The sequence below is a fragment of the Streptococcus koreensis genome (assembly GCF_003627135.1).
Lineage (GTDB): Bacteria > Bacillota > Bacilli > Lactobacillales > Streptococcaceae > Streptococcus > Streptococcus ilei.
In genome coordinates this window covers 1069387-1127057 of sequence record NZ_CP032620.1, presented here as the reverse complement: position 1 = coordinate 1127057, position 57671 = coordinate 1069387, and the positions used below count along the sequence as shown (strand labels likewise).

Here is a 57671-nt window from a genome sequence, read left to right as displayed (position 1 = left end):
CTCAAGGGGAAAAACAGACGATTCTTATCGCCCGTAGTCTCATGGAAGAACCCGACCTTCTCATCTTCGACGAAGCCTCAAGTGGGCTCGACTTATTTGCTCGGGAAGCCATCTTTCAGTTGATTCACCAGATCAAACAGATGGAAAAGGCACCGACCATTCTCTTTGTTACCCACCATGCGGAGGAAATCACCAAATCTTTTAGCCATGTCCTTCTTCTCAAGGAGGGACAAAGTTTTGCCCAAGGGCCTAAGGAGGAAATTCTCACCCAAGATACTCTATCAGCCTTTTATGGGGGGAAGGTCCAGCTGATTCCTATCGGGGAAGATCGCTATTACATTCAGACAGACCAGTAATCATTAGCCTACTAATACACAAAAGAAAGAGATTGGGACAAACGTCACCAATCTCTTTTCTTCTTCTATCTTAGATAGAACTGTCATTTTTTATCGATTTCGAGCGTAATTGATCATATCATATGGTAGAGTATTGGCACTTTCCCTCAAGGAATAGTTTTCCAATTCGTTGACATTTTGCCGCATGCGACGTGCATACTTGGCCGAAATCAAATGTTGCTCCTCATATTTGAAAATGAGTTTTCTCTCCAGGTAATAGCCTCTTAGCATCTCATCAATATTATTGGGCTTGATCCGATTGATAACCCGCTCTACAAAGGCTCCACTGGTAATCAATGACGTTTCACGCAGGCGTGATTCTTGAAGGAAAGATACCAAACTACTGCGATAGACTCCTTTTAGGTTTTCCAAACTCTCGATAATAATTTCCGTATTCGCCAAATACAAGGCGGCAATCTGGTCATAATCGATAGCTTCGAGCTTGTAATTTTCTCCGTTTTTCCATGCCTGAATACCGGATCCAAAGGTCAACACTTCGTGGAAAAGGAGTCGGATTATGCGGAAGAGCACCAAGAAATAATAGGTCAGGCGCGATGACAGATTGCGATTGATATTTTGCTCCATGGATCGGAGATAACGTTGATAGACATGGTAGCTTCTATCTCGAATCTTTCCTTCTTCATAGGCTTGTTCCAAACCATCGTTCTCGATACTGAGAATAAGGAGTTTCAATTGCTCCCAGTCTCTTTGAGTGGCCTTATCCTCCTGATTGAGAATCATATTTTCTATCCGGCCATGATAATTATCAATAGCCGCATACAGAGGCCCCTTCTGCTTGGTCACCGTCAACTCCTTCTCCAATAGCATGACGACATCGTTTAAGATAGCAATGTGCATCAAATGATCATTGGATTCCTCTTTGTCTTCGGATAGTTTTGGTAGGATGAGAAGTCCAATCAGGAAACTACACAAGGTCACCCCTGCTACTAAAAACAAGAGAACTGGATATTCTGCTTCTAGATGCGTCGGTATTAACAGAATGGTCGCGATAGACACCGCTCCTTTGACCCCCGAAAAGGTCAACAAGAGAGCATCTTTCAGATACTTATCAATGGATTTTTTCAATCGGAAACCACGGTACCAGTAAAATCCATACACCATCAAGAAGCGAATCAAGAATAGGAATCCCGTCAATAAGAGAACAGTCACAATCAAGAGCAGATTGTTGTAAAAGGGAGTCCTAAGAATTGGCTCAGAAATCATCTCAAGCTCTATCCCCAAAAGGACAAAGACGTATCCGTTAAGGACAAAATTGACTGTATTCCAAACCGTATGCGTCACCGTATCGACTTTGGCTTCTAGTAGGGTAATTTTCTTAATCCGACTAGCCTTTAGGATCCCAGCCACGACCACCGCAATAATCCCTGATACATGGATCTCTTCTGCAATAAAGAAGGTTAACAAGGGAAGACTCAATTCTAAAATGAGTTCACTGGCAATATCTGTTGCCCGAACACTCAACAACAGTTTCTGAAGCCCACGGTTGACAGCCGCTGTCACAATCCCTACCGCAAAACCTCCTAAAATGGAAATCACCAAGTCCCAACTAGCCTGTCCCAATGAGAAGGCACCAGTAGTCCAAGCAGCCAGAGCTACTCAAAAGGCCACCAAACCTGAAGCATCGTTGAGCAAGCCTTCTCCTTTTAAAATGTTGGAGACCCGTTTAGGAAAGGTAAAGCGTTCCGAAAGGGAGGCAAAAGCCACCAAATCAGTCGGACCGAGCGCTGCCCCAACTGCCATACAGGCAGCTAGTGGAATTCCTAACCACAAGAGATGAGCCAACCAGCCCAAGCTAAGGGTCGAAATAAAAATAACTGGGAAGATTAAAAAGGCGATAATGCGCCAGTGCTTGAGAATAGAAGTAATATCCGCTTCTTCTGCCTCTCGAAAGAGGAGGGGACCAATAACCAAGGCCAAAAAGAGTTCTGTATCTAAGTGATACTCCGAATTGGGTAAGAGAAAGCCAAGCCCAATCCCAAGGAAGATCTGGATCAAGGGCAAGGGCAAGGTCGGAATCAACTTATTGGTCGCATTGGAAACAATCAGAACCAGGGAAAAGACAATGGCGTATACAAGAATCTCCATCTCTTATCCTCCTGATCGTTGGTTACAACAGTCCTCAAAGAGTTGTTTTTGTTCTTGGATCTTTTGATCAATCTTTGTCAGATCCTTGTGCTCAATTTTCTTCTGGCTACGTTCCATTTCAAGAGAGACTAACTTCTTCTTGATTTTGATCATCTTTTTGCTCATCCGCGCTTCATCCAAAAAACCGACAGCACGTTCATGAGACGTTGACTCCACAAAATCGTGACGAAGGGCTTCAATTTTATTTTTTAAAAATTCTTTATCCATGGCGGTAACTTTCTAATTTTTCAATCATGACCAAAAATGGTGGATGATTAATTTGATTGAGGGTCCGATAACTAGTGACCGTAAATTCTTGTTGAGGTAGGTGAGAGACAAAATCCAAGACAGCATCTTTTTCTAGGTCTCCACCTTCATGACCATAATAGATCATGATAGCTATCCGGCCCCCTTTGACCAAGAGGTGACATAGTTTATCGATGGCTTGAATGGTTGTTCTAGGCTGGGTAATGATCGACTTGTCTGCTGAAGGAAGATAGCCTAAATTGAAGATAGCAGCCTTGACCTGGTTTACATAGAAATCAACCTCTTCATGCCCCTTCAAAAGAAGGTGGGCATTGGCAAGGCCTGCTTCTTCCAAACGCTTCTGCGTATGGACCAAGGCCTGCTCTTGAATATCAAATGCATAAACTTCTTTGGCTAGTTTCGCCAAGAAAAGCGTATCATGCCCATTACCCATAGTCGCATCAACGACGGTATCTTGATCCGTAATGACTTCCCTAAGAAAATCATGGGCCATTTCTAATGGTCGCAACATCCTACTCCTCCAATTTTCCTAGTTTACAGCCTTGAACACTTCCTCGACGACGCATTTCTGTTTCAATAGCATTCAGAACTTCCCACTTATTGAGACTCCACATTGGGCCTATCAGCATCTCTCGCGGAGCATCTCCTGTAATCCGGTGGATGACAATTTCCTTGGGAATAATTTCCAGTTGGTCACAGATGACCGACACGTATTCCTCCTGGCTCATCAATTGCAACCGCCCTTCATGATAGTCCCGTTGCATCCGAGTGTTGGTCATCAGGTGGAGCAGGTGTAACTTAATACCATGAATATCATTGTCCGTCACACAACGACGGACATTCTCCACCATCATCTCATGCGTCTCCCCTGGAAGACCGTTGATCAAATGCGAAACAATCTCAGCCTTGGGAACCTGATGACGAATCCGCTTGACCGTTTCTACATAGAGCTCGTAACTATGAGCACGGTTAATCAATTCAGATGTCGCTTCATAGGTCGTCTGCAAGCCTAGCTCAATGGTCACATGCATTCGCTTTGTCAATTCTGCTAGGTAGGCTAACGTTTCATCTGGCAAGCAGTCTGGCCGTGTCCCGATGTTAATCCCTACAACACCCGGTTCATTGATAGCTTGCTCATAGCGTTCACGAATGACATCGACAGATTCATGGGTATTGGTAAAATTTTGAAAATACACCAAATACTTTTTCACATCTGGCCATTTGCGGTGCATAAAATCAATCTCTTTGTAAAACTGATCCCGAATGGGGGCATCTGGTGCCACAATGGCATCCCCAGAACCAGAAACCGTACAAAAGGTACAGCCACCACGAGCAACAGTTCCATCACGATTGGGACAGTCAAATCCCGCATCAATCGGGACTTTGAAGGTCTTTTCTCCAAATAGGGTTCGATAATAATCATTTAAAGTCGTATAGGATTTCATACCCCTCATTATAGCAAAAAAGCAGAGTGAACTCAAAGTTGAGTCTCCTCTGCTTTCCACTTGTATTTCTTAAGATCGACACAACCGTTTGATTTGCATTCCACTCCTTCTGCCCAGAGAAGCGTGCCTTGCTCTTCCCAATCAGGAGCCAGGCGACCAGTAGATGTTACGACCCGATGACAGGGATAGGCCACAGCCTTTTTAGAAGTGGCCAAAACCTTGCCGACCTGCCGGGCATGGCGAGGATAGCCAATGAGTTGGGCGATTTGTCCATAGGTCGCTACACATCCTATTGGAATATGAGCCAGGACCTTTAAAACCTTTTCTTCAAATAGATCTTTCATACTTTACTTCTGCTTACTCTTAAAGCGCCATTCAAAACGCAAACGATCGTAATAAGGGAAGACCATTTGCAAAAGACCGAATCCTAAAAGCATACTTCCTGTCACGTCAGTCGGGTAATGAACCCCAACATAGACACGCGAAAGGACGATGGTCACCATACAAAGGAAGAGGGCAAACTGAACGAGAACTTTTCCGACTTGAGAGGTCATCCGTTGCCCCACCACAATCATCAAACTACCGAAAACGAGGGTGGCAGCTAAAGAGTGACCACTTGGAAAAGAATAGCCCCCTTCTTGGACCAAGTGTTGAAGAGCTGGCCGTGGACGCAGATAAATATGCTTCAGAATCACAACCACTAATCCAGTTGTAACTAAACTTCCTGTGAGGAGGAGGGCCTCCGTATACCATTTCTTCCAGACAAAGAAGAGGACGATGACGCCAACCCAAAATGTGACAACTGGTGTGTTCATCAGCACTGTTACACGGGTAAAGAAGGCCGTCAGATAGGCTGGTAAATCCCCGCGAATAGCCGATTGGATCGGTTGATCAATTCCGACTAAATTTTCTGGATAAAATTTGACTACATAGCCCAGAATCATAAATAACAAAAGGGCAAAAGAGCCCTTTAAGAAATGAGATTGTTTATTTTTCATAGATTTTAAGTAGGGGCTGTACGACGGTGTAAACCATCCAGAAGGTAACAGCCCAAATCAGTCCTTCTATTAGATTAAAGGGAACAACCATACTGAGAAGATACTTTTCAACTCCGACCATCTTCGCTATGTCAAAACCAACAAATTTAGCATAGAGGGGGATGGCATAATAATAATTAACTAGGAGCATGGAAATGGTTAAACCAACTGTCCCAACTAGACTAGCTATCACAAATCGCCTTGTGTTTTTTTTCTTATTCCAAATGACTGCAAATGCTAAGACAAAGACTAAAACACCAATGATATTAATCGGTAAGCCCACCAAGGTCTCAGCTCCTCGACCATTCAGAACTAACTTGAGAACAGATCGAATCAAAATCACCACAAATGAGCTCTTCAAATCTAACAAAACTAAGGCGAGTAAGATTGGAATCGTACTAAAGTCAACCTTTAAAAAATCAATCCCTATTGATAGTTGATAAAACATCAATAGAAAAGAAAGTGCAGATAAAACAGCCACTAGGGTCAGTTTACGAGTATTTGTCATCATAGGTTCCTCCAATTTTTACTAAAATTAGAAGAAGTTGGAAAGATTCCCTTTCCCATATTCTAATCGAATCGTTTTAAAGAAAACTTAAAAAGTTCCTCGGTACTTGACAAAAGAAGTCAGGATGCTATAAGAAAAAAGCTCGAAGACTGATTTCTTATAAAATCAAGAACATTTCCATCAAGTCAATCGTCAATAAGAACAGGTTTGTTCCTCTCTCGTCTTCTCCCATCCAGACTATACTGTCGGTTGTGGAATCGCACCACATCAGCTTACGCTCGCGGACTTCTTTAAGGAAGAGGAAATAGATATTTTTCTTTTAGACGAGGCGCCAAGCTGTAGACATAACTTATAGTTAGGCAAAGCTTGGCAACAAAGTATAAAAGGAAAAGAGCATTTCCACTTTAAAGTCACCGCCGGTCGGGAATTACACCCTGCCCTGAAGACCCCTTTATCATAACAAAAAACACCTGCTATTGCAAGTGCTTTGTAATATCGAAAGTTACAACTTGATCCCTTTTGCAAAGAGCCTCTACTTCAACTTGTCTCCCTCATACTGATGGACCAGCTCTAATCCAGAAAATTCTTGTTGTCTGAGGGCTTCGTAGACAATCATGCAAACGGTATTGGAGACATTCAAGCTTCTGACATGCTCATCATTCATCGGAATCCGAATCGCCTTTTCAGCATGGAGCCGCATAAAATCCTCTGGTAGACCCTTGTCCTCACGACCAAAGATGAAATAATGTTCTGCATTATCATTGTAGGCTACTTCAGAATAGGTTCGATCAGCAAATTTTGAGACTAGGTGAACCTTTCCTCCAGCCGCAGCTTCCATAAATTCATCTAGGCTGTCATAGAAGCGAACATCCAACTTATCCCAATAATCTAGTCCAGCCCGTTTCATCTTTCGATCATCAATGGGAAAGGCCATAGGACGGATGATGTGGAGAGGGGCATTGGTGGCTGCACAAGTGCGAGCGATATTCCCTGTATTTTGAGGAATTTGAGGTTGATAGAGAACTACATGGTTTTTTGATTTGGTTTCTGTATAAGCTAATTCTTCAATATTCATCACAATCTCTTTTCCGACAAAAAAATAGCCACACTGCCCGGAGTCAAGCTCAGCAAACAGCGTGGTTACGACTTCATTAACTTAACTCACAACAGGTTTGAGGTAAATCAATGAGGTTACTGTATCAGTATACCACTTTCCTACCTCCTGTCAACTATTTCGACAAAAAAATTTCACTTTTTTACATTCTCTTTCATGTATTGAAGAGAATCTGGCTCTTTACGCCCTATTTCCACCATTAAGAGGTGATTTTTTTTTGAAAATAGAGTAAGATAGAATCATACTTTGGAGGAAATATTCATGAAAATTATTGTAGTTGGAGGCGGTAAAGTCGGAACAGCCCTCTGTCGTTCCCTCGTCGCAGAAAATCACGATGTCATCTTGATTGAACAAGATGAAGCCGTTGTTAATCATATTACCAAACGCTACGATATCATTGGTATTGTTGGAAATGGTGCCAACTTTAAAATTCTAGAACAAGCAGATGTGGCTGACTGCGACATTTTTGTCGCCCTGACAGAGCAAGACGAAGTCAATATGGTATCTGCCGTTTTAGCTAAGAAAATGGGAGCCAAAGAGACCGTTGTCCGCGTCCGGAATCCAGAATACTCAAATTCTTATTTCAAAGAAAAAAATATTCTTGGCTTCTCTCTAGTCGTCAATCCTGAGCTTCTAGCAGCTCGCTACATTGCTAACAGTATTGACTTTCCAAACGCCTTGTCTGTTGAGCATTTTGCTAGTGGACGGGTCGCTTTTATGGAATTTATCATCAAAGAGGAAAGCCCTCTCTGTCAGATGACCCTTTCTCAATTCAGGAAGAAATATGGAAACATTATTATCTGTGCTATCGAACGACAAGGTCAGTTAACGATTCCAGATGGGGACTTCACTTTACAAGCCTTTGATAAGATTTTTATGACGGGAAATCGAGTGGAAATTGTGAATTTCCACAATAGCATTCGTCCTCAGGTTGTTAAAAGTCTCCTCCTCATTGGTGCTGGTAAGATTTCCTACTATCTTCTGAATATTCTTAGTAATAATAAACGAAAAATCGACTTAAAAGTGATTGAAATCGATCAAAAACGGGCAGAATGGTTTAGTCAAGAATTCCCTGACCTCTATGTCATCCAAGGCGACGGGACATCAAAAGATATCCTAATGGAGGAACGCGCAGGTAACTTTGATGCCGTGGCAACCTTAACGGGCGTCGACGAAGAAAACATTATCTCTTCCATGTTCCTGAATAGTATTGGTGTACAAAAGAATATTACCAAGGTCAACCGGACCAGCTTACTTGAAATCATTGATCGCCAAGATTTTTCAAGTATTGTGACACCGAAAGGAATCGCAGTTGATACGATCATGCATTTCATCCGCGGACGCTACAATGCCCGTTATTCAAATCTTGAAGCCTTGCACCACGTCGCCAATGGCCAAATTGAAACTCTTCAATTCCAGATTCGGGAAGAAAATAAGATGACAGGCAAGCCTTTGGCTCAACTGAAATTGAAAAAAGGTGTTCTGATCGCGGCCATTATCCGAAACGGGAAAGCCATTTTCCCAACTGGGGATGATCACCTCTTGATTGGGGACCGGATTATCGTTACTACCTTGATCAGCAATATCACGAAAATCTATGATTTGTTAGAGGGGTAAGCTATGAATAAAAGTATGATTCGCTATCTTTTAGCAAAACTCCTTCTGATTGAAGCCATGCTGCTCTGTGTTCCGATTGTTGTTGCACTCCTCAATCTAAAGAATGATTTTGTTGTGAAAGATAGTCCAACTGTCTTTATCTCCCTATTTGCTACCATTGCCATCCTCCTCATTCTTGGAGGAATTGGTACCTTATTCAAGCCCAAAGATTTTCACATCTACGCCAAAGAAGGCGTTCTCATTGTGGCTTTGTGTTGGATCCTCTGGTCCTTCTTCGGAGCCCTTCCCTTTGTCTTCTCAGGACAAATCCCAAACATTATTGATGCCTTTTTCGAGATTAGCTCTGGTTTTACGACCACAGGGGCGACTATTTTAAATGACGTATCTGTTCTCAGCCCTTCTCTTCTCTTCTGGCGTAGTTTTACCCACTTAATCGGAGGGATGGGGGTGTTGGTTTTTGCCCTAGCAATTATGGACAACAATAAGAACAGCCACCTCGAAGTGATGAAGGCAGAAGTTCCTGGCCCGGTATTTGGTAAAATTGTATCCAAACTCAAGAATACAGCTCAAATCCTTTATTACCTCTATCTGGCCCTCTTCTTCCTCTTTGTCATTATCTACTTCCGTGCTGGCATGCCCCTGTATGATAGTTTTATCATTGCCATGGGAACAGCAGGAACTGGTGGATTCACTGTCTTTAACGACGGGATTGCCCACTACCATTCAACTCTCATCACCTATCTGGTCAGTTTCGGAGTCTTGGTCTTTGGGGTTAACTTCAACCTTTACTACTACATCATGCTTCGCAAGTTCAAAGCCTTTTTCGGCGATGAAGAACTTCGTACCTATTTGATGATTGTTGGTGTTTCTTCCCTACTGATTGCCTGCAACATTTTGCATCTCTATCACAATTTTGCAGATAGTTTTGAAATGTCCTTTTTCCAAGTGTCCAACGTCATTACCACGACTGGATTTGGTTTTGGCAATACTGTTGATTGGCCGCTCTTTTCTCAGTTCCTCCTCCTCATGCTCATGGTGATTGGTGGATCGGCTGGGTCAACTGCCGGGGGGCTGAAAGTCATTCGTTTCTTAATTCTAGCTCGAATCGGGAAGAATCAAATTCGTTCGACCCTCTCACCCAATCGGGTGATGACCCTGCATGTGAATGGCACAGCCTTGGATAAGGATACCCAGCACAAAATCTTAAAATACTTCGTAGTCTATACCTTGATTATGATCTCTCTCATTGCGATTGTCAGCTTTGATAGCAATAATTTTATGACGGTCGTCAGCGCTGTCTTTAGTTGCTTTAACAACATCGGACCGATGATTGGAACAACGGATACCTTCGCGATCTTTAGCCCAATCTCTAAGCTCCTACTATCGATCGCCATGATTGCAGGACGGTTGGAAATCTACCCTATGTTACTGCTCTTTATGCCACGCACTTGGTCAGACCGCTAAAAAATAAAAGAGGCTGGGACAAAAGTCCTAGCCTCTTTATTGTCTTTGGATTGTCGAGCAAGACGCAGTGGTTGAGTGGGCTCTACTACGCTGATTTCATCAGCTTTTACAGCCCTACTCAACTGTGCGGAGGTGGGACGACGAAATCGAATTCTAACCAATTACCGATTTCTGTCCCACTCTCTTTTTCTTTGCTCTGAGTGAGACTTTTTATTAAAGTATGTTCTATCTTAATTTTTGCCTTTCTCTTCCTCTTCTAGGTGGCTCCTCAGACTGAAATGATCTGGAACTGGATCCACTCCCGTCTTGCTCCAGGGATGGCAACGGAGAATCCGAGCAAGCCCCATCAGAATCCCTTTTAAACCATGCCGTTCAATAGCCTGAATCATATAGTTTGAACAGGTAGGATTATAGCGACAGGAAGGCGGAAAGAGGGGCGAAAGAAGGCGTTGATAGAGACGAACAAGTCCAATTGCACATTTCTTCATTATTTTTTCGTCTTTGTCACCGCAAGAGTATGCAATTGGCTGATTTCTTTCTTATTGAGTCGGCGGTATTCACCAGGGCGAAGTCCAGAAACGTCTAGATTTCCAAATTGGGTCCGAGACAATTTATCCACCAAAAGGCCAACAGCTTCAAACATCTTCTTGACCTGGTGATTGCGCCCTTCATGGATAGTCAATTGGACAACAGATCGATTCTTTTCTGGGTCAACTTTTAGAATTTCATAAGTTGCTGGCTTGGTTTTTTTCCCATCAATGGTCACACCACGTGTCAAGGGACGCAAGTTTTCTTTATTCGCCAAGCCCTTCACACGCGCAACATAAACCTTATCAATCTCATTACGCGGATGGATCATTTCATCCGTAAAATCACCGTCATTGGTCAAAATCAGGACACCAGAAGTATCCCAGTCCAAACGACCGACAGGATAAATCCGTTCCTTGACTTGAGGTAGCAAATCAATAACAGTTGGTCTCCCTTTATCGTCGGATACACTGGAAATGACCCCTCTTGGTTTATTTAAGAGGTAGTAAACCTTCTCTTCGTTGTAGATTGGTTGTCCTTCTACTTCTACCTTGTCCCCCGACTTGATCGTCGTCGCCAATTCGCGCACCACTTGACCATTTACAGTGACAAGGCCTTGCTTAATCAATTCCTCTGCTTTGCGGCGACTTGCGACACCAGCATGAGCAATATATTTGTTAATTCTCATCAATTTCCTCAGTTCTTTCTGTAAATAATTGGCTTTCTTGACCGATTAACTCAGTCTCTTCAACAATTGGTAGCTCGTCTAAATGGTTAATCCCCATGTAATCCAAAAAGTAATCTGTCGTCACATAGAGATTGGGTCTCCCAATGACTTCCTTCTTCCCATCTTCTCGAATCAACTCAAAAGAAAGTAATTTTGAAATGGCCCCACTAGAGTTCACTCCACGAATATCATCGACTTCAATCCGAGTTATCGGTTGTTTATAAGCAATGATAGATAGAGTTTCTAAGGCGGCACGAGAGAGACTTTGGTTCATTGGCGACTTTGAATACTCGCGTAACAGCTCTGCATATTGGGACTTGGTCACTAATTTATAAGTTGACGCTGTCTCCAACAAAGCCATACAAGAATCCTGATCCTGCTCATACTTTTGGGCCAGTTTTTCTAAACTTTGAATCACCCCTGTGGGAGGAAGGGATAGGAGGTCTGCAATCTGCCTCACTGTTAAACCATCTTCTCCTGCAACAAACAAGAGGGCCTCCATCTCTGCAATTTTACTCATTCTTTAATCCTACTAAAATAATATCTCCAAATGGTTCTTCTTGAAGAGCCTCAACTTCTTGTACTTTAATCAACTCCAAAGTTGCCAAAAAGACAGTAATCAGTTCGTTAACATCCTTGGCTTCTTCAAAAATATCTTGTAGCAAGATTCTCTTACCAGGCTGACACAAGCGACGAACCTCATTCATCAGGTCTTCAATTTTATACTCATCTCGGACAATGGTCGTATGATTTTGTCGAAATTCTTCTTTCTTTTTCGTCAACAATTTTGAAAAGGCTAAGAAAAGATCAATCGTGGTCTTGTCATGGACCAATTCAGCATCATCATAGACTAATTCCGTTTTGGGTTTTGAAAAGTACTGGGCTCTCTCCTCGTGTTGAAGGGCCATCTTTTCACCCAATAGTTTAAACTTCCGGTACTCTTCGATTTGAGACAGGAGGTCCTGCTCTAAATCTTCTTCATCCGTTGCTTGCTCCGCAATTTTGGGAAGGAGACGCCGACTCTTAATCAAGGTCAACTGACTGGCCATCAGCATGTATTCACCAGCGACCTCTAAGCGCATGGCTTGAAGGGTCGTCAGATAAGCCAAGTACTGCTCGATCACCTCAATCAGAGGGACCTCATAAATATCCATCTGATATTTTGAAACGAGGTGTAAGAGAAGATCCAGGGGACCTTCAAAATCCTTTATTTTAATATCCATTACTTATACTTTTCTAGGGTTACTAGGGTTTTTAAACCTAGCTCTCGGGCGATGCTAAACAGATCCATCCCCTGTTCTCTTTGTTTTAAAATATATTGTTCCCGTAAGGATTGCGCTGAAAGATTTTCAAAACCTTTTTCCATTAGGAAGGACTCTAATTGACGGAAGCCCCACTGACGCGAATAGGGCTTGCCCTTGTTATCAAATAAATACGTCCCAGTCATCAAATCTGTCAACTCTCCTAGAAGAGCATCCGGAATGCGCAAGACCCGTTTCTGTCCTTCTTTCCCTACACGTAAAACCTGAAAATCGAGTTCAATATCAACGATTTTCAACTGAAGAATTTCACTAGGTAACAAGCCCATCTCGACAATCAAGAGGGCAATCAAGCGTCCTTGGGATTGGTCTGAGCCTTCCCACAAAAGGGATAAATCCAATAACTCTTGATCGTGGCTCTTGGACACAGAGACTTTTGGAAGGACCAAGCGATGGTAATCCTCAATAACCTGATGTTGATAAAGATAAAATAGAAATTGATTGACGGCAGAAAGCTTCCGTTTTTGAACAGCTGGTTTAAAATCCTTAATCGAAGCTTGATATATTCGAAGATTGGTATCTGAGACATGGTTATGAATCGTATCCACGAACTGATCCAAATCATAAGAATAAGCCGCCTGCGAATTTTCACTTAAGTCTTTTTCTTTGATAAAACTAGCTATGTATTCTTTCATATTTTCCTCATCTCGTATTCATTTGAGAAATTGTGCATGAGGGAGTTGATGGCTTTTAAAATGGATTTTCGAGTAATGATTCCTTCAAAGACTCCATCCTCTGAAACAACCGGTAGAAAGGATTCCTCTACCAACTTATGCAAGACTTCTGTCACAGTATAATCTTTCCCTAAGCGCTCTCCATCCGTTTTTGTCATATGAACGATGTCCATGGATGAAAAGACTTCATCAGAATAATCATGTTTCATTTGGTAAGAAAGAATGTCTGTTAAAGAAATCGTCCCTACGTACTTCATCTGATCGGTCACAACAGGAACACGAGTATAGCTAATTTGACTGAGCACCAAGATAGCATGATCCACATTGTGCGTATCAATCAAAACAGCTAAATTGCGCGCTGGAGTCAAAAAAGTTTTTTCTTCTCGAAGAATAAATTCCTCAAATTCCTTAGCGATCATCGATCAAACTCCTTTGTAAGAGGTTCATACACCTCATGTTTCCGATTTAAAAACTCAACTCGATAGGAATCTGCATCAATTTCCACTTTAGCATAGAGGCACTCTTGAATAGGCCCCCGCGGTAAACTGACTGACCCAGGGTTCAGAAAAAGGGTACGCCCTTCCTTCCAAGCATCCGGAATATGCAAATGGCCATAGAGGCAGATATCTGCATCTTCTTCCTGGGCCCACAAATCTAACTTTTGAAAACTAAAATTAATTTGGAAAAGATGGCCATGGGTTTGAATGATCCGAGTAGGACCCAATTGCGTCACCAAACGTTCAGGGTACTCCCCATAAAAGTCCATGTTCCCTTTGACAACATGAATGCCTTCCCATACAGGATCGGTACTTTCTAACTCAGAATCCCCGTTGTGAAAAATGGCATCGACCTTTCCTTTATAGTGGTTTTTGATCTCTTCTACGATCTGACGATCACCATGAGAATCGCTCATGACGATGATTACTTGTTCTGCCATGCTGGGAATACCTCCACTAATTTCTTCACGGCTAAAGCTCGATGCGATTGTTGATTCTTTTCCTCTAGAGTTAGTTGGGCAGATGTCTTACCTGTTTCTCCAACTAGAAAGAGGGGATCATAGCCAAACCCGTTTTCACCTTTTGGTTCAAAATTGATATATCCTGGCCAATCCGCCTCAACAACCAGGCTTTCCTTACCAGGACTGGCAACGACTAAGGTTGTGTGAAATTTAGCTGACCGATCCTTCAATTCAAACACCATCGCCAACTCATGTAAGAGCTTGGCATTGTTCTCTAAATCAGTCGCTCCCTCACCTGCAAAGCGAGCAGACCAGACACCTGGTAAGCCTCCAAGGATGTCAACCATAAGGCCTGAATCATCCGCCAAGACCATTTTCCCTGTTAGCTGTGAAATCGTCTCAGCTTTTAGGCGGGCATTTTCTTCAAAAGTCATTCCTGTTTCAGCTACTTCTGGAAGATCAGGATAATCATTGAGATTCTCCACTTCAAAGCCCATTTGCTCAAAAATCTGACGAAACTCTTTGGTTTTTCCTTCATTCCGAGTAGCGATTAACAAGCGATCCTTGAGGCCTTCCTGCCCCAAAAAATCTGCAAGTGGAAGACCATTTTTGGGCAGATAAACGGAGAGCAATTGTTCTCCTTCTACAATGAGAAGGGCTCCTTGGCGTTGCACGATTTCAATTTTCCGGCCTAGTGTTTCCTCCACGATTTGAAAGAGGAAGGTTAAAAACTGCAAACTAGAGGCGTAACGGACAACTGTAACATTCAGCGGGAAACCCAAGTCTGTGTCTCCAACTAGTGATTCTACTAAGTCAACAAGCTCAGAAGCTTCTGAAGAGACTTCACTATATTCGTTATAGTCACTCCGCTCTCCCCATTCAGCTAGAAACCAATTTAAGGCATCTTTGTATTCATATATCTTTTGGTTCATAATTCTACATGCTCCACATGAACAACTTGCTGCAACCAAGTCTTGGCAATCGCTGCAAAACTGGCTGCATTGGCCGTTGTATAAAATTGATGGTGGCAATCGTCCAATTGACGACTGCGATTAATCTCAAAGTAGTTGAGTAAGACCGAGATATCCCGGACACACTCTGCCCCGCTATCAATTAATTGAACCTCTGGCCCCATGACATTTTGGATAATAGGGCGAAGAAGAGGATAATGAGTGCAACCCAAAACCAGCGTATCTACCTTCCCGGCAAGGGGTTTCAAGGTTTCATAGACGACTTTTTTTGTAACACTGGACTGCAACTCATTGGATTCAACCAAAGGGACAAATTTCGGACAAGCTAAACTCTCTACTGCCATTTCTGGTGACAGGCTTTGAATCTTCTTACGATAAATATCTGAGGCGACTGTCATCGGTGTCCCAATTACGCCAATTCGTTTGCTTCTCGTCGCCTTGATCGCTGCGGAAGCACCTGGTAAAATCACTCCTAAAACAGGGATATCCAAGGCTTCTTTTACCTCTTCCCATACAACAGCTGTCGCTGTATTACAGGCCAAAACAATCATCTTCACATTTTTCGTTAGGAGAAAACGAACCATCTCCCAAGTATAATCACGAATTTGATCTGCTGGTCTCGGGCCGTAGGGTGCTCTGGCGGAATCACCAATATAGACGACCTCTTCATGGGGTAGTTGTCGCATCAATTCGCGTACAACGGTTAACCCTCCGACACCCGAATCCAAAAAACCAATTGGTCGATTGTCCATCTGCCTTCCTTTCAAAACAAGGGACTAAGAAAAATCTTAAAGTCCCCCTACTTATTTTATTGTGTAATCAGTCTTGCTTTTATTTCTTCTTCGTATTCAAAGATGCTTTTTGTTGGTTCAAAATTTGACGGTAAACTTGTTGTACCTTCGCTTCACTTGGACGTTGACCGCTAGCTCCCAATAAGGTACGAACCGCTTCAACATTCAAACGTGGGTTTGATGCAAATTCTTTTTCAAACTGCTTGCGAAGTAGGTACATACCTGCCAACATCCCACCAAAGAAAGCAAGGATAATCAATAAAATTGTCAAAAATGTAGACATAAGTGTTTTTCTCCTAAATTCAATATTTACACATTTTCTATTATACCAAAAAGGCCCTATTTTTCAAAGTCAAAGCCATACAATGTTGCAAAGTAATCCTCTGGTTTTTCGGCCCGTCGGATGAGACGAGTTTGGCCCGATTCTTCTAATAAAATCTCGGCAGAGCGAAGCTTGGCATTGTACTGATAGCCCATGGAATAACCATGCGCTCCTGTATCATGGATGACCAAGAGATCCCCAACCTCAGAGATAGGAAATTCCCGATTCTTGGCAAATTTGTCATTGTTTTCACACAAACTACCAACAATGTCGACTACTTCTGTCTCTCCATCTGGACGATCGAGATTGGTGATATGGTGGTAGGCCCCGTACATAGCAGGACGGAGGAGGTTGACAGCCGAAGCATCTACTCCTAGATAGGTCCGATAAGTCTGCTTCTTATGGGTGACATGGGTGACTAACAAGCCATGTGGTGCCAACATGAAGCGGCCTAATTCCGCATAGATTTTCACTTGATCTAAGCCAGCAGGGATTAAAATAGCCTCGTAAGCACGACGGACACCCTCTCCAATCACAGCGATGTCATTCGGCTGGTCTTCTGGTTTGTAGTTCACTCCAACCCCTCCAGAAAGGTTGACAAAATCCAAAGTCACCCCTGTCTTTTCAACAACTTCTACAGCCAACTGGAATAATTGCTTAGCCAATTCTGGATAGTAATCATTAGAAACGGTATTTGAAGCCAAGAGGGCATGGATTCCAAAGCGCTTAACCCCCAAGTCTTTTAACTCACGGAAGGCTTGGATCAATTGCTCCTTGGTCATGCCGAACTTAGCCTCCTCAGGGTGATCCATGATATCCGTCCCCAGTTCAAACACCCCTCCTGGATTATAGCGGCAAGAGATAACCTCAGGTAGAGTCGCAACTGACTGTAAAAAAGCTACATCTTCGTAGGCATCCAAGTTGATAGTCGCTCCTAGTTGACGGGCAAAGACCATCTCTTCAGCCGGCGTATTATTCGAAGAAAACATAATCTCTTGGCCCGTAAATCCTAATTTTTGAGCCATCAACAATTCCACATAGCTAGCACAATCCACGCCACATCCTTCTTCTTTGAGGATTTTTAGGATGACTGGATTAGGGGTTGCTTTGATAGCGAAATACTCTTTAAAGCCTGGATTCCAAGAAAAAGCTTGATGGAGGGCACGAGCTGTCTGCCGGATCCCAGCTTCATCATATAGGTGAAAGGGAGTTGGATAGGTTTCAGTAATTTGTTTTAATTTCTCCCTGCTAATAAATGGACGTTTCATTTGAAGATTCTCATTTCTATCAATTTTCTTTAGTATATCACAAGTTTTCCAACAAAAAAAGCCGGTTCCCCGGCTCTTTCTATTAATCATTGCGTCTAAAAATACGTAAGATATTGATGAACAAGTTGATAAAATCAAGATAAAGTTCCAAAGCCAAGGCAACTACCCAACCATTGGTTGGTTGACCATTGGATTGTTCATAGACATAACGAATCTTTTGGTTATCCCAAGCAGTCAAACCTGCAAAAATAATCACACAAATGATGCTAAGGACATAATCCATACCAGAGCTTTGTAAGAAAATGTTCGCAATCGAAGCAATGATAATTCCAATCAAGGCTCCCATAAATGCTCGGCCCATTCCAGACAAGTCTTTTTTGGTCACACGACCAATGGCTGACATGATAAAGAACATCAAGGCACTAACGACGAAGGCTTTATAAACTGTCGCTTGAGCATAGCGTGCAATGATAAAACTCAAGGTAAACCCATTCAAAGCTGAATAAGTTAAAAAGAGAGGCAAGGCCATAGGATTGTTTTTCACCGATTGTCTAGAAGCGACAAGGACCAAAATCAATTCAACGGCAATAGCAATATAGTAGACCCATGGAGCCTGAGTTAGAATATATATGAAGGTTTCTTGGAAAAGGGTCATCATCAAAGCTGATACAACAGCTGAGATTCCAACTCCAACTCCAACTAAAGAATAAATTTTGCTATAAAAGCTATTAAGGCCACTTTGTTCGTGGATAACGGTTTGTTGATTCATGATCAATTATTCCTTTCAAACTTAAATTATTATGATTTTAACATTTTTCGATGGAAAAGTCTCCTCTTTGACCACTTTTTTCTCATTGGTTCTGAGGCTTCTTTGATAGCCCAGTACTTATCGACCATGGTCACGAGGAAAGATTCTTTGTAGCGTGGTGGAGCAAGCGTCAAGCCCCACATATGTTTGAGGATGATATCCTCTTCTTTTTTATTGAGGCTTGTTATCTTTTTTGCGTTTCGGACAGCTATCCGAGGATGTACCCAGGCATGGCTCTTGTTAAATTTGACCTGTCGCCAATCGTAGTAAAAAAGATCATGTAAGAGTGCTCCCCTTGCTGTACTTTTGGTATCCCAACCCATCTTCTTAGAAATGCGGTAGCTGGTGTAGCTAACATGAATGGAATGCTCCAAGCGGTTGGAATGAATATGGTGGGGAATTTCCTTTAATTTTTGAAGTTTGGGATGCTGGATCAAATGTCCGACCTCAGCCATATATTCTTTGTCTTGTCGATACATGCGTCTCACCTCCTCACATCTGACTAGCGCACTATTCTTCAATCATAGAAAAGATCAAAATCCCAGCAGCAACAGCGACATTCAGGCTCTCTGCCTGACCTGGCATGGTGATATGAACCAGCTGATCTGCACTCTCAGCCATCTTGGAACTAATTCCTTGTCCTTCATTGCCCATGACCAGTACAAAAGCAGGGACTTTCTCCACTTGCTTATAGTCAACGGAGTTTTGGGACAAGGTGGTCGCATAGATAGGTAGCTGACTTTCTTCAATGGCTGTTAGGAGTTGCTCCTTAGGTAAACGGATAACAGGAAGATGAAAATGACTCCCCTGCATAGAGCGCAAGGTTTTCATATTATACAAATCTGCCGATTGATCGGTTAAAAGCACCCCATCAAAGCCCGCTGCATCAGCAGTCCGAATCATGGTTCCAACGTTGCCTGGATCTTGAACATCCTCTAACAACAAATACCGTCCTTGGGTCAGCTGAAGATGATGGATCGGATTTATCTTGACCTCAGCCACAATTCCTTGAGGACTTTTTGAATCAGAAATTTCTGCTAAAACCTCAGGAGATACGATGGACACCTTCGCATCTATCTTGATCTTATCTACAAACTCTTCCAAAACAAAGACTTGTTCAATCGGTGCCTGATGATTGACAGCTTCTTCATAAAGATGCCATCCTTCGATGAGGTAGGAGTCTGTTCGGTATTTTTTTTGATGAAGTTTTTTAACTTTTTTAATCCCATTATTGGACTTAGAGGTTATAATATTCATAAGACTATTATACCACATTCACAGGAGGAGCTTCTCCGTCCTGAGTAGGAATTCAATCACAAGGAGGACAAGCATGCAAAAAGTTGAAATGACAGCCCAAGGTCGGGTCCAAGGTGTTGGCTTTCGCTGGGGAGTTTATAGCTTAGCACTAGAAATCGGAGGTATTACAGGTCGAGTCTGGAACAATGATGACGGCACAGTCACTATCCTTGCTGCCTGCGAAGACAATGCCCTCATGGCCAAATTTATCCAAGAAATACGAAAAGGTCCTACTCCTTTTTCCAAGGTTTCTTATCTGGACGTCCATCTGGCAAACTTCGAACCCTACAAAGATTTTAAAATTTCAAATTAAGTCCAGAGAACTATTGTTAATTTGATAAAAAAACAGTAGAATAGAAAGGTATTATTTAAAATTAAAGGATAAAAACTCGTGAAAAAATATAAACGTTATCTACTTGCAGCCCTCAGCTTGTCTGCCCTCCTCCTCTTAACGGGATGTGTCAGCATTGACAAGACGACCAAACAACCGACCGGTTTCGTCTGGAATCTCATTGGAAAACCAATGGGAGAAGCCATCAATTTCTTTGCGACGGATCTTGGACTTGGCTTTGGTCTAGGGATTATCTTAGTAACCGTAATCGTTCGAATCATCATCTTCCCTCTAGGTATTTATCAATCTTGGAAGGCAACCTACCAATCAGAAAAGATGAACTACCTCAAACCGATTTTTGCACCGATTCAAGAACGTATTAAAAATGCAGAGACTCAAGAAGAAAAACTACTTGCCAATTCTGAATTGATGAATGCCCAAAAAGAAAACGGCGTCAGCCCATTCGGTGGTATTGGATGCCTGCCTTTGTTGATTCAAATGCCATTCTTCTCTGCCCTTTATTTTGCAGCTCAGTATACTCCAGGAGTCAGCAAGAGCAGTTTCCTTGGCATTAATCTCGGTTCAAAAAGTCTGGCATTAACCCTAGTTGTTGCTGTTCTTTACTACATTCAAAGTATGCTCTCTCTCCATGGTATCGAAGATGAAAACCAAAGAGAAACCATGAAGAAAACAGCTCTTGTAAGCCCAATTATGATTGCAGTCTTCTCTTTGATGGCACCAGCTGGTGTAACCCTTTACTGGGTAGTCGGTGGTTTTGTACAGATTATTCAACAATTTGTCATTAACTATCTCATCCGTCCAAGATTGCGGAAACAAGTTGCAGAGGAATATAAAAACAATCCTCCAAAAGCTCCAGCATCCAATGGACGTCGCATTAAAAAGGATATCACACCTACCAATCCAGCCAACTCTAATCGTTCTATTCCAACTAACGGAAACAAAAAACGAAACGCTGGAAAACAACGCAACCGTAACTAATACATACAAATAGGCCGAGATAATATCTCGGCCTTTTCCATTACTATAAAAAAAGAGGCTAGGACAAAAGTCCTAGCCTCTCAATTGTCTTTGGATTGTCGAGCAAGACGCAGTGGTTGAGTGGGCTCTACTACGCTGCTTTCATCAGCTTTTACAGCCCTACTCAACTGTGCGGAGGTGGGACGACGAAATCGAATTCTAACGAATGACCGATTTCTGTCCCACTCTCTTTTTATTCTGTTTTTTCAACGTTCAAGATTTTCACTTGGTAGCTTCCTGCTGGAGTTTCAATCGTCACAGTATCCCCTGTTTTCTTACCAATTAAGGCATGACCGATTGGACTTTCATTCGAGATTTTACCAGCAAAAGCATCCGCCCCAGCTGAACCAACAATAATGTAAACATCCTCTTCGTCTTCGCCAATTTCTTGAACAGTAACGGTTTTTCCAATCGCTACTTCATCAACAGCGACAGCATCGCTGTCGACAATTTCAGCATAACGAATCTTTGTTTCTAGGCTTGAGATTTGTCCTTCAACAAAAGCCTGTTCGTCTTTAGCTGCTTCGTATTCACTGTTTTCTGAAAGGTCTCCGTATGAACGAGCAATTTTAATCCGCTCTACAACTTCTGGACGACGAACTAATTTCAATTCTTCTAATTCAAGTTCTAACTTTTGCTTTTCAGCAAGGGTCATTGGATAGGTTTTTTCTGCCATATTTATTTCTCTTTTCTCTTTTCTATTATTTTTTTCGAACTAAAAAGGTGTGGCATGCCACATCCTCCTTAGTTTGAGCTGCTTTCTGTTAATTTGCTATTCACGTGTTCTTCCACGTTTTTAGTGTGTTCCTCAAAAGTTTTCGCAAAATAGACTTCCCCTGTCTCTACATTTGCGACAAAGTAGAGGTAGTCTGTCTTGCTTGGGTTGACGGCTGCTTCAATTGCAGATAGCCCTGGACTATCTACTGGACCAGGCATCAAACCAGTATTCTTGTAGATATTATAAGGTGAATCAATATTGGTGTCAATCGTTGCGTCTTCTTTCAGAGTCGTCTTCTTGCCTAATTGACCTTGTGCGTATAAGATGGCAATATTACTTTGAAGAGGCATATCTTGATTCAAACGGTTATAAAAGACACTGGCAATATCCTTGCGGTCTTTATCTGTAGCGCCTTCTTTTTCAATCAAAGAAGCCAGAGTCAATGCCTCATTGACATCAATGTTTTTAGCTTCCATAGTGTCATAGTAGGCTGAAAGATTTTGGTCCATTGCAGCTAACATTTGGTCCACAAGATCTTCCATTTTACTATCTTTTCCATAACCGTAAGTAGCTGGGAAGAGATAGCCCTCTAAGCGATAGCGTACCCCACTTTCTTTGGACGGTAAGGTTGCTAGTAACTTAGGATATTTGGCTACCATCTTTTCAATAAAAGCATCATCTTGGATTACTTTTAAGAATTCTTCTTGCGTATATGGAGTCTTGGCACCAGATTTAGAACTAGCATCCACAGAAACCACTTGCGCGATTTGATCAATTGTGTAGCCCTCAGGAATCGTAATTTTTCCTAAGACCGGTGGTTCCGGAGTTTTGGTCCCTTGCTCTTGCAATTTTTGAATAATGGTCTCTAGATCCATACTCTTTTGTAGATTGAAATAACCGGATTGGAAGTTTCCATAATTCTTAAACTTGGTGTAATAGTTGAAGAACTGACCATTCTTAATCAAGCCTTTTTTCTCCAAGATAGTCCCAATTTCACGATTGCTAGATCCAGCAGGAATTTCAACGGTTACAAACTCTGTAGACTTGACATCCATTGCATTTAAGTTAGATCGAACATAGGTCACTGCGAAAATTCCAGTTGCAACCATTAAGACAAAAAGAATTCCTAGAACCGTCAAGACGATTCGTTTAGCAATAGTATTCTGTTTTTTCTTTTTCTGAACACGTTGGTCACGATCCTTGCGCGAAACACTAGATACCGGGGTTTCTTTTTTCGAAACTTTTACGGGCTGACTTGAGACTTCTGGTTCTCGAGTTGGCTCTTGAACTGGTAGAGGTGTTTCTTCTTGAGTTTCATCTTCTCTACCTTTAAGGTCGGGAATTTCCGTAACTTCTGGTACTTCTGCTTCCTCTGGAATTTCTACTTTGTCCTGAACTTCGGACTCTTCTGACACAAGTTCAGGAAGTGATCCTTCCGTCTCTTCTTCTTTGTTTTCTGGACTAGAGATTTCTTGAACAGGTAAATCATATTCTTTTTCAACCTGTACAATCTGCTTATTTGCTTCTTCAAGATCACGGAGAATCCGCTCTTTAAAGCTTAATAATTTTTCATTCTCTTGTTGGTTATCAGTCAAATACTTGACCCCCCTTGTCATAATCCTTAATATTATATCTTAAAAGGGATAGAAAATCAATAGGAACGAGGCTTGAGGGCCTCAAATCCTATTGATTACTTACTTGATGGGACCTCCCATACTAAATCGTACCAGACTTCCCCAGCATAGTTAGAGGCCGAGCGACCTTCGTTTACAAAGCCGTTCCTTTCATAATACTCAATCAAGTAATCATGACAGGTCAGGCTGATCCCTTCCCGTCCTTCTTCTAAAGCAACCCTCTTCATGGTCTCAAGCAGGGCTTTCCCAACCCCTAAGCCTTGTGCAGACTGAGCTATCGAAAGACTTGTAATGGTAATAAAACCTCCTGCTAGATGCGACTCATCCCTTACATCCACTGTAAAAGAACGGTCATCCACATATCTCTTTTGAGTAACTGGTCCTTCTAGATAGCCTAGGAGCTGGCCATCCTTTTCAGCCACTAAAAAGCTATTATGAAACGATTCGATATGTTTGGCAAGCACTGTCTCATCTATTGCTTCTTCTGGACTAAAATTTTCCAGTTCTATGGCAAGAATGGCTTCTAAATCATCAATAGTTGCACGACGAATGTTCATTTTTCTTCCTTTCTATAGGGACAGGCACCAACTTAGTTGATAGCCCTCAACTCCTTCTTCGTTATCCCCTATCTCTAGTTGGAAATCATTCATTTCAAAATACGGAATCAGTTCTTCCTGGCAGAGCACATGAATTCCTAACAAGGATTCTTGAGCTACAAGAGACTTGAGTGAGGCCAGTAACAAGGTACCAAAACCTTGTTTTCTAAAGTTTGGAAGAATTTCCAACCACAATAATTTTAAAGAGGGATTTTCGAGCTGATCCTCTGTTTGAATCAGGCAACTCCCAATCACTTGCTCTTCAAATTCCAAGACCAGGGTCCTGAATCCGTTCAGTTCTTGTCGTTTAGCACTTTGAAAAGAAAAATTTTGGGACGTGATCTGTTCGATCTCATCCCAATCAATTTCTTTAGCAAACCGAATCCTAAGGTTTGGTTGCATGGTATCTCCTTATTGAACGTTATTGGTCAAGTTCCCAAGTAAACGTTCAAATGAATATTCATAGGTCTGGATATCTCCTGCTCCCATGAAGACATAGACAGCATTGTCATGATCCAAGAGTGGAGAAACGTTTTCAGCTGTAATCACACCTGATTTCTTGATGATTTTCGCTTCTAGATCTTCCACTTTTACATCCCCATGATCCACTTCACGGGCTGATCCATAAATCTGTGCCAAGTAAACTGCATCGGCCTGGTTCAAGGCATCCGCAAATTCATCCAAGAGAGCAATCGTCCGAGTAAAGGTATGAGGTTGGAAGACCGCTACGATTTCCTTACTTGGATACTTTTGACGTGCCGCATCCAAAGTAGCAATGATTTCAGTTGGATGGTGGGCAAAGTCATCAATGATGACGGTATCGTTGACAATCTTTTCTGTAAAGCGACGTTTGACCCCGCCAAATGTTTTTAAGTGTTCCCGAACTAAATCAAGATCGAATCCAGCGATATAAAGCAAACCAACGACCGCTGTAGCATTCATGATATTGTGACGTCCGAAGGATGGGATTTGGAACTGTCCCAAATCTTCTCCACGGAAGTGAACAGTAAAGGTTGATCCAGTAGTAGAACGCAAGAGATCACTGGCTACAAAATCATTGCCCTCTTCTTCAAAGCCATAGTAATAGATTGGGGCATTAGCTGTAATCCGACGAAGCTCAGGATCTTCCCCATAGATGAACAAGGCTTTGGAGATTTGTTTGGCATAATCATTGAAGGCATTAAAGACATCTTCTAGGCCAGTAAAGTAGTCAGGATGGTCAAAATCAATATTGGTGATAATCGAATACTCTGGGTGGTAAGGCATAAAGTGACGTTCGTACTCGTCTGATTCAAAGACAAAGTACTTAGCACCTTTGGAACCACGGCCAGTTCCATCACCAATCAAATAGCTGGTATCTGTGATATTAGACAAGACATGGGACAAAATCCCTGTAGTAGAAGTTTTCCCGTGAGCTCCTGCTACTCCCATGCTGACAAAATCACGCATAAATTCACCCAAGAATTCATGGTAGCGTTGATAGGTGTAGCCTTGAGCATCTGCATAAGCAATCTCTACATTATTTTCAGGTTTAAACGCATTCCCTGCGATCAAGATTTGATCACCGGTAAGATTTTCTTCACTGAATGGTAAAATGGTAATCCCTGCCTGCTCTAAACCTCTTTGTGTAAAGTAGTATTTCTCCACATCAGATCCTTGTACAGTGTGTCCCATCTGATGGAGCATCAGAGCCAAGGCGCTCATACCTGCTCCTTTTATTCCGATAAAATGAAATGTTTTTGACATAGTTTCTCCTCCTGCTAGTCCAGATTGGTCACATCGAGTTCTTGTTTAATGGGTCTCGTTTGGATGTTTTGATGATCCTTGTTATAGATTTGACTCTTTTTCAAGAAATCATAATTATTCTTCTTTGGCTTTTCTTCTTGGTGAGACTCTTGAACCGGAAGTTCCTCTGCCTCCTCTAAAAGAATCAATTGCTCTTGTTTCAGTCGCTCGCCATATTTGATTAATTCACCTGGATTTTCTTTTTGAAAAGGAGCTGTTGGCTTCACTTTTGGTATGAAAGAAGGGGTGAATTTTTTCCGATTGGGTTTAGAGGCAATATCTGCTGTTAAATAAGGAGCCGTTCGCTTCTTTTTCAAATCAGCTCGCGCTGCTTCACGCGCCTCTTCTGCGTAGCGATTTGCCGGGCTCTTTTTATCAACAGGTTCCTTGAAATCCGGAGCCATTGGCTGCCTTCTTGACTTGGGCACTTCAAATGGTTTTTGAAGAGACTTTTGAAGGGATTTCTGATAGGGCTGCTCTGCAGTCTTTCCAGTAGCAATCGGCTCCCATTCTAAATAATTTTTATCTGTATACTCTCCAAGAATATTACTAATGAAGTCCCCGTCATCATATAAATTCATATGGGGCATTTGAGTTAGCATGATTTCATCATCTGCTACTTGTGGGAAATGCTTATCCGTCATCCTTCTTCTTCCTTTCGACACTTCATTAATTATAAACTATTCATTTTATTTTTCAAGTTATTCCACCGAAATACCCAAAATTTCCCGAATTTCTTCAATAGAAAGACTAGAGCGCGTTTCGGTACCATCTAATATGGTAGAAACTAAATGACGTTTGCTGGTCTGGAGCTCTTGTATTTTTTCTTCAATGGTCCCTCGAGTGATCATCCGGTAGACCTCAACATTCTTATCTTGTCCCATTCGATGGGCACGGCCAATGGCTTGATCTTCTACCGCAGGGTTCCACCATAGGTCAACTAGAATAACCGTGTCCGCACCTGTCAAATTCAAACCAACTCCACCTGCTTTCAAGGAAATGAGAAAGGCATCTCCTTGACCGGAATTAAAGGCATTGGTCATGTCTTGGCGTTCATTAGCTGGCGTAGATCCCGTGATTTTAAAAGAAGTCATCTTCAGAGCATCCAACTCTTTTTCAATGATATCCAACATACCCCTAAATTGTGAGAAGATCAAGACACGTTGGTTGCCGTCTTTGATCTGCTCTAGCAGTTCTCGAAGGCTATCCAACTTCCCGCTTTCCCCAGTATAATCCTCTAAAAAGAGGGATGGCGTATCACAAATTTGACGAAGACGCATCAGGCCAGATAAGATTTCCATCTTACTGCGATTGAGTTCCTCTTCAGAAGAGCTTAGAATGCGGTCTTGCATTTGCTTCAACTGAGCCAAATAGATTGTTTTTTGATCGTCAGCCAATTCATTCTTATAGGTCATCTCTATCAGATCCGGAAGTTCCTGCAAGACTTCACTTTTTTTCCGTCTCATGATAAAAGGCTTGACGTAGTGAGAAATGGTCTCTGGACTCAATTGTTTAAATTCTTTTTTACCGGGAAATAAACCAGGAAGAACAATTTGGAAAATCGACCAGAGTTCCTCCACATGGTTTTCTATTGGTGTTCCCGACAAAGCAAAAGTATGAGGAACATCGAATTTCCGTAAGTATTGAGCAATCTTGGTTTGGGAATTTTTCATGACCTGCGCTTCATCCAAGATTAAGTATTGGTACTGATTTTTTTCGTATTGCTCTACGTCCTGACGGAAGGAAGCATAACTGGTAATCGCTACCTGAGGATTGCTTGCAATAATCTCGTCGCGACTTGCTTTAAGGCCATAAATGACCTCTACTTTCATTTGTGGGGCGAACTTTTCGAACTCCTCTTTCCAATTATAGATTAAACTAGATGGAGCTAAGATCAAAATCTTAGAATCTGATGTCACAACACTCGAGAGAAAGGCAATAGTCTGGAGTGTCTTTCCAAGTCCCATATCATCTGCCAAAATCCCCCCAAAACCGTAGTGATTAAGCATGGATAGCCAGCGGACTCCTAGTTCCTGATAATCTCGTAGTTTAGCTGTTACTTGCAGCTTACCTAATGGAAATTGCTCTGGATGAATCAAATCATGAGCCAAATGACGAAACTCTTCAGAAAATTGGACATTGTCAGCCGTCTCAAATAACTGGGAGAGCTGGAAAGCTGCAATGCGATTGGTTTGCAACTGCCCTGTCTTTGTCTTCTTTGCACGAAGATTCAATAAGGTCTGACTGATCCGCTTGGTTTCTTCATCAAAGATAAGGACCTTTCCTGTTTGACTGATATAATAGTCATTCTTCTCGATTAAGGCACTCATGACTTGGTCAACTTCAGAGGGATTAATGGAGTCAAATTCAAAACCAATTTCAAGCAGTCGGCCACTGGTTTGAATATCAATCTTAGGCTTCTCCACCTGATACAAATCCAACAACTTCTCCGAAACGTCCACCTCTCCTAGTTGTTCAAATAATGGAAGGGTCTGCTGAAAGAAAGGATAGATTTGTTTAGGAAGAAGAGGAGAACGTTTGGTTTGAAACTGATTGGTAAAACCAGCTGCCAAAATGGTTTCAAAGACCAAACGTTCCTTATCAAAATTACTGGAATAAGGCAGATTCTTAAGTTCTTGGTCAGAGCGAACGATACGGTCTTCGTAGACAAAAGCTACTTCTAACAACACTTCTCCCTGTTCAGATAAATCGAAGGTAAAGTGAGGTTGAAAATCATGGATATAAAAGTTACTTGGTGCTTTCACCTCACCAATTTTCCTGAATTGCTCTAAGCTATAGGTCAATTTGGTCTGATCTGACAAATCAAATTGAACATGTCTCTTCTGATCACTGGATAGGGGTAAACTCTGAACAGCCTCTATCAAAATCTTTTGAAGTGGAGAGATTTGGTAAAAGTGGCCATTTGCCAAAAGAAAGCGACCTTCCACCATTTTATAGGAAGCTACTTGGACCTGTAGTTCGATAAACTCCTTCATTTCCACGACTTGGAAAGAAAACAAGCCTGAATCTTCCTGGAGTTCTTGAAAGAAAACTTCCTGATAGGTATCCATCCCGACTTCAAGGGTAAAGGACGGTAAGTCCATCAATAATTGCACAGCCTCTTCAAAGAAGCTCATTGGAAAGTAAAGGTGACGGCCTCCATTTGGAAAGAATAGAGCATCATGTACCGTGTCCCCCGATAATAACCCTTCTAAGAATCGTATCAAGGCGCGACTTTCAGGGTCAAAGGCCGCATAGGAAATCGGCTCATAATAACTTTTCCCAATCGCAAAATGGGACTGTTTTCTGATAGCTTGCAAAAAAGCCACAACATCCCGCACTACATACGTTCTCTCATCCGGTCTGCGATAGATACGAAGGGTCCACAAAAACTGACCAGAATAGTCGTCCACATGACCGGTTGCTGAGAGACCAAAACGGATCTCTTTACTTTCAATTTTTGGTAGGACCTGATCTAAAAACAAACTTCCAAAGGATACTTTTTCCTTTGTTTCTTGGCTTTCTGTTGCATCTTGCTCCAAACCAAGCAAGAGTTCCTTCCCTTTTTCATCATTTTTTAAAAAGGCTTCACCCGCAGCTAAATGCACACAGAATTTTTTCTTCTGGAAAAAATCACAACTACAAAAAATTGCTTGATCATCCAGGCTATATCGGAGGGAGTCATTGTCAATTCTGAAATAGAGGTACTGATTTTTCATTTCCTGTAGGGTTACTTTGCCGTTTTCATAGAGAAGGATTCCTTCTGAACGGATTTTCCCAGGAATTAATTTTGCCATATTTACCACCTTATGTTTATCTCCTTATTATATCATATCCCCTCTAAAATAGAAAAAGAAGACAAAGAATTGCAAAGAATTCAATACCTCATTTTACAATCATCTAAGTCCACTTTTCTTTTTTCATTCAAAAAGAGGCTGGGACAAAAGTCCTAGCCTTTGGATTGTCGAGCAAGACGCAGTGGTTGAGTGGGCTCTACTACGCTGATTTCATCAGCTTTTACAGCCCTACTCAACTGTGCGGAGGTGGGACGACGAAATCGAATTCTTACGAATTACCGATTTCTGTCCCACTCTCTTTATTTTATTCTCTTAAAACCTTCTTTTTTGAGGTTCTTGATATGATCTGAATAGTCGACCAGTTCTCCAATCGTTTTTTTCTCATCATTGGCTTTATTGAAGGCTTCAACATCTAGGTCTTGGTAGACGATTTTGGTATGAATCATCAGCCCATCCTCTTTCGTACGACTCACATCTGTTGTATAGCCCGAAATTCCTTTTTTGGAATCAACAATCTCTTTTTTTATATATTCGAATTCAGAGTCATCTTCAATATGTACATTAAAATTATCAGCCCAAAACTCTTCAGAGATCATTTGATTGGATCTATGTCGAATAGTCACTCGAACAAGACTGTCTTTAAATTTTTTCTCATAGGTTTCTTCTCTTTCAAGGCTGCAAGCTGTCAGTCCCAGAAATACAAAAAATGTGATAACAAGCAGGAGTCCTTGTTTCAAAATTTTCATAAAGCCCTACTTCCGTTTCCGAGCAATCAAGTGAATCGGGGTCCCTTCAAAGACAAAGGCTTTCCGAATTTGATTTTCCAAGAAACGAAGATAAGAGAAATGCATGAGTTCTTCTTCATTGACAAAGACCACAAAAGTTGGTGGCTTGGTAGCAACCTGAGTCGCATAGAAGATTTTCAGGCGTTTTCCTTTATCTGTCGGTGTCGGATTAATGGCAATAGCATCCATAATGACATCGTTCAAGACAGCCGAAGGAATGCGAGTATTTTGGCTCTCACTAATTTGCTTGATCATGTCTGGTAGCTTGTGCAAGCGTTGTTTGGTCAAAGCAGAGACAAAGATAATGGGAGCATAAGAAAGATATTGGAATTGATCGCGAATATCATCTTCCCATTGCTTCATGGTGTGGTTATCCTTTTCAAGGGTATCCCACTTATTGACCACGATAATCATCCCTTTTCCTGCTTCATGGGCAAATCCGGCAATCCGCTTATCGTACTCTCGGATACCTTCTTCCGCATTCAAGACCATCAAGACTACATCCGAACGATCGATAGCCCGCATAGCTCGCATCACAGAATACTTCTCTGTATTTTCATAGACCTTACCAGATTTCCGCATTCCTGCAGTATCAATCATGGTATATTCTTGGCCTTCAGCATCCGTGAAATGGGTGTCAATCGCATCTCGCGTAGTCCCAGCCACAGGACTAGCAATGACGCGGTCTTCTCCAAGGATGGCATTGATCAAGCTTGATTTTCCAACATTTGGACGACCAATCAAACTAAACTTAATGACGTCTGGATTTTCTGCTTCGCGATCCGTTGGAAGATTTTCAACGATGGCATCCAAGACATCCCCTGTACCAATCCCGTGTACAGATGACACTGGCAAGGGTTCTCCCAGGCCTAGAGCGTAGAAATCATAGATGTCATTTCGCATCTCTGGATTATCCACTTTATTGACTGCTAAAATGACTGGTTTGTGAGTCTTGTAGAGCATCCGAGCGACATATTCATCCGCATCGGTAATCCCTTCTTTTCCAGATACTACAAAGACAATGACGTCGGCTTCATCCATGGCAATCTCAGCTTGGTGCTTGATTTGCTCCATGAAAGGTGCGTCCACGTCATCAATCCCGCCAGTATCGATAATACTAAATTGGTGGTTTAGCCACTCCGCCGTTGCATAAATACGGTCCCGAGTAACTCCTTCGACATCCTCGACAATGGAGATCCGCTCACCGGCAATCCGGTTAAAGAGCGTGGATTTCCCGACATTAGGACGTCCTACAATGGCAACAGTAGGTAAAGCCATGGTATCCTCTTTTCTCTTATTTTTCTAGTTGGTGTTTCTTTAATAACTCTGCCGTAGCAGCTGGTTCCTCCTGTCCAAATTGGGCAGCCAAGCGTTGACTCCAAGTATCTGTTGCCCGTGCTCCAGCATAGGCAGTCTGTACTTGGTCAAAGGCTTCAATCACCTCAGGAGTCTGCACTTGATAGCTTTCCTCAAATACAACAGCTTCCAAAGGAAGGCGTGGTTTAACAGGATGATTCTGATTTGGCACCCCTAAAGCCATCCCAAAGACAGGATAGGTATAGTCTGGTAAATTAAATAATTTAGCCACTTCAGAAGCTTGATAACGCACCAAGCCGATAATGACCCCTCCATAGCCTAAACTCTCTGCAGCCAACAAAGTATTTTGACCTGCCAAGGCAGCATCTACAGAAGTAATCAACAAATTATCCGGTCCTTCTGGATGGAATTGATCCGTATGCATCCGAACCCCTTTTTCAGCTCGGTTGAGATCTCCTACAAACAATAGGAAGACAGAGGATTGACGGATGGCCTCCTGAGGGACAAATTGATACAGTGCCTCTTTCTTTTCTTGGCTTCTCACTAAGATGATGGAATAGGACTGAAAATTTTTCCAAGAGGAAGCCATTTGCCCAGCTGTTAGGATCGCTCGAAGATCTTCCTCCTTGATATCCTCCTCTTTAAAGCGACGGACAGAGGAATGAGATTTCATCAAATCAATAACAGTATTCATCGGCGATTTTCTCCTTCTAGGCGCACTTCTTTAGCCAGGAACTTAATTCGCTCCATGACACGTTTGGCTTGCCAAGTCTCATCTCCATTCCGAGACGTAGCAAAATGACGTTCCAAGTCTTCAAAATTGAAATTGGAGGTAAAGAAGGTTGGAAGAATCTCCTGCATCCGGTGTTGCAAAATCACTTGCAAGACTTCATCCCGCACCCAAGGCGACATTTGCTCTGCCCCAATGTCATCAAGAATCAAGATTTCAGCCTTCTTGACTTGATCTAGCATCTCTTTAACTTGTCCTGTGTTAATCGCATTTTTGACATCGATGACAAAGCTTGGAAAATGCAGAATCGTTGAAGAAGCCTGCCGTTTTTCAGACAAGTCGTGAGCAAGGGCTGCCATCATATAGCTTTTCCCAACTCCAAAATCTCCATATAGAAAAATCCCTTTACGAGCTTGAGGATAGGAAGCAACAAAATTGGCCAACTCTTCAAAGGCTCCAAAACGCCCACGATCATCCAAGTCGACTTTGGCTAAGGAAGCTTCCTTCAAGGTGCTTGGTAAGTTGATCAGCTGCAAGCGTCTATTGATAGCGGCTTGTTTTTGTGCCTCGATTAATTCAGGTGTCTCCTCATAGGAAACATCCGCATAACCTTCATTCATGACTAAAACAGGCTTATACCCTCTTGCAATATAATCTGCATCCCCAAGGACAAAGCGATTGCGCTCACTGATGTATTGGTTAAATTTGGAAATGCTACGACGGATTTCTACATCCGATAAACCTTCCTTTTGAATAAAGGTTGCAATCTCAGGTTCGGCGAGAATTTGAGCTACCAATTCTTCATAATTGAACTGCTGTGATCGATTCATCTGGGACATGGTTTTCCCTACGCTCTCCATTTACTCCCCTCCTTGATTTAATTTCTCGAGCAAGGCTCGTTTTTGTTGTTCCAGATTAGCCTGTTCTTCTTGGCTAGTCTGATTGGTATAGTTAGGCTGACTCCACTTCGGAACATTGGTCTTTCCTGTCGCTGACCCACTCTTAGCTACTTTCTCTTTTGCTTTTTGTAAATGGGAGTCTTGGCGCTGGCGGATCTTCAGAACTGCCTCCTCAGCCGTCTTTATCCCCTCATAAGCAAAGTCATTTCCAACTTTTAAGGCATACTTTTCATTGAGATTGGCGGAAGCAACCTTGTTAAAGGTCAACAACAAGATCACATTAATAACTTCATCTAACAGGCCTAAACGGGCCAAGTCAGAAATTACTTGGCGTTCTGATTGGGTCACAACAGCCTTACGCGCTTTTTTAATTCCTGCTAAAAATTGACGACTAGTCTTATTTTTAGCTTCCCGGATAATAGCTCTTTCCTGCGGAGTGAACTCATCCTTACCTTTTTCTTGTGGCTCTTGGGTCAGTTTTTGTCTCATCCGTTTGGTCGAAATGACCAAATTAACCGCTGTCTCTTTGGCCAACAGATAGGTCTCGTACCAAGTCCAATTCTTCTCTTCGGTGATGGCATAAAGAACTAAGAGGTCCTCTTGTTCGTTCTCAAAACGAAGGCCATCCCGCACCATTAATTGTTTAAAGTGCTCTAAACTGAAGGAAGATACTTTCCTCTGAGGGGTCGAAACACCATCAATCCCAAAAACAGAGGCAAAGTTCACCTTCCGTTTCTCTCCCTCTGGTTTTTCAGGAAGCAAGTCACGAACTGCTGCTTCTCCTATTTTTTTCTCCAGCAACTTCTGATAAGCGACATTCGCGAAAAATTGATCTGCTTCTAGCGGAGCCAAAAATCGGAACTGAAGTCCTTCATCTGTCTCAAAAACCTCTAGTAAATTCATGGCAATCAAACGGTCTAGACTTTCGAGAAAATGAGCGAACCCTAGATCCAAATGATTTAAAACAACAGCAATCAGCCGTTTTTCTTTCCCCTGATCATAGAGACTCAGCAGAAAAGTATATAATTGACTTGCTTGAACACCTAATATTGGTCCATACAGATGCGTGAAAGAGGCTCCTGTAGGCGCTAAATAATTATTCTTCAAGAAAGAAAATGAAGTATTGGGCTTCATCTATTTTTCCTTTTTCTTCTTCGTTCCTTTGGTAATCTGCTTTAAGAGACTTTCCAATTCACCAACATCCTTGAAACTACGATAGACACTCGCAAATCGAACATAGGTAATTTCGTCCAATTCTGCTAACTCGTCCATGACAAGTGATCCGATATAGTCACTCTGGATCTCATTTTCACTCTGACTACGAATCTTTTGTTCGATTCGACCCACAATTTCCTCAATTTCGTCACTCGACACGGGACGTTTCTGAGCAGATCGAATAATCCCATTAAATATTTTATCTCTAGAAAATTGTTCCCGGGTGCCATCTTTTTTCACCACAACAAGAGTCCGCTCTTCTACTCGTTCATAAGTGGTGAAGCGATGATGACATTCATCACATTCTCTTCTTCTACGAATCGTTTTCCCATCTTCTGCCTGGCGACTATCTACAACACTAGACTTATTTCCGCCACATTTTGGACACCGCATGGACACCCTCCTTATCGTTTCTTAATACTTTATTCTATCATATTTAGGGCTAAAGTGAAAGCAAGGGAAATAAAGAAAATCCCTAGCCTCCTGGAGGGATAGGGATTTGAATATTATGGTAAATACAAGTCAGCTGACAAACCATAATGGTCGCTGACGAGAGGCTGACTAGAACCATCAAACACAACTTCTAGCCGTTCGATAACCCATTCTTTTGAGGTGAAAATATAATCAATCCGCAAGGGGACTTGATTATCATCCCATCCATCAATTCCAGGACCTACAGTGTAAGTCCCCTTGGTCTGGCGTGCTTCAATAAAGCTATCTTGAAGAGCTAGCGGGCTCGCTAAAATGGCTTCATAACCTTCTTGCCCAGCTGGATTATTAAAGTCCCCAGCTAAAATCAAAGGCTTTTGCAATTGGCTAAAGCGTTCTTCTAAACGCGCCCACTCTTGCTGGAAGCCTTTGTCCCACCAAGAGAGGTGGACACTGGCAACAGCAATGTCTTTCCCATCAACTTGGGTTTCTGCAATGGCAATCCGTCGTGTATGATAATCTGTTGGATCATTCACATCTGAAACCAAGAGTTCGCTTGCCTGGATTGGGGTACGCGATAGAATCGCCACACCTTCATGATAACGGTCATAGCCGATATGGTTATAAGCCCAGGTCCAGTGGTAGCTCAATCCTTCTTCTTCTAATTTTTCAACTAAACAACGAACATAGTGATCCTGATGGATCGGCTCCGCAGAAGGAGTTGGATGGTACAAGTCATTAACAGGAACAACTGGACTTTCGATGGTCTGATTTATTTCTTGGAAACAAATCACATCGTATTGCTTTGCAAGAATGTCTTTTAATAAGTCCTCAAATTTTTGTTGGGGATTTTCTTCCATCCAACTATGAGTGTTTAAAGTTAAAAATTTCATGATCCTACTCTCCTAATAGAGAATTCCCTGTATCCAATAGATACAAGGAATAACTCTCATAGATTATAATTCAACCTTAGCAACCACAGCATCTGCTGGAAGTTGACCAGTTTGTGTAAGAGTGACAGATTGAATAGCTGCACCATTTGTGAAGACTACAACTGTTGAAGTTGCACGTCCAGCTTCACGAATAGCATCCAAATCTGCTTCTACCAATAGGTCTCCCGCTGCCACTGTTTGGCCTTCTTCTACCTTCACTGTGAAAGGTTTACCTTCCAAACTTACAGTATCAAGACCGATATGAACGAGGACTTCAAGACCAGATTCTGTTACCAAACCAAGCGCATGTTTGGTAGGGAAGACGCTTGTCACCTTACCAGCTACTGGTGAAACAATCTGACCATTTGCTGGTTCAACTGCAAATCCGTCACCCATCATTTTTTGTGAGAAGACTGGATCTTGAACTTTTTCTAATTCAATGACTTGTCCTTCAGCAACTGAGTGAACTTCTTCCGTCACCCCTTTAAAGGCAACTTCTGCTTGTTGAGCCGCTGTCTTTTGACTTGGAAGAGTTTCAGGAATCACTTCACCTGAGTCTAACAAATCTTGGATATCTGATTTCAAGACGTCCGCTTTTGGACCGTAAATCGCTTGGACCCCTTGTCCTTTCATGACAAGTCCCATAGCTCCTTCAGCCTTCCATTGTTCTTCTGTACCAACTTTTTCAGCATCTTTAACAGTGACACGAAGACGAGTCATACATGCATCTACATCGACGATATTGGCACGACCACCAAGAAGGTTGATCACGTTAACTGCTTGAGAAGCAGCGGCCACTTTACCTGAACCTGAAGTTTCAGATGCATCTACATCTCCTTCAGCTTGTTCGTAGTTTCCATTACGTCCAGGAGTTGCGTAGTTAAATTTCTGGATCATGAAGTTTGCAATGAAGTACATGATCACTGCAAAAAGTACAGTTACCCAGATGAAATTAATGATATCCATACCAATACCAGCTTTAATGGTCATTGGTGTACGAGTCAAGAACTCAATTGATCCAAATGAATGGACACGGAGATTGACGATATCTGCCATCGCGAAGGCTGCACCTTGTACCACTGCATAAACGAGGTAAAGAGGCATTGCTACGAACATAAACATGTACTCGATTGGTTCTGTAACCCCTGTGAGGAAGGTTGCAAGAGCAGTCGCAATCATCATCCCTTTGTATTTGTGTTTCTTATCAGGGTCTACATTACGGTAAATGGCAAGGGCAACCCCCATCAAGATACCGAATGAACCGATCATTTGTCCCACTTTGAAACGAGCAGGTGTGACAGTATCCAACAAGTGTTGGTAAGTAGCAGGGTCAGAAACTTTTGTATTTCCTAAGTCTGTAATCCAAGCCAACCAAAGTGGATCTTGACCAAATACTTGAGTGCCTTTTGCTGCACCAGTTAACACTTCATAAGTACCACCCAATTGTGTGTAGTTGATTGGGATAGTCAACATGTGGTGAAGACCAAATGGAAGCAAGAGACGTTCCAAGGTACCGAAAGCAAATGGTGCTAAGATTGGAGCAGTCTCTTTTGAGTTAGCAATCCAAATACCAAAGTTGTTAATTCCTGTTTGGACTACTGGCCATAAGAATGACAAGATAAGAGCCACAATTGCAGAACGAAGGATAACGACAAATGGAACAAAGCGTTTCCCGTTAAAGAATGATAGGGCATCTGGTAACTTGCGGTAGTTGTAGTATTTGTTAAAGGCTGTTGCCCCTACAAAACCGGCAATAATCCCAACGAAAACTCCCATATTCAAGGCAGGTGATTCTAACACACTCGTGAAGTAATCAGCAACCTTGATAGATCCACCAAGAAGTGTTTTCACCTTCGCTTCTGGATCTTTCAGCATATCTCCTGTTACACCGAACATCACACCAGTGATCCGGTTAATCAGGATAAAGGATAGACCTGCTGCAAAGGCCCCACCCGCACGTTCTTTCGCCCAGCTACCACCGATAGCGAGAGCAAAGAGGATGTGGAGGTTTCCGATAACCCCCCAACCGATCTGTTCAAGAACACCACCGGTAGTTACCAAGAAACCAAGTTCTGGATTAATCATTGCAATGGTTTTACCAAGACTGATCATCAGACCTGCCGCCGGCATAACTGCAATGACCACCATCAACGCTTTACCGAATTTTTGCCAAAATTCAAAGCTTAATAGACTTTTGAATGATTGTTTATTCATCATTCGACCTCCTTATAAAATTGAAATGCCCGCAATACGAGAAAACGTTTGCATATTTCACTTACTATTATACCACTTTTTTTTCTTTTGTAAAGCCCTTACATGTAAATTTTTAATTCACAAACATTATATACAAAGGCCTTGGGAATACTGTAATCCAGGCAAACGTTTGCTTCTTTCACAAGATTTTAAAAAAATTTTTTTAAAAATTTTTCTTTCTTCTTTTTTGACAAACAAAAAAATCCCTTTGAGATTTCTCATCAAAGGGATTGTTGTTATTCTTGCATTTGGTAGCCGACACCTCGGACAGTTTTGATATAGCTCTTTTGTCCTGGAAGATCTATTTTCCCACGAAGATAGCGAATATAGACATCAACGATATTGGTTTCTGCTGTACTCTCATATTTCCACACCCGCTCTAAGAGTTGCTCCCGACTAAGGACATGTTTGCTTCCCATCAAAGTTGCTAATAAATCATATTCACGACGTGTCAGATCAATTACTTCTTCTCCCCGATACACCATATGATTCTCGACATCAATTCGCAAATTCCGATAGGAAGTGGGAACTTTCATCTGATTACAATGTTGGTCAATAAAATCACGGCCTCTAAAAATAGCGATGATTTTCTCAACCAAATCACTGATCACGAATGGTTTGATGACATAAGATACTGCAAATCGTTGGATACTCTCCATATGCTCTGAAATTTTCTCACGACTATCCAAGACAATCAAGACTGCTGCAGGACGAATCTTGCTCAGACGCTGGGCAAACTCTTCCCCACTCATATCTTCTAGTTCGTAATTGAGAAGAATTAAATCATATTCTGTAGCCTGCAGGAGTTTCAAGGCCATTTCCCCTTGTTCTACCAAATCAACTACATAGCCAGCTTTCTGAAGTTCTAAATCAATAAAGCGCGCTAAATTCTTTTCATTTTCTACTAGTAATATCCGCTTTGTCATAACCTACAATTATTTTTCGTCGTACCAAGAATAGTGGAAAGTACCTTCTTTGTCTTTACGTTGGTATGTGTGGGCACCAAAGTAGTCACGTTGCGCTTGAATCAAGTTAGCTGGAAGATCCGCTGAACGGTAGCTATCGAAGTAAGTGATGGCTGCTGAGAAAGTAGGTACTGGTACACCTGCTTGAACAGCAAGAGCTACGATATCACGAACAGATTGTTGGTACTTAGCAGTGACATCCAAGAAGTACTCATCCAAAAGAAGGTTAGCAAGGTCTGCATCACGGTTGTATGCATCCGTGATCTTTTGCAAGAAACGAGAACGGATGATACATCCATCGCGCCAGATAGAAGCGATGTCTGCAAATGGCAAGTTCCAGTTATTTTCTTTAGAAGCGACACGCAATTGTGCAAAACCTTGTGCGTATGAAATGATTTTTGAGAAGTAAAGGGCTTGACGGATCTTTTCAATCAACTCAGCCTTATCTCCTTCAAATTTGAAGGCTGCTGGTTTTGGAAGCACCTTGCTAGCGTGTACACGTTCTTCTTTGTAAGTAGAGATGTAACGTGCAAATACTGACTCCGTAATAAGTGACAAAGGCACACCAAGGTCAAGCGCTGATTGGCTAGTCCATTTACCAGTTCCCTTGTTTCCTGCAGCATCCAAAATATAGTCTACGATTGGTCCATCTTGACCTTCATCATCTTTACGTCCAAGGATATCAGCCGTGATTTCGATCAAGTAGCTGTCCAATTCGCCCTTGTTCCACTCAGTGAAGATTTCAGCCATATCTTGAGCTGAAAGTCCAAGCAAGTGTTGCATCAAGTCATAGCTTTCTGCGATCAATTGCATGTCCCCATACTCGATACCGTTGTGGACCATTTTCACATAGTGACCAGCTCCATCAGGACCGATGTAAGTCACACATGGTTTGCCATCTTCTGGTGCTTTGGCAGAGATTTCTTCAAGAACGTCTGCTACCAATTCATACGCTTCTTTTTGTCCACCAGGCATGATAGAAGGACCTTCAAGGGCACCTTTTTCACCACCAGAGACACCAGTACCGATAAAGTTGATACCAGAGTTGGCCAACTCTTCATTACGACGGATAGTATCTTTGTAGAAAGTGTTTCCTCCGTCAATCAAGATATCGCCTTTATCCAAGTGTGGAAGAAGGGCTTGGATGGTTGCATCTGTACCAGGTCCAGCTTGAACCATGAGCATGATACGACGTGGTTTTTCGATTGAGTTTACAAAGCTTTCGATATCATAGCTTGGCACAAAGTTCTTTTCAGGATGGCAAGCAACAACATCTTCTGTTTTTTCTTTACTACGGTTATAGATAGCAACTGTGTATCCACGAGATTCAATATTAAGGGCAAGGTTACGACCCATTACGGCCATACCAACAACACCAAAGTTTGCTTTAGTCATGTGACACTCCTCTTTATAGTTTGCCTATATTCTACCATTTTTTGACATCAAATGAAAGTAGAAAATAGCTTCCCACTTCTCCAAGAGAGAGAAGATCATACAAGTCATTTGATCTTAAAAACAAAAGTGCCCGAGAAACAGTTCTCAGACACTTACTTATGAATGGCATTAATCTTCTTTTGAAGCTAATTCATCCGCTTCAATGACCGGTTGTTCTCCTTCTTTGAGTTTGTTGACCGTCATATTGACCCCAAGAGCTCCTGCTAGTAATTGACGGATATCAAATCCAGCTCCTTGAGAGACTTGATCGATACTTTGCATGATATCACCCACCATCTTAGAGGCGTTTCCTTCACCATACATGGTGATCTTATCCACCTTGGTCAATGGCTCAGCGACAGCACGCGCAATTTCAGGCAACTTATCAACGACCATTTCAGTAATGGCTGCTTCTTGCATTTTCTTCATCGCTTCTGCCTTTTGGTCCAAACCTTTGGCTTCGGCTTCTAGTTTCAAGCGAATGGCTTCAGCTTCTGCACGACCTTTGGCTTCGATGGCTTCTGCCTCTTGCAATTGGGCAAATTTCTCTGCTTCGGCTTGAGCTTTCCGAGCTTCCGCTTCTTTTTGTGTTTCGAAAAGTTCAGCTTCCGCCTTGCGTTGGCGTTCGATCAATTCTGCTTCGGCTGCTTGTTGACGAGCATACTTTTCAGCTTCGGCTTGCTTACGGATGTTGGCATCCAATTCTTGCTCACGAACCTTAACTTCGCGTTCCTTAACTTCCGCTTCTTTCTCTTGTTTCATGATGTTGGCTTCAGCTGCCACGCGCTCTTGTTCACGACGTTGCACTTCTGCCTCAATCCCTTTCGCAGCATCTGCCTTGGCTTGAGCAATATCTGCTTCTTGCTTGAGGGCTGCTTGTTTGAGTTTCAACTCATTTTGTTTTTGCGCGATTTCAAGGTCGGCTGCGACGCGTTTGTCGTTGGCTAGCTTATCTTGTTCCGCTTCTACTTCTTTGCGCTCGCGTTCTGCTTTGGCTTTAGCAATCAAGGCATCCTTCTTGATGGTTTCAACATTTTCGATACCAAGGTTATCAATGACTCCCCCTTCATCAGAGAAAGATTGAACCGTAAAGGCGATGACTTCCAGACCCATTTTAGCCAAGTCTGGCGCTACGTTGTCTTGCACCTTTGAGGCAAACTCTTGACGGTCATTGACCATCTTACGGAGCTCCATCTGACCGATCACTTCCCGCAAGTTTCCTTCCAAGACATCTTGGACAGAATTGGAAATATCTGTCGTATTCCAGTTCAAGAAGTTCTCTGCAGCACGGGCAATCATCTCATCGGTTGTACCGATTTTTAATTTAACAGCTGCATCGGCACGGACGTTAATGAAGTCCAGTGTTGGGACTGCTTCAGATGTCCGAACATCTGTCGAGAATTGCTCAATATCAAGATAAGAGCGTTGTTCGACAAAGGGAATCATAAAACCAGCTTTCCCGCGTAAGTGGCGTTGCTTCCGAAGACCTGTAATAACAACAACTTCGTTTGGTTTAGCGTTCACGTAGCCTTTTACAAGCAAAACTACAATAATGACAGCAACAATGAGACCTGTTATCAACCAGCCTGGAATAAATAATGTATCCATATTTTTCTCCTTTTTTCAGAGGTCTCCCCTCTGTTGTTTATAAATCTTAGTATATCAAAAGAAGTCTTTTCCTCAAAGAAAAGACCTGTATTTATGTTTAGATTTTTAATATGTCATCCCTAGCCTATTCTTCCTCAAATAAACCTTGGAGACCAGCAAAAGGACTATTTTCTTCTTTCTTAACCGCTTGAGCTTCTTGGTACTCTTCTTCTGTCATGATTTTCCAATCATTGCCCTCGATAAAGCCGTGTCCGGCCTCTTCTTCCGGAGTGAGAACCTTGAGAGGAATATTGAGCAGGATATTATCTGCCACGCTTTCACTCAGATCAATTCTGCCCCCTTCGATGGGAAGGATCAGATCTTCCTCAAGAGCTTCGATATCTGCCTCTGACTGTGCGTCCTCAGCGAACACCTCTGTCACAGGATAGCTCTCTTGAAGCTCAACGGGTTCCATGCTTCGGCTAGAGGCAAGGACGATGGTATAGGTCAATTGGTAATCCAAGACATAGAGACCTGTATCATAGGCTACTCGCCCTGTCGCTGTCACATCCTTTAAATCAAGAATTTCTGGATTGCGCTTTTGCAATTCTTTTAGCAAATCCAACTCTTGATCAAAAGCCAGTCCTTCAGGATTTTTACGGATTTCTTGTGTATATAAGTTCATTCTTTTGCCCTCACATCTTCTAGATACTACTAGTATATCATGAAGCTGTCCCTTCAACCAAGAAGTCTCCTAAAAAATTTGTTATAATCATGAAAAAGATACAGTGTACTAGACCTATTGGTGTTGTACACCAAGGTCCCACAATCTCTTGGATAAAAGAGGTTCATTTGCTAAGGCATTGGTCCTTGTATAGATAGAGGAGAAAACATGAAAGACATCGGAGCAGTTTTTCGACAAATACGGGAAAGTCGCCATATTTCATTAGAAGAAGCTACAGGCGGGGAGTTTTCGCGCTCCATGCTGTCACGATTTGAAAGAGGAGAAAATGACCTGACGACCCAACGCTTTTTTCATGCCTTGCAACAGATCAAAACAAGCCTCAGTGAGTTTTCCCATCTAGCAGGGATCGATCAGCACTCCTTTATCCCCAAATTGTTGAAAGAGCACTATGAAAACATGAGCTTGGAACATGATCAAGCCTTGTACCAAAGCTACCAGCTAGCTTATCAGAAAGAGCACAAAAAAGAAGACTTCTTAGCCAGCATTATTCTCAAGGCCCAAATGCTTGGCAACTTTACTGAGGTAGAGTTGACTGCTAACCAAGAGGAACTAGATTTCCTCTATGACTACCTCTTCTCTGTCATGGTCTGGGGAAATTTTGAATTAAGCCTATTTTCACTAACCTCTCCACTTTTTTCCAGTCAGCTCTATCGACAGTACACAGAGGAATTGGTCCAACGGGAGGACTTCAAGCTTCTCCTAGACTCTTCTCTTCCTGCCCTCAACTCTATTTTTCTCAATGGCTTTTTTCTGGCCATCAGTTCAAATGAATTTGAAGATGCATCTTATTTTGATCAGCTGATCAAGGACCACTTTTACTCCGAAAACGAAGCCTACCTTCGGACGGTTTATCTCTATGCCAAAGGGGAATTTCTCTATCGAAAGGGAGAAAAAGAAACTGGTCTTGAAAAGATGGAACAGGCCATCCAGGTCCTCTCTATTCTGGATTGTAAGGTCAGTGCCAACTACTACAAACAGGGCATGCAAGAACTCATCAAGGAATCCTAAAAACTCACAGATCTATTCTGTGGTTTTTTTGTTGAAAATATGCAACATGTAAATCTTCTTGCTTTTAGGGGGTACAATAGGATCATCAAGAAAAGAAAGAGGTCCCAGTATGATAAGCAAACCAAAGAATCGTCTCCTTCATTATTTCCTTAAAAATACTAGTTTTTATTTTAAAGAGGAAAAATTAGAACTGACAGAAGAAGAGAAACTGTCTCTTATCAAGCAGGTCTTGCACCATTCAAGAGAAGTTATTTTATCTGCTAAACAGAAGGAGGAAAGCTTATGAAACTCTTATTTCGCAATCCCATCTTTGCCTTACTCAGTCTTTCACGTTTTTTGAATACCATTGGTGCTGCAATATACAACCTTGTCTTTGTGGTCTTTGCGGCTAGCATGCCCCATCCAAGTCTCGCAGTTGGGATCGCCAATCTCATTGTTTTTATCCCAAGTCTTTTCACCATTTTCATTGGAATAAAGGCCGATTACACCGCTAAAAAAGCTGACTGGCTAATCCGAATGGGCTTTCTGCAAGCTGTTCTTTTCGTCATCATTGCACTGATGACCAAGATTCCAGGTTACCTGGCCTTTTCGATCGTTTGCTTCTTGAATATTGTGTCAGATTGTTTCAGTGATTATCGCGGGGGCTTGCAACTTCCCATTATGCAGAAGAACATCCCTAGCGAGGATTTAATGGAAGCTTATTCCTTTAATCAACTGCTTAGTATGGTCTGCTCGATTTCTGGACAAGCTCTAGGAGTTTGGCTTCTAGCCATCAGCCATCAAAATTTTGCACTAGTCGCTTCGATCAATGCTCTGACATTTCTCCTTTCTTCCACTTGTCTTTTCATCCGACGAAGTCAACTGACCCACGAACCTATTCAAGCGGATTCTAGTAAGAACGTTTCTTTCCTTCAAGAATGTCGAGACATGTATCGCAATGTCACCACTATCTTTGCAGACGAAGAGGTTCACAATTTTGGAAAACTTCTCCTATCCTTAATTTTCATCAATGCCTTAGGGGGATCCATCTCTGGGATCTACAATTTGCAACTGCTTCACTCTCCCTTCTTTCATTTGAGCTTCAGCCAATCTCTCTTGATTTTAGAAGCTGTAACGATCTTAAGTATGGTCTGGGCTAGCCTGACACCCCATGACTATTTTTCCAAGCAATCGCTCCATCATATCCTACTGTGGATTGCAAGTGGCCTGAGCATCCTTGGCCTCACAAATATTTTGGTACGCTGGGATATCCTTTCCCTTTTACTCATCACTTTCCTCAGTTATCTTGTTGCAAAAATAAATCCAAAAGTTTCCAGTCTTTTAATGAGCAAACTGCCAGCTGAAAAATTAGCTTCTACCTCTAGCTTTTTGGGACTGATGGTAAGCTTTGCCATGCCACTTGGAACAGCCCTTTTCTCTAGCTTAGCTATCTGGAACCTCTCTCTTGCTTGGGGAATATTTGCCTTCCTTGGTTTCGGTACTGTCCTCTTATCAAGCAAATAAAAAATCCACCGTCCGGTGGATTCAAATTGAAGACAAAGTCATCCTTAAAACTTTCCTTAGGTGAGTACGGACGTCAGCGAACTTCATCGAAGTTCCATGACTTAGTTTTGGACCTAAGGTTCCAAAACTCCCGAGTGCTTGAAACGTAGTGTTTCAAGCACTTTTTCTCACGGCGGAAAGTTTCAATAGATGACTGAATCATTCTAACGAATAAATTTCTTTCATTTTTATAGAATTTATTAGATTTGTAAAGAAAAACAGTTTTCTCACACTCTCAATCTTACTAATTGTAGATTTGCTTTACATTCTTCTTAGTCTTTCCACCCGCTCTGCAATCGGTGGGTGGGTATAAAAGAGCTTTTGAAAACCTGATTCTTTTTTTGGATCGTTGATAAAGAGAGCGCTACTAGCACTATCGACTTCTCGTTGCATGGGCGCACTATGATCCAGTTTCAAAAGAGCATTGATCATCCCTTGAGGATTCCGTGTCAATTCGACACTGGAAGCATCTGCTAGGAACTCCCTTTGACGAGAAATAGCTAACTGCACCAAGGTCGCCGCTAAAGGAGCTAGAACGATGGCAATCAAGGAAAGGATCAGAACAATAATTTCTAAACCACTTCCACCTTCTCGATCATCATCCCGTCTACGGCCACCGCCCCACCACATCATCCGGCCTCCGATACTAGAGAGCATCGTGATGGCACTGGCTAAGGCCACTGCAATGGTAGAGATGCGGATATCGTAATTGCGAATATGGCTAACTTCGTGTCCAATGACTGCTTCTAATTCCTCCCGATTCATCACAGCTAAAAGACCTGTCGTTGCTGCAACAGCAGCATTTTGAGGATTGGATCCTGTCGCAAATGCATTCATGGATGGATCATCTACAATATAGACACGGGGCATGGGAATCTGAGCCACCATAGCCATATCTTGCACAATGTGGTAGAGTTGAGGGGCTTGATCCTCAGTTACCTCACGCGCTCCATTCATTCGCATGACGACCTCAGTCGATTGAAAGATCATGCTAAAAGCATAGATGCCACCAATAATCAAAGCAAGGATAACGCCACCAAGTGAGGAGCCTAACCAGAGATAGCCAACGGCTGCTCCGATTAGAGCCAAGAGTATGAAAAAAGCAATAAGGAGAATCCAGGTTCTCCTTTTATTGCTTGCAATTTGGTCAAACAGCATATTAGTCTCCTAATCCGCTAAAGTCCACCTTTGGTACTGCTTTTTCTTCTTCAGGCACTTGAAGGAATTCGGCTTGTTTAAAGCCAAACATTCCAGCAATCACATTTGTTGGGAAAGTCTCCAATTTCACATTGTAGTTGCTTGTCACACTGTTATACAATTGACGGGCATAAGAAATTTTATTTTCTGTATTGGTCAATTCTTCTTGCAATTGCATGAAGTTGGTGTTAGCTTTCAAGTCTGGGTAGTTTTCCGCAACCGCAAAGATGCCTGCTACTTGACGTGAAAGAGCATCACTGGCTGCCATTGCTTCTGCAGGTGAAGATGCTTGAGCAACTTGTTGACGAAGTTGAGTGACCTTAGCAAGAGTATCTCCTTCGTACTTGGCATACCCTTTAACCGTTTCGATCAAGTTTGGAATCAAGTCATTCCGACGTTTCAATTGCACATCGATTTGACTCCAAGCTTCGCGAGTCTGCATCCGACTTTTGACCAAGCCGTTGTATACTCCAACGACCAAAAATGCGAGGACCACTAAGATCCCAAGAATAATCCAAATCATTTTATTGAATTCCTTTCATTTCTTTCTACCAGTATATCAAATTTCCCTTATTTTGTGGTAAAATTATCTTATGAAACCAGAAGAATTTTATGCCCATTTAGCCGACCTCGGCTTCCCATTAACTGATCGACAAAAAGAACAATACGAACGCTATTTCGAGCTCCTCGTAGAATGGAATGAGAAAATTAATCTCACCGCTATCACCGATAAAGACGAAGTCTATCTCAAGCATTTTTATGATTCTATCGCGCCTATTTTGCAGGGCTTAATTGAAAATCAACCTATCCGTCTTTTGGATATCGGAGCTGGTGCTGGCTTTCCCAGCCTTCCTATGAAGATTCTTTTCCCTGAACTGGATGTGACCATCATTGATTCTCTCAATAAGCGGATTAACTTTCTCCACCTGCTGGCTGAAGAGTTAGGCTTGAGCGGGGTTCATTTCTATCATGGACGGGCTGAGGATTTCGCACAAGACAAGGCCTTCCGTGCTCAATTTGACCTTGTGACCGCTCGTGCGGTTGCCCGCATGCAGGTCCTTTCTGAACTGACCATTCCCTATCTGAAAGTTGGAGGACGACTCCTCGCACTTAAAGCTAGCAATGCTCCAGAAGAGTTGGAAGAAGCAAAAAATGCCCTCAACATCCTTTTTAGCAAGGTCGAAAACAATCTACAGTATGAATTGCCAAATGGAGATCCTCGTTACATCACTGTTGTGGAGAAGAAAAAAGAAACTCCTAATAAATATCCAAGAAAAGCTGGCATGCCCAATAAGCGGCCATTGTAGTAAGATACAAAGGGCTAAGCGGATAAAGTCAAAATAGGGAATTCGACGCAGAATCCAAATGATTCTAGGAGGATTCATCTTTTTGACACAATCCGCAGCCCGTGTTCATTTCAATAAGATACAAAGGGACAAGCGGATAAAGTCAAATAAGGAGTAGGACATGTTCCCTACTCCTTTTTAGTTTTGTGCGAGTTCTGCTCTTAGTACTTGGTACTGTTCCTGAGTCAGATGAACTCCCCTAGTCGCCACAACCTTGCTTGCTAAACGGTTAGCAAAGATTAAGGCATCCTCTACATCTACCCCTTGCAAGGATGCTGCTAAAAAGGCTCCCAGATGACTGTCTCCTGCTCCTACGGTATCAAGAACTTCTGTCGGAAATCCGATAGCCTCATACCAGCTACCATCGTAAGCGATAGCTCCTTTTTCTCCTAAAGTGACGGTGACTAACTGCCCTGTTCTCTGGTAAAGGATCTTAACTGCTTCAGCAATCTCTTCACAAGCTGAAAAAGCCCTGGCTTCTGCCTCATTGAGATGGAGGATGGGTTGGAGGTCATAAATTGCTTCCAGTCGGTCCTTGGGAATCAAGAGGCCGCGAGGCCCTGGTGCAAAGATAACTTGGCCTTCAAGTTTTGACACAGCTTGAATGAGTTCCATCCCGGTCGGTTCTTCTACTTCGAGGCCACAGAGATAAATAGCGTCATAACTTTCCTGCTCCAGAGACTGTAGCCATTCCTTCTGAAAACCATATTCCACTCCATGATCTGATAAAAAGGTTCGTTCGCCATCCGACTCAATGAAACAATAGCAGCAACCATTCGCTCCTGTTACTGAAATAGGGGTTTGGATACCCAACTTTTCTAGTTCTGCCTTGACAAAATCCCCGTAGACACCCGTCCCCACTGGCGAGATGAAGTCAACCTTTTGACCTAAAGCATGAAGTACGGAGACGACATTAAAGGCACACCCTCCAAGAGACCAAGTCTGCTCATGGATATGGGCGTCCCCTTCCCTACTTGGTAGACGATCAAGATAAACCATAATATCACAAACAGTGGATCCAATCACTAAGGCTTTTGACATGGATATTCTCCTCCTATTTTCTATCCTCAACATGGAAAAATAACCAGCACTAGACAGAGCTGGTTAGTAAAACTAGTCACCCCGATAGACCGGTTGAGGGCCAAAGGTTTGGGAAACTGGCATGATTTCAATCCGATTGACATTGACATGCTTGGGTTGTTGAATGAGCCAAGACACCGTATTGGCTATATCTTCAGGTTGAATAGCATGAGCGTCTCGATAGAGAGCTTCTACCCGTTTTTCATCCCCTTTAAAGCGAACCGATGAGAACTCGGTCCCTTCACAGAGACCTGGTTCAATATTGGTCACCCGAATTTGTTTTCCAGCCAGGTCGGCACGTAGGTTTAAAGAGAACTGTTTAACGAAGGCCTTGGAAGCACCATAAACATTGGCCCCTGGGTAGGGAACCGTCCCAGCAGTCGACCCCATATTGATGACATACCCATCATTTCTTTCCACCATCTGGGGGAGGATTTGCCGGGTCAAATAGGTCAGACCGATGATATTGGTTTGGATCATGGTCAACCAATCTGCAGTCTCTGCTTTCTGAGCTGGAGCGAGGCCTAGGGCCAAGCCAGCATTATTAACCAAGACATCAATCTGCTCCCAATCTGCTGGTAAACTGGAAAGTGCCTGATCCACCTGAGTGAGATCTGTTACATCCATTTGAAGAGGATAAAAGGCTTCTCCCAACTCTTCGTGAAGGGCCTGTAATTTTTCAATGCGTCTAGCCGCACCAATCACTCGATGTCCATCGGCAACTAAGCGTTGACAAATAGCTTGACCAAAGCCAGCTGAAGCTCCTGTTACTAAAATTGTTTCTGCCATTTTCTTACCTCCAAGGATTATAGAAGCGACCTTGGTTCACCCAAATCAAGACCAAACTCAGGACTACCATCAGAGCGGACCCTAGAATAATCAGACGATCACGAGTCGTCATCTCCTGATAGGTGTACCAGGTCCGTTTTTTATTTTTCCCAAAGCGACGCAGTTCCATGGCTGTAGAAATCGTTTCAATCCGCTCCAGAGAACTAAAAATCAAGGGAGAAATCATCTGAAGATTTCCCTTCACCCGCTGGACAAAGTTGGCCTTTTTGGACAACTCCAACCCTCTTGCTTCTTGGGAGAGCTTGATAATCTGGTATTCCTCCTGCACATCTGGAATATAGCGCAGAGTCAAGCTCACTGAATAAGCAATCTTGTAGGACACCCCAATCTGATTAAGACTCGAAGCGAATTGACTAGGATGGGTGGTCAATAGGAAAATAAGAGCCAGCGGAATGGTACACACATACTTCAAAGCTAGGTTGAAAAGATAAAACAACTCTTGAGCTGTGATGCTATATGCCCCTAAACCATCTAGAAGAACTGTTTTTGCTCCATAGATTTCTACCCCATATTGAGGGGCAAAAAGATAGACCATCAAGACATTGAGAAGAGCAAAGACCAGGGCAAAACTAAGAATAAAAGAGATGTCTTTCAAACGAATGCCTGAGGTCGCAAATAAGGCGAGGGCACCTAGACCAATGACCAATAACAGGCGGGTATCGTAACTCAACATGGCCGCTAATGATACCAACAATAAAAATAGGAGTTTGCTAGCGCCTGAGAGGCGATGCAGAAAGCTGGTTCCGGCATGGTAGCCGACTAAGCGATTATTCATGACCTACCCCCTTCTGATTCATATAAAACTGGGTCAAGGCAAGCGGATCGACACCAAGTCGATTTGCCAAGGCGAAAATAGACGTTTCTTTCAAATTAGCCCGTCTTAAAATTTCTGGTTGGGTCAAGAGCTCTGCCGGCGTCAAATCTGCCAAAATTTGCCCATCCGTCACCACGATCGCTCGATCGGAATAATCCAGCATCAGTTGCATATCATGGGTAATCATGACAATGGTATGCCCCTTTTGCTGGAGTTCATCAAGGAAATCCATAATTTCTGTATAGTTTCGTTGATCCTGGCCTGCCGTCGGTTCATCCAGTACCAAAACCTCAGGCCCCAGTACTAAAATCGAAGCGATGGTCACCCGCTTTTTCTGGCCATAGGATAGAGCAGAAATCGGCCACTTACGAAACTCATAGAGACCACAGGTTTTCAAGGCTTGATGGACACGATTTTCAATCTGGTCCTCTGGGACATTTCTCAAGCGAAGACCGAGAGCTACCTCATCAAACACCATGGTCGATGAAATCATCTGGTTAGGATTTTGCAGGACATAACCTACTCGCTCTGCTCGCTCCTTGACACTATCACCCTTGATATCCTCTCCCTTTGAGAAATAGGTTCCTTCCGTCTGGATGAAGCCACAAATCGCCTTAGCAAGGGTAGATTTTCCAGCCCCATTTTTACCAACAATCGCTAGCCGTTGGCCTTTTGGAACGGTTAAAGAAAGATCTTTAAGAATAGGCTGGCCTTCTTGATAGGCAAAATTCAAATGACCAAGCTCTAAAATTGCTTCTGCCTCTGCACCTTTTTCAAAATGTGGAGTTGGAATTTCCACTGATAAATCTTCAAGTGGTATTTTTTCCACCTTGTCCAAATTCGGTAGCTTGCTGATATCCTGGCCTAACTGGCGAAGGGTTGTTAAATAGAGGGGCTCCCGAATCCCATTTTCAGCCAGCAGTGTCGTTCTCAACAACTCATCTGGCTCCCCATTAAAGAGGACTTGCCCTTGATTGATCAAGATGACCCGATCGATAGGACGATAGAGCACATCCTCCAAACGGTGTTCGATGATAATGGTTGTTGTCCCTTGCTCTTCATGAATTTGATCGATTAGATCAATGATATCCTGACCCGACTTGGGATCTAGATTAGCTAGTGGCTCATCAAAGAGCAGGATCGGACTTTCGTCGATCAGGACACCCGCCAAGCTCACCCGCTGTTTTTGCCCACCGGATAAATCTTGAGGCCGATGGTCCAAGAGCTTGCTCAAATCTAAGCGCTCCGCCCAGGTGTGAACCCGAGATTTCATGCTATCCAGCTCCACCATATCGTTTTCAAGAGCAAAAGCCAAGTCTTCTGCTACACTAAGACCGATAAACTGGCCATCCGTATCCTGTAAAACCGTACTGACCAAGTGAGATTTTTCGTAAATACTATGATCAAAGGCTTCTGTCCCTTGAATGAGAAATTGCCCACTACTGGTTCCCTTATAGATATTGGGAATAATCCCGTTTAGACACTGACCAATCGTTGACTTACCAGAGCCAGATGGTCCCACAATCAGGACCTTTTCTCCCTCATAAATGGTCAGGTTAATCCCTTTTAAGGTTGGCTCAGACTGGGCCTTATACTGGAAGGAAAAATCCTTCAATTCAATGATTGCTTCTTTCATTTAGTTTGCCTTTTCCCATAAGAGCGCAAATTGCATTGCCAACTCTGCGATTCGATCCTTACTATCTAAGTCCTCATGACTGGATAAGGTTCGGATATCCCATTTTTCTTCCGAGAGGTGATCCGCCGCATAGAAGAAATGGCAGAGAGCAAAGTCTCGAAAAGTTGCTAGGGCCGCCACTGCAGAACACTCCATATCGACACAGATGGCTCCTGCTTCCTTTCGACGCTTCATCTTGTCGATGGTTTCTCGATAGGGAGCATCTGTCGTCCACACTTTTCCCAACTGATAGGAAACCTTGTGACTATCCAGAAAAGATTGGAAGAGAGGAAGGACTCCCTTGTTCACTTCCACTTCATCACTGGCCGGAAGATAGTGGTAACTGGTTCCCTCGTCTCGAAGGGCAGCTGTCGGAATGATGATGGAGGTCGCCTCGATATCTTGGTCCAAAACCCCACAAGTTCCAAAGAGAACGAGTTTTTCCATCCCAAATTGAATCAAATCCTCTATAATTCCCACACAGGAAGCAGCCCCAACAGGCGCATTAAAGACCGCAATTTGTTGGTCTCCAATCGTAATCCCATAGACAATGACTTCAAAGTTAGCCATGGAGGTTCTTGTGATCACCTCATGATTGTAATTCTCAAGCAAGCGCGCAAAGGTCACTCTTGAAAAGCAAGAGATGGCTACTTTAGGAAATCCTTCAATTGGACCGTGCAGGTCTTGTGGATTGATAATCGCCTGTCGATTGGCATCAAATTCTTCTAACAGCATCTCTTGCTCCTCTTTCATTTATTCTACTTCTAGTCCTCTATTATACCACAAAACCGGCTTCTTTCCTTCTAACAAAGGAGCAAGAAGCCCCACTTGTTCGCCTTTTGTGGTAGGAAACAATACAATTTTCTTCCAAAAGAAAATGAAGAGGGATCACTCAATCACTACGTCAATTGTCGACCTCTTGCCTGATACAATCATGTCACTCTTACTAACCCTCCCTCGCTCTCTCATTTCTAGGCTCGGGAAAAATTCGTTTACAAAACGGCCTCGCTCTCTCATTTCTAGGCTCGGGAAAAATTCGTTTACAAAACGAATTTTTTCTGCTATACTTCTTAGAAGCAAAGGTTTTTAATGTCATCCCGTGAGGTGACAAAGACACAGAATATGAACAATCTGAGGGCCCTTGCTATTCAAAAAAATCATGGGCTCTTTTTTGGTGCCCAAAAGTGAGGTTATTATGAAAGAAGAATCAACTGTTGATTTGCTCCTGGATGTCGACCAAAATCCGGCACCCCTAAAAGGAATCTTATTAAGTTTCCAACACGTTTTTGCCATGTTTGGGGCAACCATCCTGGTACCACTCATCTTAGGCATGCCCGTATCTGTTGCCCTCTTTGCATCAGGTGTTGGGACACTGATCTATATGACTTGTACCGGATTTAAAGTCCCTGTCTACCTCGGCTCTTCCTTCGCCTTCATCACAGCCATGGCTCTGGCGATGAAGGAAATGGGCGGAAAAGTCGATGCGGCCCAAACTGGGGTTATCCTGACTGGTCTGATCTACGTGCTTGTCGCAGCAGGTGTTAAAGTTGCTGGCACTCGCTGGATTGACAAATTGCTTCCTGCAGTTGTCATTGGACCTATGATCATCGTTATTGGTTTAGGTCTTGCAGGATCAGCTGTTAAGAACGCTGGTTTTGTTGAAGGAGGAGACTGGAAAAACGCCCTTGTCGCTGTCGTGACCTTCCTAATCGCTGCCTTCATCAACACCAAAGGAAAAGGCTTCTTCAAAATTATTCCTTTCCTCTTTGCCATTATCGGTGGCTATGTCTTCGCAGTCTGCTTGGGCTTGGTTGACTTCAAACCAGTCCTCAAAGCTAACTGGTTTGAGATTCCTGGCTTCTATCTTCCTTTCAATACAGGTGGTGCCTTCAAACAATACAACTTGTACTTTGGTCCTGAAACTATCGCCATCTTGCCAATCGCTATCGTAACGATTTCAGAACATATCGGTGACCATACGGTGCTTAGCCAAATCTGTGGCCGTCAATTCTTGAAACAACCTGGACTTCATCGTACCCTTCTTGGTGACGGGATTGCAACTTCTGTATCGGCCTTTCTTGGTGGTCCAGCTAATACCACTTATGGAGAAAATACAGGAGTGATTGGGATGACTCGTATTGCTTCTGTTTCCGTTATCCGAAATGCTGCCTTGATCGCTCTTTCTTTGAGCTTCTTTGGTAAATTTACTGCTCTCATTTCTACCATTCCAAACTCTGTTCTCGGTGGGATGTCCATCCTTCTCTACGGGGTGATCGCAAGTAACGGTTTGAAAGTCTTAATCAAAGAACGCGTTGACTTCAGCTTGATGCGCAACCTAATTATTGCAAGTGCCATGTTGGTTCTTGGACTTGGTGGAGCAACACTGAAACTCGGTCCAGTGACCCTGGCAGGAACAGCTCTCTCAGCTATGACAGGAATCATCCTCAACTTGATCTTGCCACACGAATCAAACTAACAAAAAAAGTTCTCAGAATTGAGAACTTTTTTTATTCGAGTTGGGCCAATTGCAACAAGCGTTCCTTGGACAATTTTTTGATTTCAATTTGATTGGCATCCAATAATTCAAATTCACTTGAGTCCAAAGCATCCAGTAGAGCTTCTAAATTCACAGCTGCCACCGGCTTATAACTCTCTGGCATATCGAGATTCCCAGTGATTTCCACTAAGTTCACTTTCCAGTCGATGACCTCATCCATATTGACCTTCTCTACAAACTCTGCAGGCACAAAAGGCACACGTGGCAAAACGGTATCCGTATCTTCTGTTAGACTGTAACTGCCAATGATGCCTCCCGTTTCGTTCTGACGGTAGAAACGGACTTGACTAAAGAAAGCGGAGCTGTATTGTACCTTTTTAACCACTTGACTGAACTCCTCTAAAGGTTGAGGAGAATCTAAGATTTTACGGAGGAGCTCACGATCTAAGATAACAGGATGAGCAAATCCTTGAAGCTGGTATTGATGAAGGTCAGGGTCTTTTTCTAGATTCTGTAAATTCTTCAACAAATAGGTCTCATAGTCAAAAGAGAAAATAGAATCTGCGTCATAGCTGGTCCCCAAATTATCGTGAATCTCATTTCCCAACTGGCGAGCAAGGGCACTGAGCCATTCTAAAATGAGTCGCCAATCTTCAAGGGTTGCAAAATCTGCAAGGATGAACTGATAAGCATGCTCTTGATCCAGATAACGAAGGATGATTGGCAAACAGCTCTTTCCATAGCGGATACACAGCATAGCTGGAAAATCTTTGAGAGAGCGACTAAGCATGGCTTCCTCAAAACTGTAGGTAAGTACTCCCTCCACCAAATTTAATACATCTTTAGCCGGCATCACTTTTTGATAACCAAACATACTCTTTTTATTTCGAATTGAAAACACAACTGACATTTGTTTTCTCCTTTATGTAATCGCTTACCAAATTATAGCACAAATTTTCATGATTTTCCATATAAAAAAACAGCCAAAGGGCTGTTTTTACCTTATGCAGGTTCTCCATCAAGCGTCTCACCGATAACTGCCAAACGCTCGCTAACTTCTGCTTGTGACATCTTGTGTTCTTCAACATAACGATTGCGTGGGTGAACACGACACTCGTGTGAGCAACCACGGAGGTACTTGTCTTCGTTCTCTTCTGAAGTCAAAATCCGACGGTTACAGAAAGGATTTCCACAGTTGACATAGCGTTCGCAAGGTTTACCATCGAACCAGTCTTTTCCGACAACGCTTGGATCGACATGGTTGATATCAACCGCAATGCGCTCGTCAAAGACATACATCTTCCCATCCCACAGTTCTCCTTGAACTTCTGGATCTTTTCCGTAAGTTGCGATACCACCGTGCAATTGGCCGACATCTTTGTAGCCTTCACGGACCATCCAGCCTGAGAATTTCTCACAGCGGACACCACCCGTACAGTATACTACAACCCGTTTGTCCATGAATTTTTCTTTGTTATCACGAACCCATTGTGGCAACTCGCGGAAGTTGCGAATATCTGGACGGATAGCCCCACGGAAGTGTCCAAGGTCGTACTCGTAGTCGTTACGAGTATCAAGGACAACGGTATCTTCGTCTAGAAGAGCTTCTTTAAACTCTTTTGGAGACAAGTAAGCACCTGTTGTTTCAAGGGGGTTGATGTCCTCATCAAAGTTTTCATCCTCTAACCCAAGGTGAACGATTTCTTTTTTGTAGCGAACAAACATCTTCTTGAAAGCTTGCTCTTCTTCCTCATCCATCTTGAACCAGAGGTCTTCCATACCTGGAAGGCTGTGAACATAGTCCATGTACTTTTGCGTAGTTTCGTAGTCGCCAGAAACAGTTCCGTTAATCCCTTCGTCAGCGACTAGGATACGCCCTTTGAGGCCAATCGACTTACAGAAAGCCAAGTGGTCTGCCGCAAATTGTTCTGCGTTTTCGATGGGAACATATTTATAGTAAAGTAAGACACGAATAGGTTTTGCCATAAGATTCTCTTTTCTAAGATTAAATTATCAGAATTTTTCATTCAACTATACCAGTATACTCTCCCAAGAAAACGAATGCAATTTATTTGACCGAAAAATAAAAGCCTGGGACTCCAGACTTTTATTCAAATTCTTTAAAAACTTTTTAGGCTACCCCCTTAGTCCTCTAATTCTGCCTCGATCTTCTTCTGTTTTTTCCGATTGATGAAGGCGAGTGGTTTTTCTAACAGATAAGTCAGAAAGGCAAAGATTAGAATGGCAAGAACGATTTTGAGCAGATACTTGGGACTAAGCATAAAGCTCATCGTTTCCCGCTTTCCAATCACATCCGTTGCGACCACAAATAAGGCAAATAAGATACCTGAGCCAATGCGACTGAACCAGCTGTCTGTTTCTAACATATCTCGAACATCAATCCCAGAACTAATCCTTCTGACAAGGGCATAAGCTCCCATGGCAATCAAGAGAATGAGCTCTGGTATATAGGCTAGTAGGTCCAAGTCCAGGATACTAGCTTTCACAAAGGCGGATACTGCAATAAAGCAGGTCATTCCAAGAACAAGTTCCCCCGCAATTTTTCCATCAATCAGCATGGTCCGTTCATCTTTTACAATTGGTTCTTTCTTTTGTTTCATATGATTCCTCTTTCTATTGTTAAAAACTGTTACTCCCAGAACAGTTGATCCAGTGTCTTATCCAATGTCTTACAAATGGCCAGGCAGAGGCTGAGGGTTGGATTGTATTTCCCTGCCTCAATCAGGCCAATGGTCTGGCGGGTCACCCCGATGGCATCTGCAAGATCCCCCTGGGTCATATCGTGCTCGACCCGGGCC

The 57671-nt window shown here is 42.6% G+C and carries 60 protein-coding genes, 3 pseudogenes and 1 riboswitch (2 of these 64 only partly in view); of the genes and pseudogenes, 10 read left to right on the top strand and 53 right to left on the bottom strand.

The window, feature by feature from the left end; genetic code table 11:
• A protein-coding gene (locus tag D7D50_RS05740; RefSeq protein ID WP_120701708.1) for an ABC transporter ATP-binding protein crosses the window boundary here: on the top strand, positions 1-356 show its final stretch. The gene continues 448 nt to the left of window position 1, outside the view; 356 of the gene's 804 nt are visible here — the last part of the coding sequence; the start codon falls outside the window, past its left edge; its stop codon occupies positions 354-356.
• A gap of 90 nt (positions 357-446) precedes the next feature.
• Here D7D50_RS05740 and D7D50_RS05735 read toward each other — a convergent pair.
• The 8 genes and pseudogenes from D7D50_RS05735 to D7D50_RS05700 form a co-directional block, all read right to left on the bottom strand.
• Positions 447-2501, bottom strand: a pseudogene (locus tag D7D50_RS05735) (cation:proton antiporter).
• 3 nt (positions 2502-2504) lie between these two features.
• Entirely contained in the window at positions 2505-2768 is a 264-nt protein-coding gene (locus D7D50_RS05730; RefSeq protein WP_023024073.1) for a hypothetical protein, read from the bottom strand.
• Positions 2761-3318 carry a tRNA 5-(aminomethyl)-2-thiouridylate-methyltransferase MnmM gene (gene mnmM, locus D7D50_RS05725; RefSeq protein WP_023024075.1) on the bottom strand — a complete coding sequence of 186 codons (558 nt, stop codon included), beginning with the start codon at positions 3316-3318 and terminating at the stop codon, positions 2761-2763. The genes D7D50_RS05730 and mnmM overlap by 8 nt, the downstream gene beginning before the upstream one ends.
• A 1-nt stretch (position 3319) precedes the next feature.
• Positions 3320-4261 carry a tRNA modification radical SAM protein MnmL/YtqA gene (mnmL, locus tag D7D50_RS05720; RefSeq protein WP_120702333.1) on the bottom strand — a complete coding sequence of 314 codons (942 nt, stop codon included), beginning with the start codon at positions 4259-4261 and terminating at the stop codon, positions 3320-3322.
• Between the two features lie 23 nt (positions 4262-4284).
• Complete coding sequence (locus tag D7D50_RS05715) at positions 4285-4596, bottom strand: MGMT family protein (protein WP_023027145.1); 312 nt, start codon at positions 4594-4596, stop codon at positions 4285-4287.
• A gap of 3 nt (positions 4597-4599) precedes the next feature.
• On the bottom strand, positions 4600-5250 hold the full coding sequence (locus tag D7D50_RS05710; RefSeq protein WP_023027146.1) for a phosphatase PAP2 family protein: 651 nt from the start codon (positions 5248-5250) through the stop codon (positions 4600-4602).
• The gene (locus D7D50_RS05705; protein ID WP_042361430.1) at positions 5240-5797 is read right to left on the bottom strand and encodes an ECF transporter S component; all 558 of its coding nucleotides are present in this window, start codon (positions 5795-5797) and stop codon (positions 5240-5242) included. Before D7D50_RS05705 ends, D7D50_RS05710 begins: the two co-directional genes overlap by 11 nt.
• Positions 5798-6013: 216 nt before the next feature.
• A riboswitch (FMN riboswitch) is annotated at positions 6014-6248 on the bottom strand.
• A gap of 81 nt (positions 6249-6329) precedes the next feature.
• Positions 6330-6872: a tRNA (cytidine(34)-2'-O)-methyltransferase gene (locus D7D50_RS05700; protein WP_023027147.1), complete on the bottom strand. Its 543-nt coding sequence runs from the start codon at positions 6870-6872 to the stop codon at positions 6330-6332.
• Between the two features lie 300 nt (positions 6873-7172).
• Here D7D50_RS05700 and trkA point away from each other — a divergent pair, with 300 nt between their 5' ends.
• Positions 7173-8528, top strand: a complete 1356-nt coding sequence (gene trkA, locus D7D50_RS05695) for a Trk system potassium transporter TrkA (RefSeq protein ID WP_023024088.1) — start codon at positions 7173-7175, stop codon at positions 8526-8528.
• 3 nt (positions 8529-8531) lie between these two features.
• A complete protein-coding gene (locus D7D50_RS05690; RefSeq protein WP_120701707.1) occupies positions 8532-9992 on the top strand; it encodes a TrkH family potassium uptake protein in 1461 nt (486 codons plus the stop codon).
• 230 nt (positions 9993-10222) lie between these two features.
• On the opposite strand, the gene yidD is transcribed toward D7D50_RS05690, so the two are convergent.
• The 14 genes from yidD to D7D50_RS05615 form a co-directional block, all read right to left on the bottom strand.
• Positions 10223-10480, bottom strand: a complete 258-nt coding sequence (gene yidD, locus D7D50_RS05680; RefSeq protein ID WP_023024092.1) for a membrane protein insertion efficiency factor YidD — start codon at positions 10478-10480, stop codon at positions 10223-10225.
• Positions 10480-11208, bottom strand: a complete 729-nt coding sequence (locus tag D7D50_RS05675; protein WP_023024093.1) for a pseudouridine synthase — start codon at positions 11206-11208, stop codon at positions 10480-10482. Before D7D50_RS05675 ends, yidD begins: the two co-directional genes overlap by 1 nt.
• Entirely contained in the window at positions 11198-11767 is a 570-nt protein-coding gene (gene scpB, locus D7D50_RS05670) for an SMC-Scp complex subunit ScpB (RefSeq protein WP_023027150.1), read from the bottom strand. Before scpB ends, D7D50_RS05675 begins: the two co-directional genes overlap by 11 nt.
• Positions 11760-12470, bottom strand: a complete 711-nt coding sequence (locus D7D50_RS05665; protein ID WP_023027151.1) for a segregation/condensation protein A — start codon at positions 12468-12470, stop codon at positions 11760-11762. Before D7D50_RS05665 ends, scpB begins: the two co-directional genes overlap by 8 nt.
• Positions 12470-13201: a site-specific tyrosine recombinase XerD gene (xerD, locus tag D7D50_RS05660; RefSeq protein WP_023024100.1), complete on the bottom strand. Its 732-nt coding sequence runs from the start codon at positions 13199-13201 to the stop codon at positions 12470-12472. The genes D7D50_RS05665 and xerD overlap by 1 nt, the downstream gene beginning before the upstream one ends.
• The gene (gene cbpB / locus D7D50_RS05655; RefSeq protein WP_117744570.1) at positions 13198-13659 is read right to left on the bottom strand and encodes a cyclic-di-AMP-binding protein CbpB; all 462 of its coding nucleotides are present in this window, start codon (positions 13657-13659) and stop codon (positions 13198-13200) included. The genes xerD and cbpB overlap by 4 nt, the downstream gene beginning before the upstream one ends.
• Positions 13656-14177, bottom strand: a complete 522-nt coding sequence (locus D7D50_RS05650) for a metallophosphoesterase (protein WP_048688308.1) — start codon at positions 14175-14177, stop codon at positions 13656-13658. The genes cbpB and D7D50_RS05650 overlap by 4 nt, the downstream gene beginning before the upstream one ends.
• Positions 14162-15130, bottom strand: coding sequence for a nucleoside-triphosphate diphosphatase (locus D7D50_RS05645; protein WP_120701706.1), 969 nt, complete (start codon positions 15128-15130; stop codon positions 14162-14164). Before D7D50_RS05645 ends, D7D50_RS05650 begins: the two co-directional genes overlap by 16 nt.
• A complete protein-coding gene (gene racE, locus D7D50_RS05640) occupies positions 15127-15921 on the bottom strand; it encodes a glutamate racemase (RefSeq protein WP_117744572.1) in 795 nt (264 codons plus the stop codon). Before racE ends, D7D50_RS05645 begins: the two co-directional genes overlap by 4 nt.
• A gap of 79 nt (positions 15922-16000) precedes the next feature.
• On the bottom strand, positions 16001-16243 hold the full coding sequence (locus D7D50_RS05635) for a YneF family protein (RefSeq protein WP_006595782.1): 243 nt from the start codon (positions 16241-16243) through the stop codon (positions 16001-16003).
• Positions 16244-16299: 56 nt separating this feature from the next.
• The gene (locus D7D50_RS05630; protein ID WP_120701705.1) at positions 16300-17550 is read right to left on the bottom strand and encodes a diaminopimelate decarboxylase; all 1251 of its coding nucleotides are present in this window, start codon (positions 17548-17550) and stop codon (positions 16300-16302) included.
• Between the two features lie 82 nt (positions 17551-17632).
• Positions 17633-18319, bottom strand: a complete 687-nt coding sequence (locus D7D50_RS05625) for a Bax inhibitor-1/YccA family protein (RefSeq protein ID WP_120701704.1) — start codon at positions 18317-18319, stop codon at positions 17633-17635.
• Between the two features lie 29 nt (positions 18320-18348).
• Positions 18349-18837 (bottom strand): HDIG domain-containing metalloprotein, encoded by a 489-nt coding sequence (locus D7D50_RS05620; protein ID WP_048715413.1) that lies wholly within the window; start codon positions 18835-18837, stop codon positions 18349-18351.
• A 31-nt stretch (positions 18838-18868) separates the two neighbouring features.
• A complete protein-coding gene (locus D7D50_RS05615) occupies positions 18869-19615 on the bottom strand; it encodes a TrmH family RNA methyltransferase (RefSeq protein WP_120701703.1) in 747 nt (248 codons plus the stop codon).
• A 73-nt stretch (positions 19616-19688) separates the two neighbouring features.
• Between D7D50_RS05615 and D7D50_RS05610 the strand changes: the two genes are divergently transcribed.
• Entirely contained in the window at positions 19689-19967 is a 279-nt protein-coding gene (locus D7D50_RS05610) for an acylphosphatase (RefSeq protein ID WP_023024118.1), read from the top strand.
• A gap of 78 nt (positions 19968-20045) precedes the next feature.
• Positions 20046-20984 carry a membrane protein insertase YidC gene (gene yidC, locus D7D50_RS05605; protein WP_120701702.1) on the top strand — a complete coding sequence of 313 codons (939 nt, stop codon included), beginning with the start codon at positions 20046-20048 and terminating at the stop codon, positions 20982-20984.
• Between the two features lie 232 nt (positions 20985-21216).
• Here yidC and greA read toward each other — a convergent pair whose 3' ends face one another.
• From greA to D7D50_RS05505, 19 genes are all read right to left on the bottom strand, one after another.
• Positions 21217-21699, bottom strand: coding sequence for a transcription elongation factor GreA (gene greA, locus D7D50_RS05595; protein ID WP_006595775.1), 483 nt, complete (start codon positions 21697-21699; stop codon positions 21217-21219).
• A 68-nt stretch (positions 21700-21767) separates the two neighbouring features.
• A complete protein-coding gene (gene mltG / locus D7D50_RS05590; protein WP_174705369.1) occupies positions 21768-23369 on the bottom strand; it encodes an endolytic transglycosylase MltG in 1602 nt (533 codons plus the stop codon).
• A gap of 62 nt (positions 23370-23431) precedes the next feature.
• A complete protein-coding gene (locus D7D50_RS05585; RefSeq protein ID WP_023024124.1) occupies positions 23432-23932 on the bottom strand; it encodes a GNAT family N-acetyltransferase in 501 nt (166 codons plus the stop codon).
• A 12-nt stretch (positions 23933-23944) separates the two neighbouring features.
• Positions 23945-24373 carry a GNAT family N-acetyltransferase gene (locus D7D50_RS05580; protein ID WP_023027159.1) on the bottom strand — a complete coding sequence of 143 codons (429 nt, stop codon included), beginning with the start codon at positions 24371-24373 and terminating at the stop codon, positions 23945-23947.
• A 9-nt stretch (positions 24374-24382) separates the two neighbouring features.
• Positions 24383-25717, bottom strand: coding sequence for a UDP-N-acetylmuramate--L-alanine ligase (gene murC, locus D7D50_RS05575; protein ID WP_006595771.1), 1335 nt, complete (start codon positions 25715-25717; stop codon positions 24383-24385).
• Positions 25718-25731: 14 nt separating this feature from the next.
• The gene (locus D7D50_RS05570; protein WP_023027160.1) at positions 25732-26400 is read right to left on the bottom strand and encodes a hypothetical protein; all 669 of its coding nucleotides are present in this window, start codon (positions 26398-26400) and stop codon (positions 25732-25734) included.
• 57 nt (positions 26401-26457) lie between these two features.
• Positions 26458-29553 (bottom strand): DEAD/DEAH box helicase, encoded by a 3096-nt coding sequence (locus D7D50_RS05565; RefSeq protein ID WP_120701701.1) that lies wholly within the window; start codon positions 29551-29553, stop codon positions 26458-26460.
• Positions 29554-29852: 299 nt separating this feature from the next.
• Entirely contained in the window at positions 29853-30299 is a 447-nt protein-coding gene (locus D7D50_RS05560; RefSeq protein WP_120701700.1) for a hypothetical protein, read from the bottom strand.
• Between the two features lie 6 nt (positions 30300-30305).
• Complete coding sequence (gene der / locus D7D50_RS05555; RefSeq protein WP_117744583.1) at positions 30306-31616, bottom strand: ribosome biogenesis GTPase Der; 1311 nt, start codon at positions 31614-31616, stop codon at positions 30306-30308.
• Between the two features lie 16 nt (positions 31617-31632).
• Entirely contained in the window at positions 31633-32349 is a 717-nt protein-coding gene (locus D7D50_RS05550) for an NADPH-dependent oxidoreductase (protein WP_023024131.1), read from the bottom strand.
• Complete coding sequence (gene dnaI, locus D7D50_RS05545) at positions 32346-33245, bottom strand: primosomal protein DnaI (protein ID WP_023024133.1); 900 nt, start codon at positions 33243-33245, stop codon at positions 32346-32348. The genes D7D50_RS05550 and dnaI overlap by 4 nt, the downstream gene beginning before the upstream one ends.
• Positions 33246-34418, bottom strand: coding sequence for a replication initiation and membrane attachment family protein (locus D7D50_RS05540; protein ID WP_023024135.1), 1173 nt, complete (start codon positions 34416-34418; stop codon positions 33246-33248). It abuts the gene before it with no gap.
• Positions 34419-34892, bottom strand: coding sequence for a transcriptional regulator NrdR (gene nrdR / locus D7D50_RS05535; protein WP_006595763.1), 474 nt, complete (start codon positions 34890-34892; stop codon positions 34419-34421).
• 113 nt (positions 34893-35005) lie between these two features.
• Positions 35006-35821 (bottom strand): endonuclease/exonuclease/phosphatase family protein, encoded by an 816-nt coding sequence (locus tag D7D50_RS05530; RefSeq protein ID WP_023024137.1) that lies wholly within the window; start codon positions 35819-35821, stop codon positions 35006-35008.
• Between the two features lie 63 nt (positions 35822-35884).
• The gene (locus D7D50_RS05525) at positions 35885-38074 is read right to left on the bottom strand and encodes a PTS transporter subunit IIBC (RefSeq protein WP_120701699.1); all 2190 of its coding nucleotides are present in this window, start codon (positions 38072-38074) and stop codon (positions 35885-35887) included.
• A gap of 275 nt (positions 38075-38349) precedes the next feature.
• Positions 38350-39039, bottom strand: a complete 690-nt coding sequence (locus D7D50_RS05520; protein ID WP_023027164.1) for a response regulator transcription factor — start codon at positions 39037-39039, stop codon at positions 38350-38352.
• 9 nt (positions 39040-39048) lie between these two features.
• Positions 39049-40473 carry an NADP-dependent phosphogluconate dehydrogenase gene (gene gndA, locus D7D50_RS05515; protein WP_006151777.1) on the bottom strand — a complete coding sequence of 475 codons (1425 nt, stop codon included), beginning with the start codon at positions 40471-40473 and terminating at the stop codon, positions 39049-39051.
• Between the two features lie 168 nt (positions 40474-40641).
• Complete coding sequence (locus D7D50_RS05510) at positions 40642-42120, bottom strand: flotillin family protein (protein WP_023027165.1); 1479 nt, start codon at positions 42118-42120, stop codon at positions 40642-40644.
• A gap of 124 nt (positions 42121-42244) precedes the next feature.
• On the bottom strand, positions 42245-42784 hold the full coding sequence (locus D7D50_RS05505) for a YceD family protein (protein WP_042361201.1): 540 nt from the start codon (positions 42782-42784) through the stop codon (positions 42245-42247).
• 207 nt (positions 42785-42991) lie between these two features.
• Between D7D50_RS05505 and D7D50_RS05500 the strand changes: the two genes are divergently transcribed.
• From D7D50_RS05500 to D7D50_RS05495, 3 genes are all read left to right on the top strand, one after another.
• Positions 42992-43852 carry a helix-turn-helix domain-containing protein gene (locus tag D7D50_RS05500; protein ID WP_120701698.1) on the top strand — a complete coding sequence of 287 codons (861 nt, stop codon included), beginning with the start codon at positions 42992-42994 and terminating at the stop codon, positions 43850-43852.
• 109 nt (positions 43853-43961) lie between these two features.
• A complete protein-coding gene (locus D7D50_RS10150; protein ID WP_165851212.1) occupies positions 43962-44138 on the top strand; it encodes a hypothetical protein in 177 nt (58 codons plus the stop codon).
• Positions 44135-45355: an MFS transporter gene (locus D7D50_RS05495; RefSeq protein ID WP_120701697.1), complete on the top strand. Its 1221-nt coding sequence runs from the start codon at positions 44135-44137 to the stop codon at positions 45353-45355. The genes D7D50_RS10150 and D7D50_RS05495 overlap by 4 nt, the downstream gene beginning before the upstream one ends.
• 300 nt (positions 45356-45655) lie before the next feature.
• Here D7D50_RS05495 and htpX read toward each other — a convergent pair whose 3' ends face one another.
• Positions 45656-46552, bottom strand: a complete 897-nt coding sequence (gene htpX / locus D7D50_RS05490; RefSeq protein WP_117744590.1) for a zinc metalloprotease HtpX — start codon at positions 46550-46552, stop codon at positions 45656-45658.
• 1 nt (position 46553) lies between these two features.
• Positions 46554-47114, bottom strand: coding sequence for a LemA family protein (locus D7D50_RS05485; protein ID WP_117744591.1), 561 nt, complete (start codon positions 47112-47114; stop codon positions 46554-46556).
• A gap of 70 nt (positions 47115-47184) precedes the next feature.
• Here D7D50_RS05485 and rsmG point away from each other — a divergent pair, with 70 nt between their 5' ends.
• A complete protein-coding gene (rsmG, locus tag D7D50_RS05480) occupies positions 47185-47898 on the top strand; it encodes a 16S rRNA (guanine(527)-N(7))-methyltransferase RsmG (protein WP_120701696.1) in 714 nt (237 codons plus the stop codon).
• A 177-nt stretch (positions 47899-48075) separates the two neighbouring features.
• Here the strand turns inward: rsmG and D7D50_RS05475 are convergent, their stop codons facing one another.
• The 6 genes and pseudogenes from D7D50_RS05475 to D7D50_RS05455 all read right to left on the bottom strand — a co-directional run bounded on the left by D7D50_RS05475 (position 48076) and on the right by D7D50_RS05455 (position 53090).
• Positions 48076-48978, bottom strand: a complete 903-nt coding sequence (locus D7D50_RS05475) for a carbohydrate kinase family protein (protein ID WP_120701695.1) — start codon at positions 48976-48978, stop codon at positions 48076-48078.
• Positions 48979-49050: 72 nt separating this feature from the next.
• Complete coding sequence (locus D7D50_RS05470; RefSeq protein ID WP_120701694.1) at positions 49051-49806, bottom strand: SDR family oxidoreductase; 756 nt, start codon at positions 49804-49806, stop codon at positions 49051-49053.
• A gap of 4 nt (positions 49807-49810) precedes the next feature.
• Positions 49811-50641, bottom strand: a complete 831-nt coding sequence (locus D7D50_RS05465; RefSeq protein WP_120701693.1) for an energy-coupling factor transporter transmembrane component T family protein — start codon at positions 50639-50641, stop codon at positions 49811-49813.
• Positions 50634-51389 (bottom strand): annotated as a pseudogene (locus D7D50_RS10395) (energy-coupling factor ABC transporter ATP-binding protein); the annotation flags it as partial. The gene D7D50_RS05465 and the pseudogene D7D50_RS10395, both read right to left, overlap by 8 nt.
• A 75-nt stretch (positions 51390-51464) precedes the next feature.
• Positions 51465-52316, bottom strand: a pseudogene (locus D7D50_RS10390) (ATP-binding cassette domain-containing protein); the annotation flags it as partial.
• Positions 52317-53090, bottom strand: coding sequence for a nucleoside phosphorylase (locus D7D50_RS05455; protein WP_120701691.1), 774 nt, complete (start codon positions 53088-53090; stop codon positions 52317-52319).
• A 460-nt stretch (positions 53091-53550) separates the two neighbouring features.
• Between D7D50_RS05455 and D7D50_RS05450 the strand changes: the two genes are divergently transcribed.
• Complete coding sequence (locus tag D7D50_RS05450; protein WP_023024169.1) at positions 53551-54831, top strand: uracil-xanthine permease family protein; 1281 nt, start codon at positions 53551-53553, stop codon at positions 54829-54831.
• Positions 54832-54862: 31 nt separating this feature from the next.
• Here the strand turns inward: D7D50_RS05450 and D7D50_RS05445 are convergent, their stop codons facing one another.
• The 4 genes from D7D50_RS05445 to D7D50_RS05430 form a co-directional block, all read right to left on the bottom strand.
• Complete coding sequence (locus D7D50_RS05445) at positions 54863-55762, bottom strand: DUF4299 family protein (RefSeq protein ID WP_120701690.1); 900 nt, start codon at positions 55760-55762, stop codon at positions 54863-54865.
• A 92-nt stretch (positions 55763-55854) separates the two neighbouring features.
• Positions 55855-56838: an oxygen-dependent tRNA uridine(34) hydroxylase TrhO gene (gene trhO, locus D7D50_RS05440; protein ID WP_120701689.1), complete on the bottom strand. Its 984-nt coding sequence runs from the start codon at positions 56836-56838 to the stop codon at positions 55855-55857.
• 158 nt (positions 56839-56996) lie between these two features.
• Complete coding sequence (locus tag D7D50_RS05435; protein ID WP_120701688.1) at positions 56997-57473, bottom strand: DUF6773 family protein; 477 nt, start codon at positions 57471-57473, stop codon at positions 56997-56999.
• A gap of 29 nt (positions 57474-57502) precedes the next feature.
• Positions 57503-57671 carry the 3' portion of a helix-turn-helix transcriptional regulator gene (locus D7D50_RS05430; RefSeq protein WP_003005328.1) on the bottom strand. The gene runs 26 nt beyond the window's last position, so the window shows 169 of its 195 coding nt (coding positions 27-195); its start codon lies off the right edge, out of view; the stop codon is at positions 57503-57505.

Bases quoted from the DNA above. Each gene is read 5' to 3' on its own strand.
- D7D50_RS05730 (WP_023024073.1), bottom strand. From the start codon at position 2,768: ATGGATAAAGAATTTTTAAAAAATAAAATTGAAGCCCTTCGTCACGAT.
- mnmM (WP_023024075.1), bottom strand. From the start codon at position 3,318: ATGTTGCGACCATTAGAAATGGCCCATGATTTTCTTAGGGAAGTCATT.
- mnmL (WP_120702333.1), bottom strand. From the start codon at position 4,261: ATGAGGGGTATGAAATCCTATACGACTTTAAATGATTATTATCGAACC.
- D7D50_RS05715 (WP_023027145.1), bottom strand. From the start codon at position 4,596: ATGAAAGATCTATTTGAAGAAAAGGTTTTAAAGGTCCTGGCTCATATT.
- D7D50_RS05710 (WP_023027146.1), bottom strand. From the start codon at position 5,250: ATGAAAAATAAACAATCTCATTTCTTAAAGGGCTCTTTTGCCCTTTTG.
- D7D50_RS05705 (WP_042361430.1), bottom strand. From the start codon at position 5,797: ATGACAAATACTCGTAAACTGACCCTAGTGGCTGTTTTATCTGCACTT.
- D7D50_RS05700 (WP_023027147.1), bottom strand. From the start codon at position 6,872: ATGAATATTGAAGAATTAGCTTATACAGAAACCAAATCAAAAAACCAT.
- trkA (WP_023024088.1), top strand. From the start codon at position 7,173: ATGAAAATTATTGTAGTTGGAGGCGGTAAAGTCGGAACAGCCCTCTGT.
- D7D50_RS05690 (WP_120701707.1), top strand. From the start codon at position 8,532: ATGAATAAAAGTATGATTCGCTATCTTTTAGCAAAACTCCTTCTGATT.
- yidD (WP_023024092.1), bottom strand. From the start codon at position 10,480: ATGAAGAAATGTGCAATTGGACTTGTTCGTCTCTATCAACGCCTTCTT.
- D7D50_RS05675 (WP_023024093.1), bottom strand. From the start codon at position 11,208: ATGAGAATTAACAAATATATTGCTCATGCTGGTGTCGCAAGTCGCCGC.
- scpB (WP_023027150.1), bottom strand. From the start codon at position 11,767: ATGAGTAAAATTGCAGAGATGGAGGCCCTCTTGTTTGTTGCAGGAGAA.
- D7D50_RS05665 (WP_023027151.1), bottom strand. From the start codon at position 12,470: ATGGATATTAAAATAAAGGATTTTGAAGGTCCCCTGGATCTTCTCTTA.
- xerD (WP_023024100.1), bottom strand. From the start codon at position 13,201: ATGAAAGAATACATAGCTAGTTTTATCAAAGAAAAAGACTTAAGTGAA.
- cbpB (WP_117744570.1), bottom strand. From the start codon at position 13,659: ATGATCGCTAAGGAATTTGAGGAATTTATTCTTCGAGAAGAAAAAACT.
- D7D50_RS05650 (WP_048688308.1), bottom strand. From the start codon at position 14,177: ATGGCAGAACAAGTAATCATCGTCATGAGCGATTCTCATGGTGATCGT.
- D7D50_RS05645 (WP_120701706.1), bottom strand. From the start codon at position 15,130: ATGAACCAAAAGATATATGAATACAAAGATGCCTTAAATTGGTTTCTA.
- racE (WP_117744572.1), bottom strand. From the start codon at position 15,921: ATGGACAATCGACCAATTGGTTTTTTGGATTCGGGTGTCGGAGGGTTA.
- D7D50_RS05635 (WP_006595782.1), bottom strand. From the start codon at position 16,243: ATGTCTACATTTTTGACAATTTTATTGATTATCCTTGCTTTCTTTGGT.
- D7D50_RS05630 (WP_120701705.1), bottom strand. From the start codon at position 17,550: ATGAAACGTCCATTTATTAGCAGGGAGAAATTAAAACAAATTACTGAA.
- D7D50_RS05625 (WP_120701704.1), bottom strand. From the start codon at position 18,319: ATGAATCAACAAACCGTTATCCACGAACAAAGTGGCCTTAATAGCTTT.
- D7D50_RS05620 (WP_048715413.1), bottom strand. From the start codon at position 18,837: ATGTATCGACAAGACAAAGAATATATGGCTGAGGTCGGACATTTGATC.
- D7D50_RS05615 (WP_120701703.1), bottom strand. From the start codon at position 19,615: ATGAATATTATAACCTCTAAGTCCAATAATGGGATTAAAAAAGTTAAA.
- D7D50_RS05610 (WP_023024118.1), top strand. From the start codon at position 19,689: ATGCAAAAAGTTGAAATGACAGCCCAAGGTCGGGTCCAAGGTGTTGGC.
- greA (WP_006595775.1), bottom strand. From the start codon at position 21,699: ATGGCAGAAAAAACCTATCCAATGACCCTTGCTGAAAAGCAAAAGTTA.
- D7D50_RS05585 (WP_023024124.1), bottom strand. From the start codon at position 23,932: ATGAACATTCGTCGTGCAACTATTGATGATTTAGAAGCCATTCTTGCC.
- D7D50_RS05580 (WP_023027159.1), bottom strand. From the start codon at position 24,373: ATGCAACCAAACCTTAGGATTCGGTTTGCTAAAGAAATTGATTGGGAT.
- murC (WP_006595771.1), bottom strand. From the start codon at position 25,717: ATGTCAAAAACATTTCATTTTATCGGAATAAAAGGAGCAGGTATGAGC.
- D7D50_RS05570 (WP_023027160.1), bottom strand. From the start codon at position 26,400: ATGACGGATAAGCATTTCCCACAAGTAGCAGATGATGAAATCATGCTA.
- D7D50_RS05565 (WP_120701701.1), bottom strand. From the start codon at position 29,553: ATGGCAAAATTAATTCCTGGGAAAATCCGTTCAGAAGGAATCCTTCTC.
- D7D50_RS05560 (WP_120701700.1), bottom strand. From the start codon at position 30,299: ATGAAAATTTTGAAACAAGGACTCCTGCTTGTTATCACATTTTTTGTA.
- der (WP_117744583.1), bottom strand. From the start codon at position 31,616: ATGGCTTTACCTACTGTTGCCATTGTAGGACGTCCTAATGTCGGGAAA.
- D7D50_RS05550 (WP_023024131.1), bottom strand. From the start codon at position 32,349: ATGAATACTGTTATTGATTTGATGAAATCTCATTCCTCTGTCCGTCGC.
- dnaI (WP_023024133.1), bottom strand. From the start codon at position 33,245: ATGGAGAGCGTAGGGAAAACCATGTCCCAGATGAATCGATCACAGCAG.
- D7D50_RS05540 (WP_023024135.1), bottom strand. From the start codon at position 34,418: ATGAAGCCCAATACTTCATTTTCTTTCTTGAAGAATAATTATTTAGCG.
- nrdR (WP_006595763.1), bottom strand. From the start codon at position 34,892: ATGCGGTGTCCAAAATGTGGCGGAAATAAGTCTAGTGTTGTAGATAGT.
- D7D50_RS05530 (WP_023024137.1), bottom strand. From the start codon at position 35,821: ATGAAATTTTTAACTTTAAACACTCATAGTTGGATGGAAGAAAATCCC.
- D7D50_RS05525 (WP_120701699.1), bottom strand. From the start codon at position 38,074: ATGAATAAACAATCATTCAAAAGTCTATTAAGCTTTGAATTTTGGCAA.
- D7D50_RS05520 (WP_023027164.1), bottom strand. From the start codon at position 39,039: ATGACAAAGCGGATATTACTAGTAGAAAATGAAAAGAATTTAGCGCGC.
- gndA (WP_006151777.1), bottom strand. From the start codon at position 40,473: ATGACTAAAGCAAACTTTGGTGTTGTTGGTATGGCCGTAATGGGTCGT.
- D7D50_RS05510 (WP_023027165.1), bottom strand. From the start codon at position 42,120: ATGGATACATTATTTATTCCAGGCTGGTTGATAACAGGTCTCATTGTT.
- D7D50_RS05505 (WP_042361201.1), bottom strand. From the start codon at position 42,784: ATGAACTTATATACACAAGAAATCCGTAAAAATCCTGAAGGACTGGCT.
- D7D50_RS05500 (WP_120701698.1), top strand. From the start codon at position 42,992: ATGAAAGACATCGGAGCAGTTTTTCGACAAATACGGGAAAGTCGCCAT.
- D7D50_RS10150 (WP_165851212.1), top strand. From the start codon at position 43,962: ATGATAAGCAAACCAAAGAATCGTCTCCTTCATTATTTCCTTAAAAAT.
- D7D50_RS05495 (WP_120701697.1), top strand. From the start codon at position 44,135: ATGAAACTCTTATTTCGCAATCCCATCTTTGCCTTACTCAGTCTTTCA.
- htpX (WP_117744590.1), bottom strand. From the start codon at position 46,552: ATGCTGTTTGACCAAATTGCAAGCAATAAAAGGAGAACCTGGATTCTC.
- D7D50_RS05485 (WP_117744591.1), bottom strand. From the start codon at position 47,114: ATGATTTGGATTATTCTTGGGATCTTAGTGGTCCTCGCATTTTTGGTC.
- rsmG (WP_120701696.1), top strand. From the start codon at position 47,185: ATGAAACCAGAAGAATTTTATGCCCATTTAGCCGACCTCGGCTTCCCA.
- D7D50_RS05475 (WP_120701695.1), bottom strand. From the start codon at position 48,978: ATGTCAAAAGCCTTAGTGATTGGATCCACTGTTTGTGATATTATGGTT.
- D7D50_RS05470 (WP_120701694.1), bottom strand. From the start codon at position 49,806: ATGGCAGAAACAATTTTAGTAACAGGAGCTTCAGCTGGCTTTGGTCAA.
- D7D50_RS05465 (WP_120701693.1), bottom strand. From the start codon at position 50,641: ATGAATAATCGCTTAGTCGGCTACCATGCCGGAACCAGCTTTCTGCAT.
- D7D50_RS05455 (WP_120701691.1), bottom strand. From the start codon at position 53,090: ATGCTGTTAGAAGAATTTGATGCCAATCGACAGGCGATTATCAATCCA.
- D7D50_RS05450 (WP_023024169.1), top strand. From the start codon at position 53,551: ATGAAAGAAGAATCAACTGTTGATTTGCTCCTGGATGTCGACCAAAAT.
- D7D50_RS05445 (WP_120701690.1), bottom strand. From the start codon at position 55,762: ATGTCAGTTGTGTTTTCAATTCGAAATAAAAAGAGTATGTTTGGTTAT.
- trhO (WP_120701689.1), bottom strand. From the start codon at position 56,838: ATGGCAAAACCTATTCGTGTCTTACTTTACTATAAATATGTTCCCATC.
- D7D50_RS05435 (WP_120701688.1), bottom strand. From the start codon at position 57,473: ATGAAACAAAAGAAAGAACCAATTGTAAAAGATGAACGGACCATGCTG.